The organism is Anabaena sp. EIM26 (genome assembly GCF_057568715.1).
The window spans coordinates 2,297,501-2,355,171 of the sequence record NZ_CM172472.1 but is presented as its reverse complement, the minus strand read 5'-3'; the positions used below and the strand labels follow the sequence as shown (position 1 = coordinate 2,355,171).

Here is a 57,671-nt window from a genome sequence, read left to right as displayed (position 1 = left end):
TCGGACTTCTACCTTTAACACAGACCGTATCGATCACATCTACGAAGATCCTCATAAAGATGGGGTCAAATTATTACTTCACTATGGCGATTTGACAGACGGTACTACATTGCGCCGAATCTTAGAAGAAGTCAAGCCTACAGAAATTTATAACCTGGGCGCTCAATCTCATGTCAGAGTCAGCTTTGATTCACCAGAATATACAGTAGATGCGGTTGGCATGGGAACCCTACGTTTATTAGAAGCTATCCGTGATTACCAGCAACGCACAGGGATTCAAGTCAGGTTCTACCAAGCCGGTTCCTCGGAAATGTATGGCTTAGTACAAGCAGTACCTCAAAGTGAAACCACACCCTTTTATCCCCGTAGCCCGTATGCTTGTGCTAAAGTTTACGCTCACTGGCAAACAGTGAATTATCGTGAATCTTACAACTTGTTTGCTTGTAATGGCATTCTGTTTAACCACGAATCTCCTCGTCGGGGTGAAACCTTTGTCACTCGTAAAATCACTAGAGCCGTTGCCCGTATCTTTGCTGGCAAACAAAAAAATATATACATGGGCAATTTAGATGCCAAGCGAGATTGGGGCTATGCCAAAGATTACGTAAAAGCTATGTGGTTGATGTTGCAGAAAGACGAGCCTGATGATTACGTGATTGCTACGGGTGAAACTCACTCAGTGCGCGAATTTCTCGATTTGGCTTTTGGCTATGTGAATCTCAATTGGGAAGATTATGTGGAGTTTGATGATCGTTATCTGCGCCCTGCTGAAGTAGATTTGTTAATTGGTGATCCTACCAAGGCACAACAAAAGTTAGGTTGGAAACCTTCTGTAACTTTCCCAGAACTTGTATCCTTGATGATGGAAGCTGACTTGCAAGCTTTGGGTTGCACTTCTCCTAATGGAAATGGTTCACAACAACCCAAAGATATTGCTACTACTCGTCAGGAATTAGGCGCTCTCCACTTTTGATTTATACCCCTAAGGATAAAAATATGACTGCCTTAGAACTAAAAAATAAACGGATTGTTGTGACGGGTGGGGCTGGTTTTCTAGGTCGTCAAGTTATAGATCAGCTTTGCAAAGCTGGGGCTGATCGTGAGAAAATTACAGTAACGCGATCGCATGATTGTGATTTGCGGGTGTGGGAAAATTGCCAACGTGCTGTTGACCAACAAGATATTGTTATTCACCTAGCTGCTCATGTTGGCGGTATTGGTCTCAACCGCGAAAAACCCGCAGAGTTGTTTTACGATAACTTAATGATGGGAACCCAGCTAATTCACGCTGCCTATCAAGTGGGTTTAGAAAAGTTTGTCTGTGTTGGTACTATCTGCGCTTATCCCAAATTCACACCAGTTCCATTTAAAGAAGAAGACCTCTGGAATGGTTATCCAGAAGAAACTAACGCTCCCTATGGAGTTGCAAAAAAAGCCCTTTTAGTTCAACTACAATCTTACCGTCAGCAATACGGTTTTAATGGTATTTACTTGCTACCAGTGAACTTATATGGGCCTGAAGATAATTTTGACCCTAGAAGTTCCCACGTTATTCCAGCGTTAATTCGCAAAGTTCACGAAGCCCAAGTTAAGGGAGAAAAGCAACTTCCTGTTTGGGGTGATGGTTCTCCTACCCGTGAATTTCTGTATTCAGAAGATGCTGCACGGGGGATAATCATGGGGACTCAGTTGTATAACGACTCTGACCCCATTAATTTAGGAACAGGTTATGAAATCTCTATCAAGGATTTAATTAATTTGATTTGTGAATTAATGGAATATGAAGGGGAGATTATCTGGGAAACTGAGCAACCCAATGGTCAACCACGACGCTGTTTAGATACCGAAAAAGCAAAACAAGCCTTTGGATTTACTGCTCAAGTTAGCTTCCAACAAGGGCTAAAAAATACCATTAACTGGTATCGTCAACACGCTGCATAGGTAAAAAAGCAGAATTTCTATCTCGCTGATATCGTTCCCAGTCTCCGGCTGGGAATGCCATCACAGAGGCTCTGTCTCTTTGTTAGCAAAAAGGCTTCTACAATTCATTTCCATACTCTGTATAAGAACGAGAATAGGGGTTTCCGCGACTTTTTGATTAAATTATTTTATTTTAAAATTGAACATTGCAAAAAATTGATTTACAGGTAAATAAGACAAAACTCCGGCGTAATCTGCTGAAAATACGTCAATCTCTGACAGTAGAAGAGTGGAGAGAAAAGAGCGATCGCATTTGTTCACAAATCCAAACCTCAATTCAGTTTACCCAAGCAACCACAATCCTGGCCTATTTCAGTTTTCGTCAAGAACCTGACCTCAGTCCATTATTTGCAGACTCTCAACGCCGTTGGGGATTTCCTCGCTGTGTGGGTCAGTCCCTATCTTGGCACTTGTGGGAACCTCATGATCGGCTTCAAATTGGCAATTATGGCATTAATGAACCCCATCCGCAAGCACCAAACATCCACCCTGATGAAGTAGATTTAATTCTCGTTCCTAGCGTAGCTTGCGATCAACAAAAATACCGTTTAGGTTATGGTGGTGGATATTATGACCGTTTGTTGAGTTCTCCAGCTTGGGCTAAAAAACATACCTTGGGCGTGGTTTTTGACTTTGCCTATTTATCCCAACTACCTGTTGCAAATTGGGATAAACCGTTACAATCTGTGGTAACGGAAGTAAAAGTACATCATATTTAAAAATCGGAGCGGCGGGATTCGAACCCACGACCTCCACTACCCCAAAGTGGCGCGCTACCAAGCTGCGCTACGCCCCGTTTACTTAACTGGAAATTTTAGATTTTTGGATTAGGGATTATTCCAAACTTGTGCATCTAAAATTAATTAAGTCACTCTTACGAGAGTAACATGAGTTTAAGGAAAATAGCAAGCCCCTTTCAAAAAATTTTTAGCATTACCGTGGCTTGCAATAAACCTGGTACAGCTTCAGCTTCCCATTTACCTTCTACACCCCTGCCTGTATTGAGGATAAAGCGTAAATTATAGGAATTGGCATAGCCTTCTACCTCCATCCACAATAAATTGCTTTCAGCTTCACAGGCGATTTTTTCCTCATCCATTAATTCTGCGGCTAAATGTTTCATTGTCTCTCCTAGCTGGTTTAAGAGCCGACAAAAATCATTTAATTCAATTTCGGTTAATTCTATCGCCCAGTCGTCTGTACCAACTAAGCCTTTAAACTCTGCTGCGTCGGGATTCCAGCCTATACGCCAACCTTTACCGCTTTTGAGGATTTTGTGCATGGTTTTTTTTTAACGCAGAGGAACGCAAAGTACAGCGCGGAGGAACGCGGAGAGATTTTACGATGGTGGGTTGAAGATATCGACTAGGACTTGGACTAGTTGATTGCGTTGGTTGCGGGTGAGTTTGGCTATGGCGGTGCGATCGCTCTCTAGTGGATTTTGCTTTAAGGAATCATTACCTGGATAGGATGCTTCATAGATAGTTTCATTTGCATTTAAGTAATCTGCCAAAGTTAATTTCCAATCTAAGCGATATATGGGCGATCGTCCTTTCACATAAATGTGGTAACGAATCATCCGACTAGCTAAGGTGTTTTTTTCGGCAACCTTGCCAGTGTCTTTGCTTATATATTGGTTTTCTTTTGGCAAGTCGGGTAATTGCTGGTACACCACCTGCCAAACATCGCTAGGGCTGATTCTCTGAGCTACCGCAGGAGAGATGCTAGGAAAATTTGAGCTTCCTAAACCCAAGGTAATTACACTCACTGTAATCAAGATAATTATCAATCCTGAGTTGAACTGCAAAAATAAAAATTTTTTCTTATTCATTCTCTAAACCTTTATGGGCATGGTTTCCCCGCCCTAGATTGTATTGCGTCCCACAGAAAACCTATGAGTAGTTAAACAAAAAGGGAATCGGGGAGCAGAAACCAGGAAAAAATTTTTCCCAATATCCAATCCCCAATAACGTGCAAATTATAATTCGCCGATAATCTCTGGTTGAGTCATTTCATCAGACATCTCAATAATTGCTCTGAGTACGGGTTTCATCATCACATCTTCGTTATTTTCAAAGTCTTCATAACGCCGACGCTTGGCACGATTTGCCACTTGAACTGTAATCCGATAGCGATTTGAGGCGGCGCTAATGAGATCCTCAGCACGGTGCATAATCTGAGACTGGGTTGTCTCGAACTTGGAACGCTTCAGCATAGTTAGTGTTTGTTGGGATTCTTCCTCAGTTTAGCAGTACTTATGGAAGCTGAGAGATTTGAATCACATATATTAGAAGGATACAGGATTTTTTTCAGCTGCACTTATGTCTAAATACAACGTAGTTACTGGACAGAAATCTCTTCGGCTCATACTGAGCTTAAGTCTCAGCACCTTTTCTATTTTACCCACCCTTCCCTCACGGGCTGAAAATATACCCCAGCCTTCTGATGCACCATTGGAATTGAATGTACTTACTAAGCCCACAGCTACTGTGATTACAGCGAATACTATCAACCCTAAAAACTTAACCATTCCTAGTTTATGGTGGGCAAAAGAAAATTCCGAAAACAAACTTTTAGATAACTGGATAGCATACCCAGCTTCTGAACAAGAAACAGCCCGTGTAGACTTAATTGTGAATCAGCAAGTTTGGAGCTTACTAGACTATTTAGAGCGCTACAAATTCGTTAACGGCTTGGGTAGCATGGCTAGGAATTTTGGTTATAACATCCGAGTTTTTAATTATCAGCAAGAAATGTTAGCAACTTATACTTGTAATTTGGGAAAAAGCCCAGCTTTATGTAATATCAAAATGAGTATTCAGAGTAAATTAGGGTTACGTCAAAATCTCCAGTTAACTGGAGAATAAATTCAGTATTGACAATTAACCTACATTTTTCATCTTGATAAATAAAGACTCATATTGCTTTGTTGCTGCTGGTGATAGGGGTAGTAAAAATTCACTTTTATCAAGAACTTCCTGGTTTGTTAATAACAGATTTTCTAATTGTTTTTGGATATCAGAAGCAACAATATTTTTTGCAATTGGCGAATTAGTTTTGGTGAGTAGGGCAATTTTTTTGGCTATATTTGGTTGCCAACAAAAATCAATCCATTGGGATGCTAAAGCTCTTTTATCAACCCCTGCGGGACTTACCCATAAGTCTGCCCAAATTGCAGTTCCTGATTGGGGAATTACTGCGGTCAGTTTTGGATAACGACTTAGTAAAGGTATAACATCATTTGACCAACCTACTGCTAACCAAGTATCTCCGGTGATGAGTGGTTCTAGATAGGTAGTGGAGTTATAGAATTTTACTTGTTGATTTAATGTCTGTAATTCTGCCTCTAAGGAGGGAATTTGGTCAAGATTTTCTGTATTATATGATTTTCCCAGTTTCTTTAAAACCAGACCAATTACTTCTCTGGGGTGATTGAGGAGAGAAATGTGCGATCGCAATTCACTACGCCATAAATCACTCCAATCTTTTGGTTGCCAATCTAATTTTTGGAACTTTTCCCGATTATAAACAATTACCGTATTACCCCAGCGATAAGGCGCACCCCAAACCCGTCCTTGAGGGTCAATATTACCTTGATCGTCTCGTTTCACTAATTGCTGCCACTTTTGGTCTAAAACAGGCCATTGTTTAATTTTTTCTGTTTCTAATGGTTGAATCAGTTTCTGTTCAATTGCTGCTTTTAACCAGTAGTCTCCTAATGTCACCAAGTCTGATTTAGATGTTGTTTGACTTTGGTTGAACGGGATATAACGCTTCCATACCTCTTGATTCTCAGTTTTTGGTTGCTGCCAAGTTTGTAATTTCCGAAATAGATCATAAATCTGATCAATTGGTACAAATTTTGATTTCACCTCTGGCTGCAAACTTTTGTGAAATTGATTAACCACTTGAGGAGGTATAGAACCCTTTAACAACTGTACATTGAGTTGTATCTGGTTTTTACCATTACACCCAATCAGGAGTTGGGAAACTACGAATCCGCTTGTACCTACCAAAAAAGACCGTCGATCCATTGATTTTTTACTTTGGGAATATAATTGACTTTTCTCAATAAATTTAAATTGTTGATCTGATTATTGAGCAAATAGCGGTGTAACTTTCTAATTTTAGACTTTTGGGATAGATTTTCAAGGTAATACTATCTAAAAATTGCGATTATCAATCGCCATCCCCTATTAACTTGAATTTAATCATCTTTATTGACCATCTTGATGGAATATAAATAAATCCTAAAGAATTAAACAATTTTTAACATAATTTATGTCAATAAACGTAAAATATTTAACTTTATTTAGCAAAAAAAACGTGAGCAACACCGTTGATGTTTGTTGAATTGTATGTATAAATGATAATTTTAGTTAGCAAACTGCTCAAAACATCTGAAAGATTAAATAAATCATAAATATTTTTAACATTGGAAGTAAATTGAATAACATAGAGAGACTATTTTGTGATCAAGGTATTAAATGGAGCCATTACAAAAACAAATACTGAATCTGAGCGAAAAGGTAGATGCTATCTATCAGGTGATTGAAAAGCTTGACAGGAAACTATCTCAAGGTTTGTCTGATTGCTTTTTAGAGCAAAAACAGCCAAAAGACAACTATCTAGAAAATCATGAAGTTGAAAATTATAAGTTTAGAGGACGGAGCAGTTGGAATGCTGATTTAGAGCATAAGGATGTATTGATAGATGGTATTTATCCAGATATGAATACCCAAGCTGGAGATAAACAAATAACACCAGAAATTCAAATCCAAAGACTGACAGCGCAATTAACAGCAGCTTATAATCGCATTGCGGCTCTAGAAGAGCAACTACTGCGAGAGCGAATTCACTAATTGGTCAAGTTGGGCTTCAATGGCTGCTAAAAGTTGTTCTTGCTGCCAATTTTGATTAAGATAGGCAGCGATGCAAGCGGCTCCAGCACCAACACCTTCTTTGACAAAACCCTGCTCATAAGCTCGGAGTTGGGGATAACGAGAATCAGCAAAACTTAACTTTGTCGCCAAGAGGGGAGGAGTTTCTTTGCCCCCATTAATGCTATTTTTACCTAAACTGAGGGCTAAATCAACGGTAGCCCCAGTAGGATCTTCTGCTACCCAACGAGTCGTACCAACGACTATAGCTTCTGGTTGCCAAGATAAAGAGTAAGATTGAGCGATCGCTTGAGCCAGAGCATAAACAGCCAGCATTTGTGTACCACCAGCTAATAGAACTCCACAACGACAACTAGCTGCGATCGCCATCCCAGCTACCACCACTTGCATAGGATCTCCCACCGCCGCCACCAGCGCCAGAGGATCAATAAAATTTTGATTTTTGACCGTCTCTAAACCGGCTTGCACCACAGCCAACTTTTGCTCATGGTTACAGACAGGATGACTACTGTTAACTTTACCTACAGCATCAATCCCTAAACCAGTTAAAATTGCCAACGCAGTCGTAGTCCCACCCACAACGCACTCACTTAAAATTAGATAACTCTGGGAAATATTAGCACCTAGTTGAGAACCCCAACGTAAGCCCTGTGCCAACAGATGTTTTACCGTCCCTATTTCCATAGCTACACCTGTACTTAAACACCTAGCACTCGTACCACCCAAATCAATAATTGGCACAGCCGGAACCTGTGGTAAACCCGCATTAAATAAATAAACTGGTAACTTCAACCCAGCCACTACAGCACGGGAAATCAGCACAGGAGAAGCCCCAGCAGTCAAAGGTGGTAGGGGATACTTAGGCTGATGTGCAGCACCATAATACAAAAACTCAGCATCAGCACAAGCGGTATACAGTCGATCCTCTGGAGTCAAACCAGCCGCCGAAATACCAGGCAGCAAAGCAGTTTCTGTAAAACCCAAAACACAAGCAAACACAGGTAAACTACGACAATAACGGTTTAACCATGCTTCACCCTGTGCTATTTGCGTATAAATCTTAATCATAGTCAAAGAGAACAGGGAACCGCTGACAGGTAAAGATTTACCAATTACCAATTACCAATTACTAATTACCAATTACCAGCCTCAACTAGTTATCAACCCTCATAATCCATTAGCACTTGTACCCAACGTGGGGGACGGGGAATAGGATTTCCCAACCGATCTAAAAGTAACCATGCGGCCAGATGTACCACAAACAAATAAATCAAATTGTTAAATGCAACTAAAAGCACCGCACCCACTTGGATAAAAAATACACTCGGAGTCGCCAATATTTCCAACTTCAGGAAAATCCATTCAATGATTTCTGTCACCTGGTTAATCACATAAACCCATAGGTCTTCACCAGATAACACCGACAGCAACCACAAGCGAAAAAACACACCCAACGTACCCAACAACATACCTAAAGTAATCGAAACAATCCAGGGTACACGACGATACCAGGTCGCCCCCAATAGGACACCCATCAAAGCAAAAGGCATCACAAATAACATACTGCGAACTGGCCCCATCAGCACCGCTAACAGTAAGCCAGAAGTCACAGCAGCCATCCATGCAGCACGTTTACCCCAGCGTAAGTAAACCAGAGCAATAGGAACAGGAAAAAATATTCGTAATACTGGCCCCAAGGGAAAATAGAAATTAATAAACCAAATCAAACTAGCAGTACTAGCTAAAAATGCTGTTTCTACCATCCTTAAAGGTGCATCAACCTGAAGTTGGGGGCGTTTCAACTGCTTTTGTTGATCTAACTGATTATTGGGGGTTGGTGATACAGGAGATGGGTTTTCCTCCGGTTCATCTGACAGAGAATCTAAAATATTCATACTGAACAAGGTGTTAAATAATCATTTTTTCCAAAGCTGACACATCGGGGATGCACATAACATCTTGCTCCCGTACAATCAAGCCTTTTTTTTCCAGCCTTGTCAATACGCGTGTCACTGTTTCCCGCGCCAGACCACTTAAACTACTCAATTCCCGGTGAGGTAAATTGGGAATTTCCGTGCCTGTCTGTCCTCTTTTACCCTGTCCTTCTGCCAAAAATAGCAAGGTATCTGCCACCCGCGATTGACTATCCGATTCTCGCAGGCGTAACCGCCGATTTACTTGTCGTAACCGTCTCGCCATTAATTGCGCCAATCTGAGTCCCGCTAAGGGTTCTGTTTGCAACAATTTGACAAAATCTTGAGCAGGCATACTCCCAATCATTGTTTGAGTAAGAGTAATAACATCAGTAGAACGGGGAACTTCATCTAGTGCCGCCATTTCACCAAATAATTCTCCATGCCCAATAATATTTAGTGTTACCTCTTTTCCTTCTAAATTGTAGGTACGGATTTTTACCCATCCATCTACAATAAAATACACAGAACCACCCCAGTCATTTTCTAGCAAAATTACTTGATTGGCAGGGTGGGTACGGGTAACAAGATGGGAGAGGGCTGTTTCCACAATAGATTCAGGCAACCCTTCAAAAAAGGGCGCTGAAGTGATCCAGTTATGAGCGGATGTCTGCAAGCTATATCGATCTTCCATTAGGACATATTTATTAAAGCTGCTATCAACTGAACAAGCAAGATCGTGTTTTAAGTCCAAGCTATAAAATTACAGCCGCTTTTTAAAGGGAAACTAAACTATGTTACACAAGAAAACGACCAGATAATTTTTTCTTAGCAATCTTTATTTTCTCTTAGTGTTTGCTCATTACTGACACATGATTTATTCTTAAGTTCAAAGTATAACATTAAGGATGAGTTCTACACTTAACAAAGCCCAAAATTGGGCGACCTGCCTGAAAAGGCAGCAAACCTTGAGGATCAAGTTGCATCTCCCAGTAATTCATAACATAATTGCCCTCAGAAGTCTGAGCAATAACTTTTGCCACTGAGAACTTCTGTAATCGTAAATACCATAAAAATCAAAGTACATTTCTAAATAAGGTAATTTAACGTGACTTCCCGTGCAGATGAAATTCACAAACTGATTGCAGACATTGACAACTTACTGTCTAACAGTGGCAATCGTCTTTCTAAACTACTGTCTGGTCAAGGACAAGAAGACAAAGACGTTTTACAACGGGTGCGAGACTTTCTTGTGAAACTCGACGAAAGTGAGGAATCTGAAGAAAGCAACGTCCCCAAGCAGTCTGAGACTCCACCATTATCATCTTTGTTGACACGGTTTGTGGAGCAGGAGCAGAACCAATCTGCCTCACATTCCTATCAATCACAACAAGAACAAAGTAATTTTACCGCAGGGCAATTCAAAGATGAAATTGCGTTTTTGCTTCAACCCTTACAAGCAGAATTATCAGGACTGTTGGAAGAAAGAGCTGCTCTTGTTAAGGAAATTAGGCAGCTAGAGCAAAAACGACTGCAAAACTATTCTTTAACACAACAGTTAGCGAACCAAGAGCAGATAATTTCTGAATTTTTACAAGTGTTAATCAGTCGCTTAGTGCCAAATTTATTACCACATTTGACAAGAACTTCGCCTACTTCTCCTGGTTTGTTAACAGGTGAACAAAAGCAAGAAGCGTTAAATTCTGCTATGCAACCTGTTTTGGGTTCAGTGGAGGAGATAGATCGATTAGCTATTCTGGCACAGGAGTTAGATCAACGCTTGCTATCGCTAGATGGAACTGTCAATGTTGTCTTTGGTTCACTAGAGCGTAACATCACCACTTATCATCAGTCTTTATCCCAAGCGCTGGCAAAAATGCACAGTCAGGGAATCCAAGGTGAACAGTTGATGGCAAATTTTTTGAATAATTTGACTCAGCATTTACAACAACAATACCCCGATGCTCAATCTTTTCTGTTTGGGGTAGATACTCAAACAGTATCATCATCATGGTTAGATGTACAGCCAGCGCCTGATAATGCTGAGAAATTAATTCAGGAAATTGGTGCTGAGGCAGAAGAATATCCCACTGTTGAGAATCTAGATACAGTGTTGTCAGAATTGACAGCAGATGAGTCACTAGCTTCAGTTACTGCCACTTTTAATGTTGCCAATGAATTACAACCAGAGGTTGCTGTTGAAGAAGAATTAATCCAGGAAATTGGTGCTGAGGCAGAAGAATATCCCACTGTTGAGAATCTAGATACAGTGTTGTCAGAACTGACAGCAGATGATTTACCAGCTTCAGTTACTGCCACTTTTAATGTTGCCAATGAATTACAACCAGAGGTTGCTGTTGAAGAAGAATTAATCCAGGAAATTGGTGCTGAGGCAGAAGAATATCCCACTGTTGAGAATCTAGATACAGTGTTGTCAGAACTGACAGCAGATGAGTCACTAGCTTCAGTTACTGCCACCTTTAATGTTGCCAATGAATTACAACCAGAGGTTGCTGATGATGTAGATCAACTTTATGCAAGTTTGTTTGGTGGTGAAGAGACTCCCAAACTAACAGATGCGATTATTGTGCCTGTGGTAACAACAGGTGAGGTATCTACTTCAGCAACTGATTATCCATTAGCATCTCAAATTGTCGATAGTATATCTCCATCTCCAATTATTCAGGAGCAACAAGAGGATGAGTTGGTGTTGTCAGAAGATGAGATATCTACTTCAGAAACTGATTATCCATTAGCATCTCAGATGGTCGATAGTATATCCTCATCTCCAATTATTCAGGAGCAACAGGAGGATGATTTGTTGCTATTGTTAGATGCTGTTGAGGAACAAGATTTAAATCTTTTATCAGAGAGTTCTGGTACTGTCATAGAACCAACAGAGCAACTATCAGAGCTATGGGGAGAATCATTGTTAGCAGAGGAGACGCAGCCACAAGTAGAATTTGCCAGCATTTCTACGGTACTCGAATCTCAGCCAGATAGTAGTGATACAATTACCGTTCTAACTGACTTATTAGTTGATGCCAGCAGTGACGAACAACTTCCATCCCTTGATGATCCAGAAACGATGGTAGAAGAGACTTCAATCATTTCTTCTGCTGGGGAAGACCAAGATTTAGTAGCCACTTATATTTCTGCTTCACCACAGGAAAATTTACTGTATTTAGAAAATACGGAAACGGAAGGTGTGCCAGATATTGTTCTGGATGCAGAGCAGTTGCAGCAATTGGATCAAGATTTAGCTAATTTTAATTTGCAGTTAAATTCTGACTCGGAACAGACAACAAATTTAGAAAGTTTGCAAAATTCATTTTCAGAAAGTTTGCAAAATTCGGTGGATGATAGTCAGTATCTGCTAAGTACAGATTGGCTGATGACGGAATCTCCTGGCAGCGAACAAACAGAGAATATCCCAATAGTGGCAGTTTCTGATCTAGATATTCCCCAAGCTGAATTAGATTTGAGACAGAATACTGAAAAAAAAAAGGAAGGTACTATTTCGGAACCGGAAGATGCTTTGTTTGTCAGTGACATTTTGAGTGATGATTCTCAGGTGAATATCAATGATCTAGAAGCTGTTTGGTATTTAGGTATTGATTTGGGGACAACGGGAATTTCTGCGGCGCTGTTAAATCATTCCAGGTTGGTTGTTTATCCAATTTACTGGTCAGCAGAAACCCAATTAGGCGAAACTGCTTTTGAGCAATCATTTCGTTTACCGGCAGAGGTTTATCTACCTACGGCGAGTATTCCTCACTCAGAGGCTGAAAGTGCTGAAACTGGGGGGGTGGCACAGGCCAAAATATCTGATCATGTGGCTCAAAATTCTACTGGCTCTCGATCTACATCAGAAGTACAACATCATCTTTATTCCGCCCATTTAAAGCCTTATTTACACGTGGCTATTCCCTATAAAAATACGCAACAGAAATGGGAACCAGTATTGCAATTAAATGAATTTTCTGCGGGGCCTTTGATTTGGGTGGTGCGATCGCTCTCTAAATTACTATTAACGCTCAAGTCGGCTTCAGCCAGTACTACTCCAGCTTTAATTGCTCATGCTGTGGGTATAGATACAGAAACTTTTGCTCACATCATTAATAAAGTTACGGGTATTATCTGTACTTGTCCATCTAGTTGGTCAGAACAATATCGCTTTAATGTGCGAGAAGCCATACTCACAAGCAAGCTTGTATCCCATCCCCAACAAATATTTTTTGTTGAAGAAGCGATCGCTAGTTTACTCCCAGAACTTAATCCTGCCAATAATTTAAAATCAGTCCAATTAAATGAAAATCAGGGTTTGCGTCCTTTAAAAACCAGCGAAAATCCTATGCAGGGTAACACCTTGGCACTGAATATTGGCGCAACTGCCACAGAAATGGCATTAGTCGATTTACCCATAGACTTGAGCCAATTAACATACAGAGATTTCATGCTCCACAGTTTTGCCTATGCTGGTAAAGCTATTGAGCAAGATATCATCTGTCAGTTACTACTACCACCAAAATCGCGCCAACCCCGTGGGCAAATACAAGTTGATAGCAACACCTCTACTGGTCATCCTTCTCTGCGAGAAATTCCTGGTTTAGACCAAATACAGTGGTCTAGTTTGAGTTGGGAAGGGTTAGAACTACCGCGAGTTGGGGAACCAGATATTTCTGCCCGTATCCGTTTCCAGCAAAGGTTAGAAAGTTCTTTGTTAGGGCAAGCTTTATTAGATACTGCCTTGAGTCTGAAGCTGATTTTGCAGCACCAAGAATCTTTTACCCTAGAATTAGCCGACCAATGTTGGATATTGCAGCGACGAGATTTAGAAAGCCAAGTTTTTGTACCTTATGTACGTCGTCTCAACCGTGAACTCAATAAATTATTAGTAGCTCGTGGTATCCCCACAGAAGCTATTAACCAAGCAATTCTCTCTGGTGGAGTCGCTTCTATTGGTACAGTCAACCGTTGGTTAAGACAAAAACTTCCCAACGCTAAAATTACTCAAGATTTATATCTGGGCGAAAATGGCGCTCCTAATTGCAGTCGAGTTGCCTATGGTTTGGCTACGTTACCTCTGCATCCTCAGGTTTTAGAAATACCCAGGCAACAGTATACAGATTATTTTTTGTTTACTGAATTGCTCAAACTTCTACCTGATAGTGTACCAGAGGCATCAGCCATGCGTTCTCTATCTTTTGGTGAAGTTCTGCAATTATTTGAGAGTCGCGGCATTAATACTCGTATTTGTCAACAGCGGCTACTGGCTTTTTTAGAAGGTGAATTACCTGCGGGTATCATTCCTTACAATAAGAAAGAAGAGGTTTCAGATGTTAGTCCCACATTAAACTCTCTGTGGTTGACAAAAAGCTCCCAGGAAAATCCTGATTATCAAGCGATCGCATCCGCACCACTTTTTGAAAAACAAGGCAATCTTTCTTATCGTCCTAATTCTCAACAACTTCTATTTCTACGTCGCTATCTAGACGCTATCAAAGCCAGTACTCTGCAATCACTAGATGAACCACATACAGTTAATTTTTCTGTATCAAGAAATCCTATTCATTGATATCACAGAAAAACTTCCTCCAAAAGGAATAGATTAGAGTACACCTGGAAAGATTTACGGAAATATTAACTGAATCTTCATGAATCATGCCTACTCTTGGGTAGAAATACTGTCTATTCACGAGTAGGTATCTATTTCAATACTACTTAGTTAAGAGCGGAATAAAAAACCTTTACCACCTGAGTTCGACATAAGATAATTTGTGGAAAACTCGCCCCCACTAGGAGTCTCAAACCCTTATTCTCTCGCTCTTAAAAATCATAACTCCGAACTCCGAACTCCTAACACCGAACTCAGGTTTTACCCTTTACCCTTTAGGCTTTTTTCAAACCAACTCAAAATTTCCAGGCTCTTAATCGAGAAATACTGGTATCTTTTATTTCAAAATGAATTTATAGCAGGTTTACACAAAAAACATCAAAAATTTAAAATTCCTTGGCTAAATTAAAAGATTGTATGAACTTCGCTAGTTTTGCTTTCCTCTTACACAAAAAATTACTTATAGTGTGACTGTATTTAATAAAACTTACTTTAGTTGACAAAACTAAAAATGTAAGCAAACAACATTATTAATCATGTCCCTGTCTACTATTACAACTAAAACAATAAATTATACTGTGGCTAATTTAGGTGTTCTGCATCATCCGCACGTGGTTGACTTATCACCTCAGTCTCACCACCCATCAACTACTAGTTCCACAAAAAGATTCATTGACATTCTCGGAGCAATTGTTGGTTTAATAATTACATCATTGGTTGCAGTTCCTGTAGCGATTGTTACATTAGCTACTGATCCAGGTCCCATATTATATTCTCAAATCCGTTGTGGTCTAAACGGACGCACCTTTCGGATCTGGAAGTTCCGTTCTATGGTGGTTGACGCAGATAAACTGAAATCTATAGTCAAAAACCAAGCCAAAGGTCACATTTTTAAATCTACTGATGATCCTCGTATTACTCCCTTGGGTAAGTTTTTGCGACGTACTAGTTTAGATGAACTACCCCAATTTTGGAACGTCTTAATGGGAGATATGAGTATAGTTGGTACTCGTCCACCCACTCCTGATGAAGTTGTTAAATATGCACCCCATCATTGGGAAAGATTACGAGTCAAACCAGGAATAACTGGAGAATGGCAGACTCATGGACGTTCTAATATTAATGATTTTGAAACTATTGTCCACATGGATATAGACTATCAGCGTAAATGGTCTATTACCTATGATTTGATGTTGATTTTTAAAACCATCTGGGTTGTATTACATAGAAAAGGTGCTTATTAACTTAGAACTGGTGATTGGTTAAGATGCTGAGAATAACCTCCTACTTAGCCCTTGACACCACTACCCGTATCTGTGGGGACAATAAACTTTTGTAAAAATAAAAACAATAATAACACTGGAGCGATAGAAATTACTGAGCCAGCAGCTACCAATCGCCAATCTAGAGAAAACGTACCTGCTAATTTGGCAACTCCTAAGGGTAAAGTATATAAACTTTCATCTTGGATGACAATTAGAGGCCACAAAAAGTCACTCCAAGCACCGATAAACACAAAGATAGCTAGGGTGATGAGTGCTGGACGAATAGCTGGCAACATCACAAACCACCACAATCCTAGCTCTGAACTGCCATCCATGCGGGCAGCTTCTTCTATTTCTTTCGGTACACTCATAAAAGCTTGTCTGAGTAAAAAAATCCCAAAAGCAGAAGCTAAACTGGGGAAAATCATGCCTAAATAACTATTTGTTAAGCCTAACTGGACTGTCAAAATATATAAAGGAATCATGACAATTTGGAAGGGAATCATAATTGTGGAAATAATGGCAATAAAAATCCCATTTTTGCCCACAAATGACAATCTTGCTAAGGGATAAGCAGCTAAAGCACAAAATAGCAGATTTAATCCCACAGTCAGTAAAGACACTAGGATACTGTTATATAAATATTGCCCAAAAGGTAGAGATTCCCAAACACGAGCGAAATTATCTAATGTGGGTTGACTGGGCCATAACTGCGGTGGTGACTGTAAGATATTTTCTGTAGACGATTTTAAGGCTGTACTAATTAGCCATAGTAATGGGAAAAGGGTCAGGAGTGCGATCGCACCCAACAAACTGTATATGATGAAAATTTGCAGTTGTGATTTTTTGATATTCATATTTTTTTCGTGCCAAAACGCAAAGAGAGAGATTAATTCAGCTTCTGGTTTAAATACGTGAAAACTGCCGTAAATCATTACTTACGCTACAACAGCAGCACAATTGCTCTAAAAATTGTAATTTTTCTGCTAATATTTCTGACGTTAGTCAGCGTTAGTTCTTTGGGTAAAAAAATTATGATATCACCACCGCAACTGCTAACAGACCCATTTTTACAACTACCAACAGAAAATTCTGTGCGCGTAGTCTGGTTTACAGAGTTTGCAGGTGATAAACACTTAGTTATTTACGGTGAAAAACTAGATAAAAGTTCAATTGCAAAAACTACCAAACTTAGCCGCACCAGAGAGGATCAACAATCAAGAGTAGCAAATCAAACTGAACCCGGACAAATTTATCAACAACCAATACAACGGGAAATTTGGCGACACGAAGCCGAAGTTACAGAGTTAAATGCTAATCTACGAGTCCCCTATCACGTCACCAGTATACGAGAAGATGGAACAAGCGTTAATAGCGAAATTTTTACCCTTGCACCCTCTCCAAAACCAGGTACACCATTAAAAATTCTCCTCACCTCTGACCACCAGCTTAAACCAATGACGGCCGCAAATCTGCAAAAAGTAGTGGAAACTGTGGGAAGAGTAGACGGTGTATTATTTGCAGGAGATTTAGTCAACGTTCCAGACCGCGCTTCAGAATGGTTTGATGATAATCGCGGAAATGCTTTATTTCCAGGTTTGCAAGGTCGCGCTAATTATCAAATGGAACATAATAACTTTCAAGTAACTTACACAGGTGGGAAAATTATTCAAAATGCACCTATGTTTACTTGCATTGGTAATCATGAAGTCATGGGTAGATTTGCTAGAACAGAAAGTTTAAATGATGAATTTAATGATACGATTCCTCGTGAAGTTGCTCGAAATTTGTATGGCGAAACATCTTTGAAAGATAATTATTTTAATACTGAAACCTACGAAGAAATTTTTACCTTACCCGAAACCAAAGAAGGGGGTAAAACCTATTATGCAGTTACTTTTGGTGATATTCGCTTGGTAGTTTTATATATCACAAATATGTGGCGACATCCCCAATTGAATTCAAAAAATAAGGGTAGATATAGAGAAACAGAAAAAGATTTTAATCATCCTGAAAACTGGGGTTATGGACAGTTAATTTATGAGCCAATTTCTGAGGGTAGTCAACAATATAATTGGTTGCAACAGGAATTAAAAAGTTCTGAATTTAAACAAGCAAAATATAGAGTTGTCATGTTCCATCATCCTCCTCATACTTTGGGAGATAATATTGTTCCGGCTTATACTAATCCAGTAGCTATGATTGAACGGGATCATCACGGAAATATTCAAGAAATTCGTTATGAATATCCCAAAAATGCAGATTATATTATTCGTGATGTTCTCCCTTTATTAGAAAATGCTAATGTGCAGTTAGTATTTTATGGACATTCCCATTTATGGAATCGCTTTGTTAGTTCCAGTGGAATGCACTTTTTAGAAACTTCTAATGTTGGTAATTCCTACGGTGCCGCTTGGGGTGAAAGAAAGCGAGAAGTACCAACAGGCTATCAAGAAGATTATACTGAAATTGGCGATCCTAATGGTCTAGAACCAGTCTTACCAAGCATTGCACCATTATTAGGAGAAGATGGTAAACCGATATCTTATATTGCTAGTAATGATATTACTGTTTTCAGCATTTTCGACACCGGAACAGGTGCTATTAGCAGTTATCGCTTTGATACCAAAAAACCTAATTCCGAGATTATTAAGTTTGACGAATTCCAGATTAATAGGTGATTGATGATTTGTAGGAGTTATTTAATAGTCACCAGTTAATCAGACATAAATCAATCATTAAGTAAGGTGGGTATTACCCACCACAAGTAAGACTTCAAGTGTATAAATTAAGCGCAATGCTGAAAAGCTTATGCAAACTCTTCCAACTGTTCCAACTTTAACCAAATATTGGGTGTTGCTACTTTTCCAAACTTAACCAAAGCGTAATCACCTTTGATATCGACAATTTCCCCTTGGCTATCAAACAAATAAGCAGGGAAGCGAGAATCACTAGCTTTAGCTTCTATACTATTTTCTAACTTTTCGCGGATAGCGCGAACCATATTTCCTTTTTTAACTGCCATGAGTTCCCCTCGTTCCAAAATAAATGCTTTTACTCAAAATTTTATCTTGCTCCCAGACGCAAAGGCATAATTTCTTTCCTCAAATAAGATAACCGCCTATTATTAGGTAAGCGGTTGAGGAGATTTTATATTGTTAGATAGTTCTTCCTTATCAAATCAATTTTAGCAAATTTTAAACCTGTTGTCAACCCTCCCCATACTCTATCTTCTGGACTTTGATTAATTTTTAAATTCTTTTGTAAATTGCTGATTTGTCCATTTTTCCATCAATTATTGGGCAAATCTAGCTAATAATTCCTCACGAGATGATTGTAGAAGCAAAGGAGTAAATTCTTCCCTAGTCATGGCTATCAAAAAGTCGATAATTTTGGCTAAATCTGAATCAACTTCCCCAAAACGTACTTGCATGATACTTTCAACCATAGCGCGTCGTTCTCTTTCTACACCTTCTTGTCGTCCTTCTTGGAATCCTTCTTGTCGTCCTTCTTGTCGTCCTTCCTGGAATCCTTCTTGGAGTCCTTGTTTTTTTAGTTCTTCCAATTGTTGTTGATACATTTCTGATAGTTTCATAATCAACTCCTGGTCATCTTTATCAATATCTTGTTCTTGACGTTGACGAGCCGATAAAACAGCAATTAGGTCATGTACTAATTGTATAATATGGGAAAGGAAGGGGCTGTTTTTAGGTATTGTTTCTAATTCTTCAACTGCTTGTCGTTGAACTTTCCCTTTACCTAATATCCTGAGAAACAGGGTTTCTGGTGTGCTGGGGAGTTGATGAATAGCAATAATTACGGTTTTTAAGCCTTCTCCCAAAAAATAAATGCCTTTACTCCAGTTTTCTTCATCGACTGTAGTATTAAAACTTCCTAGGAGTTCCACTGAAGCGGTAGGAGAAAAAATCCATAATCGGGGTAATTCTGCCTCACTTATACGGGTATTGTTGCGGTTAGATTGACGCTCTATGTCCGCATGAATGTCAAATAATTTACCCATACAACTGCGAATTTCGCTTTTGGTGACTGCATTGCGGAATGGTTCAAATATAGCATAATTTGTCGCCATTCGTCCTAGTAGTCCGAGTATTTCTAGACTTTGTTTAGGTTGAGGTGAAGGAATAAATAAAACGTCAATTTGTCTTACTTCTGCTGTGATATCTTTGCTGGTTTCTACTTGACCGTAAGGTGTTAATAGTTCCGTTAGATATTGTTTTGCAAATTGATCATGTATAAAGCGAGTCATTTAATCATTTAAGTTGATGTAAAGACAGAGATATTAATTTTACACTCTTTGAATAAGATGTAGTGACAACGAAAATGTATGGGTTTAGCAGCACTCGCTACGCAATATTGGTGTCAACTTAACGTAAAAGCCTTGTAATGACGGTATATCAAAATTACTCAATTACCAATCAATTTCTAAGAATCCCCTACCCTTTCCCTACCAGGGAAGTGGGGAAATTAAAATCAAAGTCTCTCTCCTTGTAGGAAAGAGAGTGAGAGAGAGGTTTCTTAATCCCCCTCATTTCTGACACTGAGAACAAAAATGACTAGAGCGCCCGCCTAACTTAATACGCTGTATGACATTACCACAAACTTTACAAGGTTCTCCAGTGCGGTTGTAAACCCAAGCTTCACCGCCATAATTACCGTTAACACCTTTAACATTCAGGAAATTACTAAAAGTTGTCCCACCAGCAGCAATACTGGCAGATAAAACTTGAATAATTGCTGTTCTTAAAGGTTCAATTTGTTTGCTGCGTAATTCTGTGCAGATGGTTGTGGGTAAAATACCACTTTTAAACAAAGCTTCATCAGCATAAATATTACCCAATCCTGCAACTATAGACTGATCTAACAGGGCGGTTTTAATGGGACGGCGAGATTTTTGCAGTTTATTTGCTAAATATTCAACAGTGAACTCTGGTGAAAATGGGTCTAATGCTAGTTTCGCCAAACCTGTGATGATGCTTTCGACAGGTACTCCAGAGGGAACATACCATATCTGTCCAAAGGTGCGCTGGTCAACAAAGCGTAATTCTTGATGTTCGCCAAAAAATAACCTGACCCTTGTGTGTTTGTGTAAAGGTTCGTTGTTATTTTGCCATAATAATTGACCAGTCATTCGTAAATGAACACCTAGCCATGAAAATGGGGAGAGTTCAGCTAAAAGATATTTACCCCGACGATGCCAAGATATAATGGCACTTCCTTGAATATTTTCTATAAACTCGTGAACAGAAAACGGGTAGGCGACTGTGCGTTCTAGCAACACATCTCCCCCCGTGATCTTTTGGTTAAGGGTTAATTGATTTAAACCCCGTCGAACTGTTTCAACTTCAGGCAATTCAGGCATTTGCAGAGTAATTAGTGCTGGATGTTGAGTTGGGAGTAAGACCTCAATAATTAATTAAGGGCATGAAATCAGCATTTAATAGTTTACTGCTTTTCCATACTTTCAGACTCAACACTCAGCACTGTGATGTTGCTTACTTTTTAGCAGCAGCCTTAGCTTTGGGTGCTTCCACTTCGATTAATTCATCTACGGCGAAGTTATTGGTATTGATCCCAGAGTAATTGACATTGGAGAAGCGGACAATTACAGAGTATTTGATGCCGCTTTGATCTATAGATGCCACGGTTCCTACATCTTGAAACCAGTAGGATTCTGGGCGGAGGACGCGTACTTTAGAACCACGTTGAACCATGATTATCTTCCTTGTGAATTAATTAATCGCCAATAAATTAGGGCTAATTGTTTTCACTCTACAACCTGAAGGTCTTTGCTAGAGTGTTTGTTAAGTTATTTGTCAAGGAACAGGGAATAGGGAAGGGGAGAAGGGGGAACAGGGTAATAACCCAATTACTGATTACCTATTACCCTCTTGACAAAGTACCTATAATAGAATAAGGTCGTTCGCAACACTTCTTGCGAATTAGTATTTTATGACTTACTCAAAACAAAGACGCTGCCCTCGTTACCTCTGCCGATTCTCAAATCTTGATCTATGTAGGTGATGTCTAACCATCCTTGTTGGCGATCGCTCTTGATAGGAAAATCAATAGCTGTGAATTTCTGACCGGATTCAATTTGTTGGATGAATTCTGCTGGTGACTTGTAGTCAATTAGCTTTTGTAAACCAATAATAGAACGCTGAAATTTTACTTGGACTCGACGTTCTGAGACAGGTTCAAATTTAGCTGCTACGCTGACTAATCCTTCTAAAGAAGGTAGTCCGTAAATTTCAGCTATGTTATAAACACTGGTAGTTTCTACTCGAATAGATTGGTAAATCTGGCCAAGTTTATATAGGGGAAAGCGATCCAGGTTTAACAAAGCCTTGCTGGTCGTGTAAATTAGTCGCCAGTTGCCTTCTAGTAAGTGAGTAGCTTCTAAAGGGCGTGGAGTGGGGTTAAAGTCTTCTAAACTAGCGATCGCAGCTAAGATAGCCTGTTTCTGGGTTTCATTTACCAGCAAACCACGATTTGTCGGAGCGATCGCATCCAAGAGAGTAGATTTGACTATCATCGCCTTATACCTCAAAATGTTTTGATGAAATCAGCATTAACAAAATATTAATGTTCTATGTATATAATCTGTTGTGCAATCAACTCAGAATGCTCTACTGTTGATGATACATAGGGTTATTAAATAAATTTTTTTGTTTAATTCGGATTTATCAATCAAAGAGTTGAATCATTAACTTAATAATCCCGTATCAAATGATAGACTCTTAATGTCTAGTTACATAAATCTCTTCGTGTCTTCGTTGATATGTTAAATTCTCCCCTACGTAAAGAAGCTTGTAACCAGCGAGCCGCTGTAATTCCCCAAAAGCCAGAGTTTTCTATGTTGGACTGGTGGCAATTTAGGGGTAGTTTCATGGCGCGTGATGTTTATGAATCATATAGTTGTGGGAAAAAAGAAAAAATATCCAACTTTTTGGGTGGAGAATACGGATTTAGCACCATTGAGGATGATGAAGGGAATATCAGCATAGATGAGGATTAGCCTTGAGAGTGGTGGAGACTGATTTTCATTGATAGTCCTTGTGGTTTGATTTTTTTTTTAAGTGTGGAGTGAAGGGAAAATTTCTGTGGACGCTAAAATATCTCCTGACCAAGGTTCAAACGTTTCTGGAATTGGGTTGGCCTCTCTGTTAGCCTTCTCATTGAGTACAGCTGCCATAATCTTAGATTGGCTGGGAAATAGATTACCCTGGCATACTGGCTCGTTAACCATGCCGTTTTTGCTGTGTGCTGTAGGTGCGGCTGCTGCCGGTAATTGGGTGATACCCTTGTTACAAGCATTAAAAACAGGACAGATTATCCGGGAAGATGGGCCTCAAGCACATCTGAGAAAAGCTGGAACTCCCACTATGGGCGGTGTGTTTTTCATACCTGTAGGGGTGATAGTTGCCTGTATCTTGTCTAATTTTGCTCAAGATGTGGTTGCTGTTTCAGGTTTAACACTCAGTTATGGCTTGATTGGCTGGATTGACGATTGGCAAATTTTGCGCCGTAAATCAAATAAAGGTATATCTCCGAAAATGAAACTGGCTTTGCAGATTATTTTTGCGGCTTGTTTCTGTTTATGGATGATCTTGAATAGAGATTTTAGTATAACAAATATCGCTTTACCTTGGGTTAGTTTTTCTCTACCTTTAGGATTAATGTTTTGGCCTCTAGCTGGTTTTGTACTAGTAGCTGAAAGTAACGCTACCAATTTAACTGATGGAATTGATGGGTTAGCGGGGGGAACAGTAGCGATCGCTATTTTCGCATTAGGCGCTGTCATTGCACCAACCTCACCCGACCTGATGATATTCTGTGCAGCAGTCAGTGGTAGTTGCTTAGGATTTCTAGCCCATAACCGCAACCCAGCCCGTGTATTCATGGGAGATACTGGTTCCCTAGCATTGGGAGGGTCTTTAGCTGCTGTAGCGCTATTGACTAACAGTTTAGTAGCCTTGTTTATCCTCAGCGGCATCTTCTTTGTAGAAACCCTGTCTGTAATGGCACAAGTTAGTTATTACAAAGCCACCAAGGGGCCAGATGGGAAAGGTAAACGTCTATTTAAAATGGCTCCTTTACACCATCACTTAGAATTAACTGGCTGGTCAGAACTGCAAGTAGTTACAGTCTTCTATATTATTGCTGCAATTTTAGCTACCATCTGCTTAACAATCATTAAATTTTGAGATTTTTAACACATTAACGAAGACAAAAATATAAACCTCCTAGAGATTAGGGGGTTTTTTATATGGGGAGGATATTTTTCTGATCACAACAGGACTAAAGCTGCGATTTCTCAAAGTCCCCCTGAGAAAGTGGGATTTAGATAGTTAGTCATATTTTTTGTTGAATTGTTTCTTAGCTTGTTCGTAAATCTCAATGGTGATTGGAGATAAACTATTATCTTGAGCGTAAGTTTCAATCTTTTGGCGGGCAAAAGGACGAACAAAAAAGGGAATTTCTTTGAGTTTAGCTTCGGCTTCAGCAGTCCATTTAATTTTTTCAGTCATTGATTTTTAGGTTTTGTTCTTGATATTTTAATTATCCTGTTACCTGTTTTACCAAATGTACCAATTCTGGTAAGATCAATTTTTCCATACCCAGTCGCACAGCGTTACTAGAACCGGGAAGAGAGAAGATAACTTTGTTTTGATAAACACCAGCGACTGCACGAGATGCGATCGCTCGTGAACCAATTTCTTGATAACTTAAAAAGCGAAATAACTCACCAAATCCCGGTAAAGTCTTTTCTAACAACTTTTCTATAGCATCATAAGTGGTATCTCTAGGTGCAATTCCTGTACCACCATTAAATATTACAGCATCTAAATTAGCATTTTTACCCAGCAATTCTAGTTGTTGTTGAATCTGTGCTGGTTCATCTTTGATAATTGTGTAAACTCCGATAGAGTGATCAGCCGTCAACAGCAATTGCTGAATCAGTTGACCACTTTTGTCAGTTTTTGGGGTACGTGTATCGCTGACGGTAACTACAGCACAAGTTACCGCCATTTTGGGTGAGTCTGGGTGTGGTTGAGGGTGCATGGATATTTAAGTTTTAGCCAATAACCAATGACCAAAGACTAATGACTACTCTATGATTGGCTCAATCCCAGTCCGTTTTCATTAGCATAGCGATCCATAAACCGCATAAAGCGATCCCACTCTTCAGGGGTTTTCATGAGGTAAATTGCTTCTAACGCTTCTGGTTTACCGTTAACAAATTTACCCTTAACTTCACGGGTAATCATTTCCCCCTCTTCGTCAATCATGTACATCCCGGTGATTTCTTCGTTGCTACCTTGTGCCAAAATCTGCGGATTGGTGAATATAAATGTTGCTGTACCTTGATCACCACTGCGCGATCGCGTCAAGCGTACCTCTGGAATTACTTCTTCGTCAATGCCTTTAGAAAATTGAATTTTTGCCATGATGAATGAATTTAAACTTTTGTGATCATTATGTAATATTCTCTCATCATAGAGGAGGCATTTTACCTATGGTAGTTAAATCTAGTTCACAATTTGGATTACCGGGCAGTTTATTAGCTGGGTTTTTAACCCTGGTAATTATTATAGTCGGAGCGATTCCTAGGTCGCACTTTGCTATCGCTGCTAATTCAACCCCAGTGACAACCACGACCAAGAATGTAATCATCATGATTGGGGATGGTATGGGTTGGGAAATGGCTCACGCTGCCGCTGTAGCTAAAGGATATAATTACACATCAGGGAAGGGAGAAGGACTGAGCTTTCAAACCTTGGACAATTACACCCTAGCTACAACCTATGGTACAACTGTTGCTCCTGGTAATGGCGTTTTCAACACCAGCAACTCTGCATTAACTAACTCTATTTCTATTACAGGTGGTAGTCCTGTTTTACCAGGTTTCAAATTTCAACCAATATTTAACCCAGGGAATAAACCATCAGGTGGTGGAGAAAATCTCAGTTCTGATGCGATTGGTAACTTAGTTGGTTATGATCCGATTCGTGGTGGGATCAATCCTTGGACACCAGGAAATGATCCTGAATATATCAAACACAGTTATCCTGACTCAGCGAACACAGCAACTACACTTTATACCGGAGTTAAAAGCTATAACAACGCTATTTCAGTAGATATATTTGAAAAACCGCTAAAAACAATACTCAAAACTGCTGCTGATGCTGGTAAATCTACAGGGATTGTCACTTCTGTCCCGATTGATCATGCTACTCCTGGTGCAGCAGCGGCTAATGTTAATCGTCGGAATAAATACGATAGTGATTACCCGACATTAGACAGCATTTTACAGCAGGAACTCCGCATTTATCAACCGACAGTAATTTTAGGTGGTGGACATCCTCTCACGGGTGGGAGTAGTCAATCTTTACCAACGGGAGTAGAACCACCGACAAAATTTGAATATATCACTAAATCGACCTATGCGGAATTGAGTCAAAACCCCAGTCAAAACCGTTATAATTATACATTTTTGGAACGAGGAAAGGATGCTGCTGCTAAATTAGCGGCTACTGCGAGTAAGTTAGATCCCAATAAGAATCAGCGTCTACTAGGATTATATGGAGCGCGAGGACAAGAAGGAAATCTCCCTGTTAGTACAGCTAACGGAGACTACAGCAATACAGGTTTGAGTATCTTTTCTCTGTTTGGTTCCCAAGGACAAAAACCCGATACAGTCCGTCCCTTACTTCCTGGAGAAACAGATAAATCATTTATTGCTAGAGAAATTAACGAAAATCCCACTCTCAAAGATTTAACAAAAGCAGCTTTAGAAGTTTTATCTAAAGACAAAGATGGATTTTGGTTAATGGTAGAAGGTGGTGATATTGATTGGGCTGCCCATGATGATAACCTAGATAATTTAATCGGGACAGTACTGGATTTTGATCAAGCTGTCCAAACTACAATTGACTGGATTAAAAATCATGGTGGTTGGGAAAATAACCTCCTCATTGTCACCGCAGATCATGATCATTACCTAACTTTAAATCCCAATTTTGAGGAACTTCTAAAAAATAAAGGTGCAGAAGTTTTAACTGCTGAATTTGATCCTACAAAAGCAGGTCATTTTTGGGGTTCTCAACCTCAAATTAAATATGGTTGGGGAAATCATGCAAACCGTCCAGTTCCTGTTTACTATCAAGGTAAAGGTGCGGAGGTTTTAACTAAATTTATTGGTAAGGGGTTTAAGAATTATGGTTTTGATGTTCCTGGGATTAATGGTTTGGTAGATCAAATCCACATTTATCAAACTCAGCTTGCTGCAATGAAAAGCAGTGGCTAATTTGGAAATTTGGCTCTTCAGTAGTTGCTATGCTAAACTAATAATATAGATGCCAATTAAGTAAACATCTAACTCGGAAATTGTCAAAGTTTCTAAACCCATAACTAGAACGTTTGATCAGCTTAAGTTTGTTATTAATTCCTTCTACAGTACCACTAGTTGTTCGGTTATCAAAGTAAGCAATAATTTCATCAAACCAACGAATAATAGTATTGTTACTATTTGGGAAATATTTTTTAGCTTTTGATAGCCACATACCCAGTTTAAAGACTCCCGTATACCAATCACGAGTATTATTAAAAATCGTTCTAATTTTCTCTTTCAGTTCATGCATTACTTTCAATACAGGGGATACATTTTGAACTTGAATAAGTTTGTGTAATTGCTCCTCATTTAAATTCTCTTCATTCTTAAGTAAGGGATATTTACTATTTTTCAGACCTGATAATATTTGTTCATATTTAGATTTTTCTTCTGCTGAATTTGCTTTTTTAATTAACTCTTCTACGCTGCGTTTTTCTTTTTTTCTTTGTGTATCTAGTTCTTTATTTATCTGTGCCATTACATGAAATCTATCTGCTACTACCTGGGCATTTGGCATTAATTCTATGACTAAATTTTTATAGCCTTGCCACAAATCTATACTGACTTCTTCTATTTGTTCTAAAACCTCAAATCCCCATTCCATAAAAGTTTTCTTGATTATTTCTTGCGTACGTCCATTTAATATAGTAATTAGTTGAGATGTATCTAAATCTATTAAGACTGCACAGTAATTACCTTTGCCTTTAATCAGAGCTATTTCATCAAGTCCAAGTCTTTTTAAGTTCAGAGGTTTTAAATTGGGTAATGTTTCGGATGCATCTTTTAGCATCCGTTCTATTTCTTCCGTTGTCACTATACCTTTTGACGCTACACTATGAATATCATTCTCTAAAACTTCTTGTATTGTCTTATGTGCCAGTCGCTTTGTAAAAGTCCTTTTTTTTCTGACAAAATCTAGGTCTTCGCTAAACGGTTTTTTACATACAGCACATTTGAACTGTCGTCTATTAATTTCTAAAAATACTGGCTTTTCTCCAAAAGGTAAGTCTTTAATAATGTGGTGATGGTTTTGATGTAATTTATGGCTTTTTGTGCCACAGTTGGGGCAAGTACCATATGACTTTTTTGATTCGGTTTGTAAAATCATTCCAATCCCACTATGAAGACGATGTGATATGACTTTTACATCATCTAAATCAAGAAGCTCTGTGAGAATTTTAATATCTCTTTTGCCAGTCATAACTCTAACTTTATCTAAAAATACGGTTAATTGTATTTATACTTAACAATATATATTGTTCATATGTCAATACCTGTAAGACTTTTAGTCAGTTTTTAATATGTTTTTTAATAGTATTTTATGCCTACTGCTAATAATTTGGCATAATAGGTAATGAAGAGCCGGAAATTTCAGTATTAGAAATACTAACGAGTAAATTTAAACTCAGACCAATTTTGCCGATAATTTCCCCATTCCCACTCACTTAAGAGGGTGTTTGAAAAGTCTCCTTCCATGTCATGCTGAGGAACGAAGCATCTCAGTATGTGGGCTAAACTCCAGATTCTTCGTTGCGTAAGACTCCACTCAGAATGACAAATTATACGTCCCTAAACTTTTCAAACATGCTCTAAGATGATTTGAATAGTTGAATAATGACTCGCATAAGTACCTGAGCAAAATTAATTTAACATTTTTGGAACAAATAAAAATTTCTGTATTCCTTATCTGTTCCCTTTCCCAAATATAAAATTTATTTTGCACGACTACTTATTTGATATTTGTGATTTATCAGTTGTCAATTATTTTTTATATACTATTGACAACTGAAAACTAACTAATTTTTACTTCCCAAATCCTTTACCTCGACTAACTGAAGGAAGACAGATGCAGTTTTCTAGCTGATTAATTAAAGTTTCTTGATCAAGGTTTTGACCAATTAGTACTAACTGGTTTCTCTTTTCACCTTTCCATTCATCATCATCTATGGTGAAGCGTTTACCGCAAAGGTGGAAAATATGACGTTGGGGACTTTCATCAAACCACATAATCCCCTTAGCGCGGAAGACGCTTGTGGGTAGTTGGTTATCTAAGAAATATTGAAATTTTCTAATTGAAAGAGGTTTATCACTTTGAAAAGATATGGAGATAAAGCCATCATTTTCTAAGTGGTCGGAATGATGGTGATGATGTTCATGGTCATGATGGTCATGTCCACAGGTAGAATGATCGTGATCATCATGATGGTCATGTTCATGATGATGATCATGATGTTCGTGTTCGTCTGTTTCTGCATCAAAATATTTATCAGACTCAAACAAACCAACACTAAGAATTAAAGGAAGTGGAACTTGGGAGTTTGTAGTGCGAATTATTCTTGATCCTTCTTTCAGATTGTTGATTTTTTTCTCTAGTGACTGTAAAGTTTCTTCATCAACTAAATCTGTTTTATTGAGAATAATTACATCTCCATATGTTATTTGACTCAAAGCTGCTTCAGAGTTGAATAAATCCAAGCTATAATTTGCGGCATCAACTACGGTAATAATGGAATCTAGGCGAGTTAAATCTCGTAATTCTGAGCCAAGAAATGTCATGGCTACAGGTAAAGGATCTGCTAAACCAGTCGTTTCTACAACTAGATAATCTAGTTTTTCTTCCCGTTCTAGAACTTTGTAAACAGCATCAACTAAGTCATTATTAATGGTGCAACAGATACAACCATTATTTAATTCCACCATGTTTTCATCGGTGGAAACGACTAATTCGTTGTCGATGCCAATTTCACCAAATTCGTTGACTAAAACAGCAGTTTTTACACCTTGCTGATTGGTCAAAATATGATTAAGTAAAGTGGTTTTACCACTACCAAGAAAACCTGTAATAATAGTGACTGGTAAACCTTGTTTGGGAGCTTCCATTGGGTGAGATTCGGAGGTGTCTTTTGATTGCATAGTTAATGAAGTAGGATTTTGGTGTATCTAAAATTTTATCTTGATTTTAGCTACTCGGCGTTGCTAATTGGCGGTAATATCTAGCAATAATCCTGTTTGCATACCAACTTGAAAAATCTAGAGTTGAGTAAAGTTAGGATAATGGTGGGTTACGCTGTCGCTAACCCACCCTACTGATTTTTTCCATAAAGGTTCATTTGCTAAATTAGATGGATTGAGTAGTAAAACATCTGGTGAGTAAGCAGATTCATTTTCAGGAGGTTTAACCAACACAGTTTTTGCTATTCCATAGGATAATCCTAAACGTTCCGATTCTGAGTTTATTTTTCTATTTAAAAACAGAATAATCCACTCATGATCGCCTAAAGGTTGATTCATTTCAACAATTACTCCATGATGTAATTCATAAAACTTTTCTTCTGGTTTCCATTGCACAAATTCCTCAAAAGTTACTGGTTTGGTTTTGGGTAATGCTTGAATCATACTTTACATCCAGATTTTGATAAAATTACGATGTATTACTAATAATAATGGTAGCTAATTTTAAGCTGTTAAAATTTTCACTTATTCCATTGCCATCAACTTGCGTTATCATTGTTTATCGTCAGATTGCCGCATTACTCTGTTATGACCCTATCTATTTACAATACTCTCACCCGTCGTCAAGAACAATTTACTACCGTCGAACCTGGCAAGGTTAAGATGTATTGCTGCGGCGTGACGGTATATGATTACTGCCATTTGGGTCATGCTAGAACTTGTATGGTCTGGGATGTGGTGCGTCGATACCTTCAGTTTATCGGGTATGATGTGCGTTATATCCAGAATTTCACCGATATTGATGATAAGATTCTCAGACGCGCACGGGAAGAGAATTCGACGATGGAAGAGGTGGCAGATCGCTATATTCAAGCATATTTTGAGGATATGTCACGGCTGGGAATTAAAGAAGCTGATGAATATCCCCGTGCGACACATACAATGAACGGTATTCAACGATTAATTCACGATTTAGAACATAAAGGTTTTGCTTATCCCGCTGATGGTGATGTGTATTATTCTGTGCGGAATTTTTCAGAATATGGCAAACTTTCGGGACGCAAGTTGGATGATTTACAAGCTGGTGCGAGTGAACGGGTAAATGTAGAAGACGCGGAATATCAAAAGAAGAAAGATCCCTTTGATTTTGCTTTGTGGAAAGCTGCAAAACCGGGTGAACCGGCATGGGATTCTCCTTGGGGAAAAGGCCGTCCAGGATGGCATATTGAATGTTCGGCGATGGTGCGCGATGCCTTTGGCGGGCGTAGCCATCGCTTGGGTGATACCATTGACATTCATGTTGGTGGTGCAGATTTAATTTTCCCTCACCATGAGAACGAAATTGCCCAATCAGAAGCGGTGACTGGTAAACCTTTAGCTAATTACTGGTTACACAACGGTATGGTGAAGGTAGATGGTGAAAAAATGTCCAAGTCTTTGGGTAATTTTATCACTATTCGGGAATTGCTTGATCGTGGTGTAGATCCAATGGCTGTGCGGTTATTTGTGATGATGGCACAATATCGTAAGCCGATAGATTTTACCGATGAAGCTATCACCGCAGCAACCAACGGCTGGCATACTTTAAAAGAGGGTTTACTGTTTGGTTATCAGCATGGTAAAAAATTAGGCTGGGATGAGTCTAATTTAATCCAAAATCCAACATATAAAATCCAAAATTCGGGAATTGAGAGATTTAAAGAAGCTGTTGATGATGACTTTAATTTCCCTGGTGGATTAGCAGTAATTTTTGAATTAGCTAAAGAACTAATTCGGGAAGGAAATATTATTGTGCATCAAGGGAAAACAGAAACTCCCTCTGAAGAATTACGACAACAGTGGCAAACTCTAGTTACTTTAGCAGATGTTTTGGGTTTAAATGCCCAACCAGAAGCAGAAGCTACTCCACAAGATGGTTTAAGTGACGGGGAAATTGATGATTTAATTCAACAAAGACAGGAAGCACGGAAAGCCAAAAATTTTGCAGAAAGCGATCGCATTCGTGATCAACTTTTAACCAAGGGAATCACCTTGATTGATAGCCGTGAAGGTACTCGTTGGCATCGTTGAAGAAGCAGGGATATCAATCACCAATTACCAATCACCAAGTAATATATGACAGAAAAAAAGATTTCCCTTTCCGAATTGCTGCTAATTGTGGCAATTGGTTGTTTGGTAATTCTCTTGTGGCAATTACAGAGTTTGTTGGTAACATTAATGATTGCTGTGGTTTTAGCATCTGCGATCGCTCCCATCGTTAATGCTGCCGAAAAATTACGCGTTCCCCGTTGGTTAGGTGTCATAGTCGTGTATATTAGCTTAATTGCAGGATTAGTTGGTGCAGGTTTAATCATTGGCCCATCTGTTTCTGAGCAAATCCAACGATTAGCTAATAAATTCCCCATTTATTTAGAAAATCTGCGGATTACAACTGAAAATATAGCTTTGCGAATGGGAATCACTCAAATAGAGACAATTGAGCAATTCCTAGATATTCAATCCCTAACAAATTGGGTATTTCGTTCCAGTCAGCAGCTACTTGTGCGTTCCTTCGGCTTGACTCGTGGCATTGTTGGGGGAGTGGTGAATCTGATTTTAGCTTTAGTCATTTCTGGATACATGGTTGCTGGGAGTAGCAATTTAGTCCGAGGTTTAGCGGAATTATTTCCCCAACCTTGGGATCAACGCCTAGCTGACCAAATTGCGCCGATTTCTCGCCGTATGGGGGGTTATGTTCAAGGTCGAGTTTTGGTTTCAGCGATTTTAGGTGTCGTGATCACCCTAAGTTTAAGTGTTTTGGGACTATCAGAATTTGCCTTAGCACTCGGTGTCATTGCTGGATTTACAAATTTAATTCCCTTTATCGGGCCAGTATTAGGAGCGATTCCGGCATTAATTGTCGCTATTCCTGAAGGAGGATTAACTTTTTTGTGGGTTCTGCTGTTATTTGTGGTAATTCAAAATATAGAAAGTTATGTTCTTGATCCCTTGCTGGTCGGTTCATCAGTGCGTGTTCATCCCTTGTACCAACTTTTAGCAGTATTGGGGGGAACACAGGTTTTAGGAATTATTGGCGCTGTGATTGTCCCCCCTTGGGTGGCTGGTGTCGCAGTGTTGTTAGAAAATCTCTATCTACGTCCAAAAATGTTAGCTCAAGATCAGTCATCTGTAATTGAGTTAGATAATTGACTATGGGTAAATAAGTAAAAATTACTAGGTAAAATATTTTAAGTGCCAAAAAAATTACCAAATTTGTGTTTATAAGATAACTTTTGTGTTAAGCATAATAACTTAACCAATGTTTTTATAATTTGCGTTATGTGGTCAGAATTAACAAAAGCGATCGCTCATCTCAACATTCCTGCTGATTGGATCGGTATTCGTGCCGTCAAGGAAACAGCATCTATTCATTTTGTGCGTGATGGTTTACCCAAAAGCAACGGCAAATACTTGACAACAGGAGCCATGTTAGAAGTAATGGTAAATGGTTGTTTAGGTTATGCCGCTACCAACTCTCTATCATTACCATCCTTGCAAACTGCTGCCCAAACAGCCTATAAACAAGCACTAGCAGCTAGTGAATGGTGGATATATAAATTTCAAAATACACGTCCTAAGGTTGTAGGCGAATATAACTCACCTTTCCTAGAACCATTTGATGCTATTAGTCCAGGGGAAATCAACGATTTACTGATTCGGATTTGCCAAAAGCTGAAAATTAACGACAAAATCGTCCAAACCACCGCCAGAATCAACACCAGCGAGAAAGAAACTTGGTTTGTCAGCAGCAACGGTTCCGAAGTGTATCAAAAAATTCTTTCCTTGGGAAATCATTTTGGTGCGATCGCTCAAGATGGTGCGATCGTTCAGCAACGCACTAATAATGGCACAGAAGCCAACTCTTATCAAGGTGGATGGGAACTGTTAAAACAAGATCATATCTGGTCTCAAGTGCAGAAAGTTGGCGAACAAGCATTAGAACTATTAACAGCTACAGAATGCCCAGAAACCCGCACCAATTTAGTTTTAGCACCAGACCAAATGATGCTGCAAATCCATGAAAGTGTTGGTCATCCTTTAGAAATTGACCGCATTTTAGGAGATGAACGCAACTATGCCGGTGGTAGTTTTGTCACCAAAGAAGATTTCGGTCAACTCAAATATGGTTCACCCTTGATGAATATTACCTTTGACCCCACCGTAGAAGGTGAATTTGCCAGCTATGGTTTTGACGACACTGGTGCAGTAGCTACCAGAGAATATGTCATTAAAAAAGGAATATTACAACGGGGTTTAGGCAGTTTAGAAAGTCAGTCTAGAGCAGATTTACCAGGGGTAGCTTGCGCTCGTGCTTCTTCATGGAATCGACCAGCAATAGATCGAATGGCTAACTTAAATTTAGAACCGGGAAATGCCACTTTTGAAGAAATGATTAGCGGTATAGAACAAGGCGTTTATATGGAATCTAACCGTTCTTGGTCAATAGATGATCGTCGATATAAATTTCAGTTTGGTTGTGAATATGCAAAGTTAATTGAAAACGGTAAACTTACTAAAACCCTTCGTAATCCTAACTATCGTGCCACTACTCCAGAGTTTTGGCACAGTTTAATTCAGGTAGGAAATGCTGATAATTGGCAAATGTATGGTACACCTTTTTGTGGGAAGGGAGAACCTAATCAGGCAATTTGGGTAGGACATGGTTCACCTTTTTGTGTATTTGCTAATGTTGAGGTTTTTGGGGGAGGTTAGGAGGAGTTTTTTAACGCAGAGGTACGCGGAGGTTAGCGCGGAGGTTCGCTGAGTTTTTTTGTGTTTGCTAATTGTAGGTTTAGGATAATTATGAAATTTGAAGAGTTATCAGTTTTAGAAAGTAATTTTAATCAGTTGGTAGAAGGTTTGTTGATTAAGAAAATGGCAACTGAACATTTTACTGTTAGACTTAGCAGTGAAATTAGTCAGTTTACTCGCTTTAATCATGCTAAAGTGCGACAAACGGGATTAGTGGCTGATGGTTGGATTAAGTTAACTTTGATGGAAAACCAGCGCAGTAGTTTTCGACAATTTCCTTTTACTGGAGATTGGGAAAAAGATTGGCAACTGGGGTATAATGCTTTACAAGAGTTACGTGATGAGTTGACTCTATTGCCTATTGACCCTTATTTGGTTTTACCTACTGGAAATAATACTAGTCGAGAAGTTCATTCTGGTAAATTGTTAACTCCAGAAACTGTAGTCTCTTATATCTTAGAATCAGTTAGTAATTTAGATTTTACTGGTATTTATGCTGGGGGAGTTGTCATTAGAGCTTATGGTGATTCTAACGGACAAAAACACTGGTTTGCGACTGATTCTTTCACCTTAGATTATTCTTTGTTTAGGGAATTAGGACAAGCTGTTAAAGGGACTTTTGCTGGTAGCAATTGGGACGAATCTAATTATATTGCTAAAATAAATGATGGTAAAGAGCAATTAGTCATGCTGTCTCGTCCAGCAAAAGAATTACCAAGAGGACAATACAAAACTTATTTTGCACCGTCTGCTGTTGCTGAATTATTAAGTATGCTTTCTTGGGGTGCTATTAGTGAAGCTGATATTCAACAAGGTAATAGTGCTTTGGCTGTTTTATCACGTCAAGAAAAACAACTTTCATCAAAGTTTACTTTGCAAGAAAACTTTCAACAGGGTTTAGTGCCGAGATTTAATGATTTAGGAGAAATGGCAGCACCAGAATTAAAGTTAGTAGAAAAAGGGATTTTAGTCAATACTTTAGTTAATTCTCGGACTGCTAAGGAATATAATAAACCCGCTAACGGTGCTAATAGTTCAGAAACCTTACGTGCGCCAGAAATTAGTCCTGGTAATTTAGCATTTGCAGATATTTTAACCAGTTTAGATACAGGGTTATATGTTTCTAATTTACATTATTTAAATTGGAGCGATCGCCCTGCTGGTAGAATTACAGGTATGACACGCTATGCCTGTTTTTGGGTAGAAAACGGCAAAATAGTTGCACCTATTGAAAACTTGCGTTTTGATGAAAGTCTCTATCGTTTTTGGGGCGAAGAAAATTTGGTTGATTTAACCGATTTTCAAGAATTCATTCCCGATGTAGGAACTTATGAAAGCCGTCAATTAGGTGGTAGTTTAGTTCCTGGTATGTTGGTGAAAGATTTCACCTATACTTTGTAAAATTCTTTTGCAAAGATGTAGATAAGCTTTCTTATTTTTATGTCTTTGCATGAAAATAATCTAAGAGGATGTTTGAAAAGTTTAGGGACGTATAATTTGTCATTCTGAGTGGAGTCTTACGCAACGAAGAATCTGGAGTTTAGCCCACATACTAAGATGCTACCCTGCGGGAACGCTAAAAGCGAACGTTCCTCAGCATGACATGGAAGGAGACTTTTCAAACACCCTCTAAAACTATCTTTACTTATTTTATATCAATTGTACTAAATACAATATCTTTGATAAGCAAGTAAGTAATCAATATGAACGACAAAAAATGTACAAACTGAAGACTAGGATCTAATCTCCAACCTTGAAACAATAAGATTAGTCCACAAAATAACATGATCAATGGTATAAATATTAATTGGATAATATAAAATACCAATATTAAATTCCTAGGTTTAGGTCGGCGTAAAAATAGCAAAAATAGCATGATTAAAAAGTAAGCAACCGCAAAAAGTAAATAAATAATTCCAATTAAACTAGTGCTATTTCTACCAAAACTGACTTGAGCTAAAGTGAACATTGATCAAAAATCCTGTGAGAAAACCTGCGGTTGGTACTACTACGAATTATTTTAATCACTTTCCCCATCTACTTCAGCTTGCATGGCTTCCAAGTAGGCATCTAACTCTTGAGTATTGGCAAACACCTCAGAGAGAGGAACAGCTTTAACGATATCAAATACTTTCTTCACTTGAGGAGTAGGATGGGTAAAATATACCTTACCCTCTCTTGATTTCATCGTTTTTCGTGCCTTGGCAAGAATTCGCAGTCCGGCACTGGAGATAAAATTCAATTTCTGGAGGTCTAAAATCAGGGTTTGGATGTTCGGTGTCAAACTATTGTGAATAGATTTATCTAAATCCGTTGCTGTCAATGTATCAAGCTGACCATCCAATGCTAAACACAAGGTAGTGGGGTTAGTAGATTCTACGTAGATTTGCAATGACATAGGTTATTATTTTGTAACTAGTATTTATGTGTAGTTTAGCTGAAATTGGGTGATTTTAAGCTACTTTAGCGATCACTTGCCGGACTGTCAGAATGTTCTTACCGTTGAGATAAGCATAGTCTACTTGCTCTGCGAGTTCTTGCACCAAGAAAAAGCCAAATCCTCCCAGAGAGCGCTCTTCATCATCCATCATCATATCTGGTAAGGCAATTTCAAAGGGATTAAAAGCCTTGCCACTATCTTTAAAAGTCATTATTAACTGTTGATCATTGATTTCAACTCGCAAGTCAATATAACCGCTGCTGTGATTTTCATAACCATATTGAATAATATTGACTAAAACCTCTTCGACAATTAACTGGGCATCTTCAATCAATTCCACAGTCAGACTAGCTGCCTGCAAAATCTTACCTAAGCTTTGTTTCACTGTCTCTAACTCAGTTAACTCGCTGTTGAGAGTCAGGTTCCATTCCATAACATTTACTGCTTGAGAAAAAGGACTTGACGGTAGATACTGCACAGCTAACAAGGTAATATCATCTGATTGCGGTGCATTCCCTACAAACTCCTGGCAAAAATGTACAATTGTGCGAACTGCACGGGCTGGGTTGCTTGGTGGATAGGATGTCATCATCTCAATTAACCGGGTTTCAGAAAATATCTCGCCCTGGGAGTTCATCGCTTCTGTGATGCCATCAGTATAAAGTAAGATTAAATCGTTGGCAGCAAGTACACACTCACTTTCCTCAAACAGAGAATCTTCATACAGTCCCAGCGGTGGGCTAGTTTCCAAATCTAGATACTTAACCTGCTGTTCGTGTATCAATATAGGAGCATCATGACCACCACTGGCATAAATAAATTTGCCACTACGTAAATCGATCACACCGCAAAATACAGTCACAAATAAACATTCTTCATTTTCGGCACATAGTTGTTGATTAACAGTTTGCAGAATTTCGCTGGGGGTATTGAAGGGTTTGGTGAGAGTGCGAATTAAAGTAACTGTGCGTGCCATCAGTAGTGCTGCTGGGAATCCTTTATCAGCCACATCGCCAATAATTACACACAAGCGATCGCTTCCCAAGAGAAAAAAGTCATAAAGATCACCACCCACAATCCGCGCAGGTTTCAATAAAGCAGATATCTGATATGGCGAATTGGGACTGCTATCCACAGTAGTCTTAGGAACCATTGTGCGCTGAATTTGGGCAGCTATAGAAAGTTCGCTCTCTAGTTTTTGTTTAGCCGCTGTTGTCTCTTGCAGATTGCTGATATACAGTTGCAGAGAATCGCGCATTTGCCGAAAAGATTGGGTTAACCGCCCCACTTCATCATCGGAAGTAACTGCGGGTAGGATGGTATCAAGGTTGCCCTGAGCCATTTCTTGGGTGCTAGTGTTGAGTTGACGTAGAGGGCGGGTAGTAAGTTGAGAAATAAAGGCAATTACCACACATATCAACAACATATCTTTCGACATAGAAACAATTACCAACCACAGGTATTGCTGCTGGAACTGCTCTAACTTGGCAGATGGAAATGTGATGCCGACAATCCAATCTGTAGAGTTCACCTTTGTTGTCACCAAAATGCCTTGGTAATTATTTTTAGTATTAATTAAACCCGGACTTAGTTTTTGGTTATTTAAACTATGATTTTGTTGAGATAACCATAGATGAAGTAGTTGGGGATTTTCTGGTTTGACAATCCATTGTGCATTTGATGGTGAAAACACAAAATAATTACCCAATTCTAGACCATGCGATTGATTTGACTGGGCTAACTTTTCTGCCATATTAGGAGATACCCAATCTAAATTCACTTCCATCGCCAGCCAATTGATAGTTTTTGGATTACTATTAACAGATAAAGGAACGCAATAAGTGATAGCTGATGGATGATTGAGGGGATAGGGTTGTGTCCAAAACGTTGAGTTAGCAGGGGTATTGCCCTTGATTTGGCAGCGAGTTAGCCAAATTTTGCTTGTTTCTGGATTCAGGTTGGTGTATTTTCCTTGGCGGTCATAGTACCATCCAGTCCCAGGAATATTGCTGGCATTAATGAGTGCAACTGCCTGAATTTGAGGCTGTTTTTCGACTAGGGTTGTTAGTATTGGTAACAGTTCACTTTGATTAACAGCATTGGAATTTTGTGCTGATTTTTCAATACCATAAATCGACAGCAGCAGACTTCTCTCAATGGCTTGCAGTTTCCCTTCCATCTCATTTGCAACAGTGTCAATTCTAGACTGAGCTAAATCAATCAACCAAGCATCTACACTTTTTTGCAACAGTTTACGTGCTTGCCAATAGGAAACCCCATAAATAGCGATCGCTGCCACAACACAACTAAATATCAACCGATGGGTAATACTTTTAAATCTAAATATGGATGGCTTCTTCATAACTAAATTTGTTTATAAAGCGGTGTGAATAAACTCATATTTGATATAACAAGTCCTCTCATCATACTATTACCACCAAGCACAGCATCGTATTTTCTGGGTTGTTGTGGATTATTCATAATTGGTTAATGATTGGTTTCATGTATGCTGTATTAAAAAGGCTCTTCGGTACTTGTTATGCCAAATACGAGTTTATTTAACCCATAACCTTTATAAAAAAGGGTTTCATCGTTTTTATAATAAATTTATGTCAAATCGAGGATAAATTTACATTAAATCCTTATATAATCAAAGATTTTAACGATTCGATAAGTTATTTTAGCATATTAAGTACGAAGAACCATTAAAAATAGCATATTATTGTCTGAATCAGGATGTCCAGGATTTGAGGATGTACAGAATGTGATTGGACGATTTTTTGTGTTGTGGTGAATGTTGTGGTTGTCAGAATCAGGATGTCCAGGATGTAAGGATGTACAGAATGTGATTGAATGATTTTTTGTTAGTTGTTGATGATTGTTATAGAGAAAGGTTAATTTTTATGAAATGACCGTAATAATCAATATATCATTCACTTCTAGTAATCATCCTGTTAATCCTTTAATCCTGAGTATCCTGATTCAGACAATTTTATAATGTGTAATATCGTCATTATGTTACAATCTAAATTGAGAGAAACAGGAGCATAAAACTATGCCATTAATCAAAATACCAAGACATTATCTTGTATCTCAAGATGAAGATTCAATTACGTTAGATGTACCTGAATCAATGCTATTAAATTGGAAAAAGGACTATGAAAAAATTATTCAAGCTAAAGGAATTTTAAAGCATAAAAAAGCAGCAATGTTAGCTCATTTAGATACTCTTCGTCAGGAATGGGAAGAATGAGATATCTTTATGATACCAATACTTCTATTTACTATCTAGCCGATGACATCACAGTTAATTCATGGTTTACAGAAGAATTTCTGAATTTACACGAAATTCTAATTTCACCGATCATCCGCATTGAATTACTGAGTTTTGCAGGTTTATCAAAAGAGGAAGAACAGTCTATTGAAGATTTACTATCCCAGTTTAACTCAGTTCCATTGTTACGAGAAATTGAAAATCAGACAATCTAATTAAAACGACAATATAAAATTAAGCTTCCTGATGCAATTATCGCCGCTACAGAAATATCAGTGATTTTAAAGGAATTACTGGGCTGAAAATTGAAAATCCTTTTGTTAATTGATAGTGGAGGAAGATATGACTTTTATTAATTTCTGCGGCTTTTAAACTCCTTTCGGCTTTTTATAACAGTTTTTGTTGTTCAGGATTTATATTACTAAACTATCTTGTATAAATATTACGGAAAACACACTATTATGATTTTTTAATTGTTTAAAAATAGCAAAAATACAACTGAATAAAACATTATATTCTAGGCATAAATCAGAAATTAATTGACTAATTGCTCACTTTCTTTTGGAAATAGTTAAAACATCCTTTAACACAATTAAAATACTGCTTGTGCTGTTCTTCTAATCCTATTTATCCTGATTCAGACAGAATATTAAGTAGATATTAATGAAGTGAGCTATAAGAATAAATACATAAACAACAGCCATTAACTATCAAATAACAATCCTGTAAATCCTTTAATCCTGGGTATCCTGATTCTGACAATATGTTACAATGTCATATAGAGGTAAAAGTAAACCAAAATTCTGTAATTCAATTTGGAAGATAAGACAATGCAACAAATTAATTTTGATGCTCGTGTAGATGAAAATGGTTTTTTGTATCTGAAAATGCCTTCCAATTTTGCCGGAATGGAAATAACAGGAAAACTTTTATATCAAGCTCATCATATTTCCTTACCAAATCGAAAAAAGAACAAAATTGATATTAATCTTGTTCATAGTATTTGTCATCAAATTAGAAATTTACCTATGCTTGATAGTAGAACTCCTGATGAAATTATTGGTTATAACGAGTTTGGAATCCCCGAATAATGGTTATTGATACTTCTGCTATCATGGCAATTATTTATGCTGAACCGCAAGAACTGATTTTTCTGCAACTTATTAACGAAAGCGAAGATTGTTTACTTTCTTCTCCAGGTTATGTTGAAGCATCAATAGTTTTGGGTACTAAACATGGTCAGCAGGGTGTAGAAAATTTAAATTTATTAATTGCAGCATTGTCTATAACTATTGTACCTTTTACTGTAGAACAGGCACAATTAGCAAGTGCAGCATTCTTGAAATTTGGTAAGGGTCGTCATCCTGCAAAACTGAATATGGGAGATTGTTTTTCTTCTGCTTTGGCAAAATATACAAATCAACCTTTATTATTTAAAGGTAATGACTTTATCCACACCGATATTGATCAAGTGAATTATTAATTGATGCGACAGCAGAATTCAGGAGTCAGGAGTAAAACTGTCTTTGTGTATAGGTTTGAATTTAGATGTTGTACCTCCTAACTACACAAACTGCTGTATCTGATTTAGACATTTTAACGTTTATAATAAATCATCATGTATGTAATAAAAATTGGATGCAATACCAGAAAAGGTAAGGCATCAAGATGATTTTCAACTTTGCCACAATTATGAATTACGAATGATTATCTCTTTTTAGGATTAGGTGAATTACGCTGCTTGGGAATATCTCCTCGCAGTTGTAGACGACCATTAGTAATAATTCGCAACATTTCCTGAAGATCCTGTTCGATATTTTCCAGGACATTATCGGCATATTGATCAGCACCGTCTTCAATTTCTTGAGCTTGTGCGATCGCACTTTGTCTCATTTCCTCCAATTCCTGCATACAAGCACGTCGTTTTTGCTCAATTTCTGCCAGAGTATCCTGCATCATTGCATCACACTCTTGCTGCACTTTTCGCCGCAACTGTTCAGCTTCCCGTTCTGCCTGTCTGATAATATCGCTCTCAGCCAAAATTTGCGCTCTTTTGGCTTGTGCTGACTCCACAACCTGCTGTCCATATTCTTCCGCTTCCAGCATGATTTCCTCCTTTTGTTGGAGGAGTTCCGCAGCTTCCTGAAACACCGACGGTAAAGAAACGCGGACAAAATCAAGCTGTTCTAGTATTTTGTCTTCATCTACTAGCGTGCGTCCCACTAGGGGAATTTGTAGACCAGAAAGAACAATATCCTCCAGTCGGTTGAGTTCTAGCTGAATGTCTACACCTGTTGGTCCAGTAGGTTGCTCTGGAAGTGGGGGGTTGTTTCCGTTGTGATTAGATTCAGGGCGGGAGAGTTTTGGTTGTAGCATTGGTATATATCTAAGGCAATGTGTGGGGGAACGAGATGATTGACAGAGCCACCAAACTTTGCAATCTCTTTTACCACACTACTACTTAAAAAACTATACTCATTTGAGGTTGCCAGAAAAACTGTCTCAATTTGAGTAGAAAGTGTTTTATTAGTGTGAGCCATTTGCAGCTCGATCTCAAAGTCGGAAACCGCTCGTAAGCCGCGTAACAAAACTTGTGCTTGTCGCATTTGGGCATAATTAACGGTCAGACCGTCGAAGCTGTCTACTTCCACATTAGGTAAATGTTTTGTAGTCAGACGAATTTGGTCTATTCTTTGTTGTACTGTAAACAGTGGCATTTTGTTAGGATTTCGCAATACAGCCACTATCACCCCATCAAACAGCCGACTACCCCTCTGAATCAGGTCAAGGTGTCCTAAAGTAATAGGGTCGAAGCTTCCAGGATAAATAGCAATCATTCATATATATCAAACGGCTTTAGGTAATTATAGCGACAGAAGGGGCAGAAGAGGCAGGGAGCAAGGGGGCAGGGGGAGTGGGGAGGAAAATTAAGTCTTTCTCCTGAACTTCTGCCTATTCCCTATTCCCTATTTTGAATTGATTTCCACCCAGCTTATGATGTTTAGGGTCGGGAACGTAGCAGTAGTCAATCAACTCTTTTAGGTAATTTTGCATGGAACTGGATTTTTTTGCTTTGCCCTTAGGGTTTCAATTTACTTCTCCAGGACCGATTCTGTTAAAACTAGGGCCAATAGTTATCCGCTGGTATGGTTTGTTGATCGCCTCATCTGTGTTAATTGGCGTTAGTCTTTCCCAGTATTTGGCAAAACGTCGTCACGTTGACCCAGAATTAATCAGCGATTTGTCAATTTGGCTAGTAATTGGAGCTATTCCCGCAGCCAGGCTATATTACGTTTTATTTCAATGGTCAGAATATTCCCAGCATCCAGAACGGATAATTGCGATTTGGCAAGGAGGTATTGCCATTCACGGGGCGATTATCGGCGGTGTAACGGCGGCGTTAATCTTTGCCAAACTCAAAAAGATATCTTTTTGGCAATTAACTGATTTGGTAGCGCCTTCGCTGATTTTAGGGCAAGCGATCGGACGTTGGGGAAATTTTTTCAATTCTGAAGCTTTTGGCGGGCCTACGAGCTTACCCTGGAAGTTATATATTCCCCCTGAGCGTCGTCCCCCTAGCTTGGCTAATTTTGAATACTTCCATCCCACGTTTCTTTACGAATCTTTGTGGGATTTAATGGTATTTGCACTGCTGCTAACTTTATTTTTTCGCGCTTTATCTAGCAAGCCAAGGCTAAAAGTTGGGACGTTATTTCTAGTTTACTGGGTAGCCTACAGCTTAGGACGCTTGTGGATTGAAGGCTTACGCACAGATAGTTTAATGCTAGGTTCACTACGGATAGCGCAGATAGTCAGTTTAACCGGAATGTCCTTTGGTTTGGCTGGTTTAGCCTGGCTTTATTTTCTGAAACGCCCTTTACCCGATGTCGTTTCCCCCTCTAAAGGTGATGGGGTAATGGGGACTGGGGACTAGGGACTAGGGAGAGGTTAATAACCCCATCACCACCTGAGTTCGGTGTTAGGAGTTCGGTGTTAGGAGTTTCTCCTATGCCTACGGCACGGCTTCGCCGAACGGAGGCGCTACGCGAACGGAGTTATGATTTTCAAGAGCGAGAGAATAAGGGTTTGAGACTCCTATTATCTTATGTCGAACTCAGGTATCACCAATGACCAATCACTAATTACCATGACTAAAAATAAAAAATGCCCCAGAGTTCTCTCTAGGGCTTAACCAGGGTGCATCTACCATTTCTCTCTACTAGGGAAAGGGAGTTAATCCGGAAAGGCTCTGATGCAAATGCCAAAGATTTTTTTGTTGCGGAATTGTTGTGTGAGTTTATATGACTGAATGTACGAATGATTTGAGTTACGCCAGTGTGATGCAACATCCCTTAGAATCAGCGGTATATATTGTGGGAGCAGGGCCTGGAGATCCTGATTTATTGACGGTGAAAGCCCAAAAACTGCTGGCTGCTGCTGATGTAATTTTATTTGCTGATTCCTTAATACCAGAACAAATTTTAGATATTTGTCGTCAAGATGCTGAGATTATGCGGACGGCAAATAAGACTTTAGAAGAGATTTTACCGATTATGATTGAAGGGGTGCGATCGCACAAATCTGTGGTTCGTCTTCATTCCGGTGATCCTAGTCTTTATAGTGCTATCCACGAGCAAATGCAGCTTTTAGCCGAGGCCAACATCCCTTTTGAGGTCATCCCTGGGATCAGTGCTTTCCAAGCTGCTGCGGCTAAACTGAAGGTAGAATTAACTGTCCCTGGTTTAGTGCAAACTATCATCCTCACCCGTATCAGTGGACGGACAGAAGTCCCCGCGACAGAAGAATTAGCTACTTTAGCATCACATCAAGCTAGTCTTTGCTTATATTTGAGTGCGCGTCATGTCGCTGATGCTCAAACCAAACTACTAGAACATTACCCAGCCCAAACTCAAGTAGCAATTTGCTTTCGCATTGGTTGGCCTGATGAAAAAATTCTGGTTGTTCCTCTTGACGAAATGGCAACTTGCACCTACAAAGAACAATTACTCAGAACTACACTTTATGTAATTAGCCCCGCACTTTTACCAGTAACAGGTCGCTCTCGTTTATACCATCCTGAACATAATCATTTGTTTCGTTCATCTCATCTTTAGTACTGAGTAGCGAGTAGCGAGTACCGAGTCTTAAGTAACTGATATTTTGTGTATACTAAACACGGTTGGGACATGGACTTTTGCAAAATTACGAAAAACCCAGATAGGTAGGGGTAAAGCACAATGCTCAACCCCTAACGATAGAATCAAATGATTAAGCCGTTGTGAGTTTCACCTGACATAGAATTTGTATTAGCAATTGTCAATTTAAAATTTTTGATTATGCCACTAATTAAAGTCCAAACTTCTGTAGCTGCCCCGGAAAAGAGTGAAATTGAGTCAATGCTTAAAGGTCTTTCCGCTAAATTAGCTAAACATACAGGTAAACCGGAATCCTATGTAATGACTGCGTTTGAACCAGAAATACCCATGACTTTTGCCGGAACTACAGACCCAGTTTGCTATATTGAAATTAAGAGTGTTGGCACAATGAAACCTAAACAAACTTCAGCTATGAGTCAGGAATTTTGCCAGCAAATTAATCAAGTTTTGGGTGTTCCTAAAAATCGAATTTACATAGAATTTGCCGATGCAAAAGGTGCAATGTGGGGTTGGAATAGCACAACTTTTGGTTAAGAAAGGAATCTGATTTTATTTTTGAAAAAATCTCAGTATTTGTAGTAACGCACCATCTCAAGCTCCTAGTGCGTTACACTACGCTAACACACTAATTCTAATTACGAATTACGAATTACGAATTACGAATTATTTTGAGGGTTGTAGGATAGAGATCCTGCATCAATTAGTAATTTTTTATGTCTGCTACACCGTTTGTATCTCAGGTAGGTTTACCCACATCCGAAAATTCTGAACTTGTTCTCCCCCTTCTCGGTGCTTCGGTAGCGGAGTTAACTGCTTGGGTTCAGCAGCAGGGACAACCTGCTTATCGGGGTAAGCAATTGCATGATTGGATCTATCATAAGGGTGTGCGATCGCTCGCTGATATTTCTGTGTTCCCAAAAAGTTGGCGTGAGCAAGTTGCAGATGTTCCCATTGGCCGCTCAACTCTACATTACCGTTCTGTTGCCCCAGATGACACTGTAAAATATCTGTTGAAACTCGCAGATGGGGAAATTGTCGAAACTGTTGGTATCCCCAGTGATAAGCGGTTAACGGTATGCGTTTCTACTCAAGTTGGTTGTCCAATGGCTTGTGATTTCTGTGCTACTGGGAAAGGAGGCTATAAACGCAATCTTAGCTGTGCAGAAATTGTTGATCAGGTTTTGACTGTACAAGAAGATTTTCAGCAACGGGTGAGTAATGTGGTGTTTATGGGGATGGGTGAACCGTTGTTGAATACGGAAAATGTCATCTCTGCGATTAAGTCCATTAATCAAGATGTGGGCATAGGAGCGCGATCGCTCACAGTTTCTACTGTAGGCATCCGCGATCGCATTCGTCAATTAGCTGAACACCTTTTCCAAATTACCCTCGCTGTCAGTCTCCACGCACCTAACCAAGCATTGCGGGAACAACTCATTCCCAGTGCTAAACCCTACCCCATAGAAGACTTACTCGATGAATGTCGAGAATATGTAGAAATAACAGGACGCAGAGTCACCTTTGAATATATCCTCCTCGCTGGGGTAAACGACTTACCAGAACACGCTTTGGAATTATCAAAACGTTTACGGGGTTTTCAAAGTCATGTGAATTTGATTCCTTACAACCCCATTGAGGAAGTAGATTATAAAAGACCAAACCGCGATCGTATTCAAGCCTTCGTTAACGTTCTCCAACAGCAAAACACTGCTGTTAGTGTCCGTTACTCCCGTGGTTTAGAAGCTGACGCAGCTTGTGGACAATTGAGAACGAGTAAAAGATAATTCGTAATTCGTAATTACAAATTATTTAACTAGTCCCCAATCTTTTACCTTTTTGCGTAAATGCCTGGGGCATAAGCCTCAATGACTTTACCAGTGCGAGTGCAGGTGATCATCAAGTAATCACAACTTGGGCATTGTGTCCGTGTGATTTGACTTTCAGCAATATAGTGACGTTCAGCTGCACTGCCGCAATTTGGGCAGTGAATTTTTTGTAAAACTTGCATTTTAAAACCCCTGGATTTAATAAAATTTTGGAAAAATTGGCAAAAACTGTAACTCTAGTCAGTAAATATTCAGCCGTAAAATTGGCTAACTTTTCTTAACGAACTTTAACAGAAAAAATTTTGATATTCTTAGTCATTATCCTAACTTTTATACTTCATCGCCCTCACACTTTAGATATAGAAATTTACCTTTGCTGTGATTTCTTCTGAGGTTATTGGTGATCCCTAGCTATAAATCTTTGAGACAGTCGTGTTTTCCTCTTGTTTCAAAATAGTCTGTCTTTGTATTCAACCGCTACAGACTGAGAAAAACTGTAGTTTAAGTCACAAAATTTGTATTTTTATATTTAATTAATATTTGGTATCCGGTGAATATCTTACCAAAGTGGAATTAATACAGCGCTGTTGAAGATTATAGTAGCTTCTGAAAATTAGTGGATAAATATATCATATAATCTCAAGTTTTGAAGATGTTGTCTTAAACTTTGCTATAATATTAAGTCTATTTGTTTGTATTAGATGATACTTAACTAATTTTTTATGGAAAAATTTAAACTCAAATTTGCTGACCTATTTGCAGGTATTGGAGGTTTTAGATTAGGTTTTGAAAAAGCAGGATATGACTGTGTATATTCATGTGAAATTAATGAAGCTTGCCAAAAAGTCTAGTTTAATAATTTTGGGGAAATTCCCGCAGACGATATCAGAAAAATTGATTTTAGAAATTTACCTTATTTCGATGTTTTAACGGCTGGTTTTCCTTGTCAACCTTTTAGTATTTGTGGCAGAAAAAAAGGCTTTCATGATACTAGAGGAACTTTATTTTTTCATATATGTGAAATCATTGAATATATAAAACCTCCTGTAGTTATTCTTGAAAATGTTAAGCATATATTACATCATGATCAAAGTAAAACATTAGAAGTAATATTATATTCTTTAGATTATATTCTTTAGAAGATATAGGTTATGTAGTTAACTACGAGATACTTAATTCTAAAGATTTTGGTTTACCACAAAATAGAGAAAGAGTAGTATTTGTAGCTACAAAAGACAAAAAATTTGATTTTAGCCTTCTCAAGAAAACTCATCAATTTCCCAAGCTACGAGAATTTTTGCTAAAAGTAACTTTTGCCGATGTTGTCATAGACCGGAAATTTCATCTAAACGCGATCGCTTTAGTTTATCACTTCTTTGCTGACGATGGAAACTCACTGCAAACCTATGTGCTTCGTCCCGCAAGCGCTGACTTGTCAGTTCGCTGATCTTGTAGGTTGGGTTGAGGAACGTTCGCGTAGCGTGCCGAAGGCATAACCCAACATTTACGATATGATATCTAACGAATAACTGAAAACATAAATTAACTATACAAATATTTCTACATCAACGAACTTTTGAAAGAAATGTAAAAGGGGAAAAGGAAGAATAAAGCATCTCTTCCCCAAATTTAGGGAAAATCAAAAAAGATTTACAGCAGTTTGTGTAGTCAGGAGGTACAAAATCTAAATTGAAACCCATACACAAACCCAGTCTTACTTCTAACTTCTTACCCTGAGCGAAGTCGAAGGGCTAACTCCTGATAGCGTAGCGTGGCGTAAGCCATATTCTGCTGTATGTTGAAATGCCTCAACTATACAAACTTTTAACCCACTCCCATTCCTTACTCAAACCATCTCTCAGAGAAACTTGTGGCTGATATCCCAAAATTTTCCGCGCCTTAGATACATCAGCAGCAGTGTGACGCGCATCTCCCATAGCTTTTTCAATATGGTTGCGTTTAATAGGCTTACCAACAATGTCCGCCATCGTATCTAACACTTCTGACAAAACCACCCTACTACCACCACCAATATTAAAAATTTCCCCTATGGCTTCTGGTACACTAGCAGCAGCTAAATTGGCAGCGACGGCATCACTGACAAATGTAAAATCTCTCGTTTGCTGTCCATCACCATACACAGGAATTGCTTCATCCTCTAAAACAGCTTTAAAAAATTTATGAAACGCCATATCTGGGCGTTGTCTTGGCCCATAAACAGTGAAATAGCGCAAGGATACAAAAGGGACACCAAAATTTTTATGGTATAGTTCACACAATCTTTCAGCTGCTAACTTGGTAATACCATAGGGTGAAACTGGTTGAGGAGCAATTTTTTCATGAGTAGGTAAGGTTTCGGCATCACCATATACACTCGATGTAGAAGCAAATACTAACCTTTTTAGAGATTTTGCATCTTTTGCCGCTTCTAATAACACTTGTGTAGCACTAATATTGCGTTCAGTGTAAGCCCGAAAGCCTTGTCCCCAAGAATTTCTTACCCCAGCTTGTGCTGCCTGATGATAGACTACCTCTACATTTTGGAAAATTTTTGGTAAATCGAGAAATTGAATATCGCCTTCGATTAAGGTAAAGTTAGGCGATCGCTCGCAGGTAGCAATATTTTTTCGCTTTAACAGTGGATCATAGTAATCATTAAATTCATCAATGCCAATTACTTCTTCTCCCCGTTGCAATAATGTATTAACCAGGTGAGAACCTATAAACCCAGCAGCCCCAGTAACGATAATTTTAGTCATGTCACTTAGTTTTTGATTTTTTTAAGCAGAGTCAAGTTAACTATTTAACACTTAAACTAATTAAGGATATATTTTTAAGTACTCATGTTCATCTTTACTTAAAAAATACAGGAATTAACGAAATCATTACAATTTTAATTCACAGTGATGAATTTTACTTGTGGACAAATTCATCAAAATACCAATTAATTCAGTCGCATAATTCACGAAAAATATCACCCAACTGGATTCTAGAGGAATTTGTACCCGATTCCCAATCTCCAGTTACCCTTGATTAGAAGGATAATTAGTGAAAAAATTGATCTGCGAGTAGCCTTGAGGCATTCTCGTTTCGCAAGAGACGCACGAGGAAATCAGTGAAGGTTTTAATTGTAGGTAATGGGGGACGTGAACACGCTCTAGCGTGGAAACTGCTGCAATCAAAGAAAATTGAGCAAATTGTCTGTGTCCCTGGAAATGGAGGTACAGCAAGTATGGAAGGTTGCCAAAACCTGCCCCTCTCAGTTAATGACTTTGCAGGTATCAGTCAATTTACTTTAGAAAATGATATTTCTTTAGTAGTGGTGGGGCCAGAAGTGCCTTTGGCCAATGGAATTACAGACTATCTCCAAAGTCAAGGACTGATGGTATTTGGCCCAGTTAAGGCAGGAGCGCAAATTGAAGCGAGTAAGGCTTGGGCTAAGGCTTTGATGCAGAAAGCCGGAATTCCCACAGCCAAGGCAGCGGTATTTACAGAAGCAGCCGCAGCAAAATCTTATGTAAAAGGGGAAGGAGTGCCAATAGTTGTCAAAGCTGACGGACTAGCCGCTGGGAAGGGTGTGATAGTCGCTCAAACTTTAGAACAGGCAGAAAATGCCATTGATGCGATTTTTCAAGGGCAGTTTGGCAGTGCAGGCAATTTTGTTGTTATTGAAGAATGTTTGCTAGGAGAAGAAGTTTCTGTTTTAGCATTAACAGATGGTTTAACAATTCGTCCGTTATTACCTGCTCAAGATCATAAACGTATTGGGGAGGGCGATACAGGAGAAAATACTGGGGGAATGGGAGCTTATGCACCAGCACCCATTGCTACAGCCGAGTTGATGGCACGTGTTCAAACAGAAGTGTTAGAAAAAGCGATCGCAGCTTTAAGAACCGCAGGTATTGACTACCGAGGCGTACTGTATGCTGGGTTAATGGTTTCACCTGATGGCAATTTTCAAGTTTTAGAATTTAACTGTCGCTTTGGTGATCCGGAAACGCAAGTCATATTGCCATTACTAGAGACACCTTTAGAAGATTTAATCTTGGCTTGTATTCAACAGCGTTTAGGAGAAATGCCGCCAATTGCTTGGAAACAAGGGTCTGCTGCTACTGTAGTGGCAGCTTCAGGTGGTTATCCTGGAGATTATGAAAAAGGCAAAGTAATCACTGGTATTGAAGAAGCTGAAACTGCCGGAGCAATTGTATTTCACGCCGGTACGAACTTAAATACAGCCCAACAAATCGTGACAGATGGTGGTAGAGTTTTAAATATCACTGCAACGGGCGAAAATTTCCCACAAGCGATCGCTCAAGCATATGCTAGTATCGAACACATTCAATTTCCAGGAGTGTATTACCGTAGAGATATCGGTCATAGAATCCTGAAAAACGAATAATTAAGTTAGCAGGTTAGTAGTTTTTCGATTTTTCCACCACCCTATCATTCCTCTTCCTAATTTCTCCCTAACACTTTTGTAGAATTAACTGTTAATTTTTAAGTTGTTAGGGTAGAAAACACAGAACTATTAACAATAATATTTTAAGTATATTTAAGATGCTGGCTTTTTTAACAACAATCCGAGATGCGTTTGCCAATGGCGTATCGAAAACACTCGCTCATTGGTGGTACGAGTTCACCCTCCAAACCAAACTCCTAGCTGTCGCTACCTTGGTCGTTTCGCTGGTGATGAGTGGTCTGACTTTCTGGGCAGTAAACACAATTCAGCAAGATGCACGTCTCAACGATACCCGCTTTGGTCGTGATCTAGGACTACTACTTGCATCTAACGTTGCCCCACTCATTGCTGATCAAAATCTCACAGAAGTTGCCCAATTTTCCCAACGCTTCTACAGCAGCACCTCCAGCGTGCGCTATATGCTTTACGCTGATGAAACCGGAAAAATCTTTTTTGGCATTCCTTTTTGGGAACCAGAGGTAGAAAACTCCCTTACCATCAAGCGAAAAATACAACTACCAGAAGATTATCCTGGAAATGATGACCAACCAATGGTACGTCAACATAACACTCCAGATGGTGTAGTCACCGATGTATTTATCCCTCTAATAGTCAGTCAAAAATATTTAGGTGTCTTAGCAGTCGGTATCAACCCCAACCAAACCGCAGTCATATCTACCAACTTCACCCGTGATGTCACCATAGCCGTCTTCATCACTATTTGGGTCATGGTGATTTTAGCAGGAGTCATTAACGCCTTAACCATTACTAAACCAATTAAAGAACTACTTGTAGGGGTAAAACAAATTGCTGCTGGAAATTTTAAACAGCGAATTGACTTACCTCTAGGAGGAGAACTAGGTGAGCTTATTTTTAGCTTTAATGAAATGGCAGAACGCCTAGAGCGCTATGAAGAGCAAAATATTGAAGAACTAACAGCCGAAAAAGCCAAGTTAGAAACCTTGGTTTCCACCATTGCTGATGGTGCAGTATTAATTGATAATAATATGCAGGTAATTTTAGTCAATCCCACAGCGCGGCGAATTTTTGCTTGGGAAGGCATTGATGTAGTAGGTAGAAATGTATTGCATCATCTACCTCAAAGCGTCCAAATGGAAATCACCCGCACATTATACGAAATGGCCGCAGGAGAACGTGAAAGTGCCGAATTTCGTATCCCCCTCGATCAACCAACCAAACGCACAATCCGTATTCTCTTAACTACAGTACTTAACCTACAACGAGAAAGTATTAAAGGTATCGCCATTACAGTTCAAGATATCACCCGTGAAGTAGAACTGAATGAAGCCAAAAGCCAATTTATCAGCAATATCTCTCACGAACTCCGAACACCACTCTTTAACATCAAAACCTATATAGAAACCCTGCATGATTATGGTGAAGACCTAGATATAGAAGAACGACGTGAATTTCTCGAAACTGTCAATCATGAAACCGACAGACTTACCCGGTTAGTCAACGATGTCCTAGATTTATCAAAACTTGAATCCGGTCGTACTTACAATTTTGATGGTGTAGATTTAGCGCAAGCACTAGAGCAAACATTGCGTACTTATCAACTCAATGCTAGAGATAAAGGAATTGAACTTGTTCAAGAAGTTGCTCCTAACCTGCCTTTAGTTATAGGTAATTATGATTTATTATTGCAAGTATTTGGTAACCTAATCGGTAACGCTCTGAAGTTTAGCCCAGCAGGTGGCAAAGTAGCCATCCGAGCCTACCAGGTAAATCCTCAACCACACTCTACCTTTTCTGCTTCTGACGGAAACTCTGCACTCCCAGAACTGCGGCACGAAGATAATTATCGTTCCAAAGTGCGGATCGAAATCAGTGATACAGGAATTGGTATTGGCACAGAAGACCAACAAGCCATCTTTGACCGCTTTTTCCGAGTAGAAAATCGAGTTCACACTCTCGAAGGCACAGGTTTAGGTCTGTCCATTGTCAGAAACATCATGGAAAGACATCACAGTCAAGTCAATTTAGTCAGTGAAGTTGGTGTAGGTACTACTTTTTGGTTTGATTTAGACATTGTTGAAGAAGTATCACCACCCGTCCTAGAAACTACTAATGAAGTTTCTGAAATTACAACAACTTGACGCTTGGGCAGTGAATTTATTTGGAATTTTGAATTGTTATCTATATTCATTTTAGGATGCTAGGATGCTTACAGCCCACATTCCGCAGATGTGACTTAGATTATTGATATTTTTGAAAAATTCCAGCCAGGAAAATTTTATCTGCCTAATTTTTCTGGTTGAGTTTAACTTTGTTTGCCAAAAAATAGAGCATATTAAGTAACTTCATTTTATGAGGTTTTAAAATATCTTCTCTCTCTATATTAAATTAGTAATTTCGGGTAAAATAAACATGACAATTACAGCCAAGAATATTTACATCTTCGCTAAAAATTTATATTTACTAATTTTACCCTTGAACTATCTGCATCTTTTTCGGTCAAATAAACCACATCAAGTAATTAGATAATATTTACTACAACTCTTTCCTAAGTATCTAACAATCTTTTCACGTTCCTCTGTTAAATTGCTCATTTGTTTCTGTCCATTTATAATTACCAAATGTACAGCCTGAAACATCTGAAATACCCACCTCATTGTCGGTTTATTTGTGATTTTATTAACTTGATTTCTAATCCCATCATCGAATTTAGCTAATTCTTGTCTTAACTTTCTTTGTGCGAGGTTATAGACCAACAAACACAATCCCATTATCATTGCTATTGCTTCTACTCTTTCCGGGGTTTTGACAAATACACTTGATGTAAAAAACAACGGGTCTTTTAAAAATCTAAATCCTCTCTCGTTGGATTGTTGGGCTTTATATTCCTCTAATACCTGCTCATCACTCAATTCATTGTTATCTAAGATATTCGTTGCTAATATAAATCTACCTGCCTTAATTTTTTCAGCTTCTATTACTTCTTCTCTTATTTCTATTTGACCTTTAACTTGATATTTTATTTGACTTGGTTCGGTCAATTTACTTGGTCTACCTGCTGTTTTATATTCTGGTTTCTCTATGTACTCAATTTCTTTTATTTGGTGATATTTCCAGGATTTTGATAACTTTTCTATTGCTATTTTAGCATCTGGCTGACAAGCAAACTCTTGCCTGGATAGTTTACTAAGTAAGGCTTTTGCTTTTGATTCCTGTTTTTTTACTTGTTTTTCTACTTGTTGGATACTTGATTTTTTTCTTATTTCACTTTCGACGATTACCCATCTTTGTTTTATCCCTCCATATTCTGATTCTTTAGCTGCTATTTTATACCCTGATATTTGACTATCTTTCCATTCCAATTCTTTTATGCCTACGATTTTATTTTTTGCTTCTTTGATACTTAATGGTACTCTTGTTATCCATTTTATTTCTCTCATTGCTGCTAAGTTTTCTGCTGTATATAAGGCACTATATGCTACACATATTCCCTCAAATGTCCATTGTTTTTTAAATTCTTTTAATCTTTCTACAAATACACTTTTATCATCTACATTTCCTGAATCTACTTTTAAATATAAGGGGATGTCTCCATCTCCTGTTACTATCATGTCTATGATAAATTGTTTGAGGTCTGGTCTTTTATCTCTTGAGTATCCATGCACTATTTCTATTGCTTTCATCTCTGCTTCTATCTCTAATTTATTTTCTCCTGTTTCTTGCTTTGTTTCGTCTATTTCTTCGATTTCTTTTTTGTACTCTCCTTCTACACTCATTGATGTTCCATCTAAATGAATACTCTTGCTTTCTACTTGGAATTTATGGGCTGATTTTATGGCTACTGCTGTAAATATTTTTGTTGTTCCTATTTGATGATATTTGTCTAGTTCTCTTCCTAGTTTATCGTCATTTAAATGCTCTGGCAATACTCCTTCTCCTATTAAATGTTCTGTTGCTTTTCCTACAAAAAATTCCCCAAATAGATATAATGGGGCGCTTAAAAAGCCTAATCCATATAAGATCATTGCTTTTACTACTTGTCCTGGTGTGAGAATTTCTTTTGTTTTTATTCCCACCATTTTATTCACTTCTTCTACCAATTCCATCTCGTCTATTATTCCCGCTACTATTCCTAAATGGTCTATATCTAGGATTTTCATGACCTCTTTTGACTCTTTCATTGTTTTTTCCCTTCTCTATTTGACGCTTATTATTTTACCAAAAAAGCCTGAAATCTTTGCTAGGCAATCTTTTCAGGCTTTACTTTTTCTAAATTTTTAATTCCTAAATTTACTTTAATATCTGCGGAATGTGGGTTACAGGGCAACAAGCAGACATATCAAAAATATAAAAATTAGTAGCAGCAAGGTTTGATGGCGTTGAAGCCAGTTTTTTACAACGGCTAATCCAATGTTTTTACTCTGCTGTACTAATAACTCTAATTTACTCTCTTCTAGATTTTGATAAAGCGTGCAGCTTTTAGCATAAGGACGTTGAGGAAAATTACAACTATCATCTTGGTGATAGACGCAGCTTTCACACAAATAATAGTCCCCATTTGATCGGTGTAAGGGAACTCCAGGGTGTCCATAGGCTTTGAGAGTAATCCGGCAATAGGGACAAGAAATTGCCTGACTATCAATAGTTTGATGACATCGGGAACAAGATACAGTACTCAAAACCTGAAGGAAAAATAGGTTAAGTCAACATTTTGATTCTAGCCATTTACGCAAATAAAGGGATGCCCACCCATAATCAATCCAAAAACCCTGTATACATAAGGCGGCCAGCCATCCCGATCCTTGCCATAGAAGCGAACCAAAAAAAGTTTTCAGAACCCCTTGACAGAAAAGAGGAAGAGTTGGTATGTTTATTAAGTGAGGGCAAAAGCCCAATGCGCTGAACCGAGAAAAGATAATAATACTTTGAAAGAATAGAGACGACCATTCCTCGTCAAAAAAATCAACTGAACAATCCTGGAAAGAAAAATAGAGGATTGAAGAGGTTAAAGAATTAGAGCTTAAGAAGAACGAACCAAAATGGAGAGTTTGATCCTGGCTCAGGATGAACGCTGGCGGTATGCTTAACACATGCAAGTCGAACGGAATCCTTAGGGATTTAGTGGCGGACGGGTGAGTAACGCGTGAGAATCTGGCTTCAGGTCGGGGACAACAGTTGGAAACGACTGCTAATACCGGATATGCCGAGAGGTGAAAGATTAATTGCCTGGAGATGAGCTCGCGTCTGATTAGCTAGTTGGTGGGGTAAGAGCCTACCAAGGCGACGATCAGTAGCTGGTCTGAGAGGATGATCAGCCACACTGGGACTGAGACACGGCCCAGACTCCTACGGGAGGCAGCAGTGGGGAATTTTCCGCAATGGGCGAAAGCCTGACGGAGCAATACCGCGTGAGGGAGGAAGGCTCTTGGGTCGTAAACCTCTTTTCTCAGGGAAGAAAAAAATGACGGTACCTGAGGAATAAGCATCGGCTAACTCCGTGCCAGCAGCCGCGGTAATACGGAGGATGCAAGCGTTATCCGGAATGATTGGGCGTAAAGCGTCCGCAGGTGGCCATGTAAGTCTGCTGTTAAAGAGTCATGCTCAACATGATAAAAGCAGTGGAAACTACACGGCTAGAGTACGTTCGGGGCAGAGGGAATTCCTGGTGTAGCGGTGAAATGCGTAGATATCAGGAAGAACACCGG

The 57,671-nt window shown here is 38.8% G+C and carries 52 protein-coding genes, 1 tRNA gene, 1 rRNA gene and 3 pseudogenes (2 of these 57 running past the window's edge); 29 read left to right on the top strand and 28 right to left on the bottom strand.

Annotated features, from left to right (window positions below; genetic code table 11):
- From gmd to AC012T_RS10160, 3 genes are all read left to right on the top strand, one after another.
- Positions 1 to 973: the 3' portion of a GDP-mannose 4,6-dehydratase gene (gmd, locus tag AC012T_RS10170; protein WP_487065369.1), read on the top strand. 107 nt of this gene lie to the left of the window's left edge; 973 of the gene's 1,080 nt are visible here — the last part of the coding sequence; the start codon falls outside the window, past its left edge; it ends in the stop codon at positions 971 to 973.
- Positions 974 to 996: 23 nt separating this feature from the next.
- Entirely contained in the window at positions 997 to 1,941 is a 945-nt protein-coding gene (locus AC012T_RS10165; RefSeq protein WP_487065367.1) for a GDP-L-fucose synthase family protein, read from the top strand.
- A 185-nt stretch (positions 1,942 to 2,126) separates the two neighbouring features.
- Positions 2,127 to 2,699: a 5-formyltetrahydrofolate cyclo-ligase gene (locus tag AC012T_RS10160; protein ID WP_487065365.1), complete on the top strand. Its 573-nt coding sequence runs from the start codon at positions 2,127 to 2,129 to the stop codon at positions 2,697 to 2,699.
- 3 nt (positions 2,700 to 2,702) lie between these two features.
- Here AC012T_RS10160 and AC012T_RS10155 read toward each other — a convergent pair.
- From AC012T_RS10155 to AC012T_RS10140, 4 genes are all read right to left on the bottom strand, one after another.
- Positions 2,703 to 2,776, bottom strand: a tRNA-Pro gene (locus tag AC012T_RS10155).
- Between the two features lie 120 nt (positions 2,777 to 2,896).
- Positions 2,897 to 3,262, bottom strand: a complete 366-nt coding sequence (locus tag AC012T_RS10150) for a DUF1818 family protein (RefSeq protein WP_487065363.1) — start codon at positions 3,260 to 3,262, stop codon at positions 2,897 to 2,899.
- Positions 3,263 to 3,319: 57 nt separating this feature from the next.
- Positions 3,320 to 3,811: a hypothetical protein gene (locus AC012T_RS10145; RefSeq protein ID WP_487065361.1), complete on the bottom strand. Its 492-nt coding sequence runs from the start codon at positions 3,809 to 3,811 to the stop codon at positions 3,320 to 3,322.
- A 147-nt stretch (positions 3,812 to 3,958) separates the two neighbouring features.
- The gene (locus tag AC012T_RS10140) at positions 3,959 to 4,195 is read right to left on the bottom strand and encodes a DNA-directed RNA polymerase subunit omega (protein ID WP_015213752.1); all 237 of its coding nucleotides are present in this window, start codon (positions 4,193 to 4,195) and stop codon (positions 3,959 to 3,961) included.
- A 106-nt stretch (positions 4,196 to 4,301) separates the two neighbouring features.
- Here AC012T_RS10140 and AC012T_RS10135 point away from each other — a divergent pair, with 106 nt between their 5' ends.
- On the top strand, positions 4,302 to 4,847 hold the full coding sequence (locus tag AC012T_RS10135) for a hypothetical protein (protein WP_487065359.1): 546 nt from the start codon (positions 4,302 to 4,304) through the stop codon (positions 4,845 to 4,847).
- Positions 4,848 to 4,862: 15 nt separating this feature from the next.
- Here AC012T_RS10135 and AC012T_RS10130 read toward each other — a convergent pair whose 3' ends face one another.
- On the bottom strand, positions 4,863 to 6,014 hold the full coding sequence (locus tag AC012T_RS10130) for an extracellular solute-binding protein (RefSeq protein WP_487065357.1): 1,152 nt from the start codon (positions 6,012 to 6,014) through the stop codon (positions 4,863 to 4,865).
- 453 nt (positions 6,015 to 6,467) lie between these two features.
- Here AC012T_RS10130 and AC012T_RS10125 point away from each other — a divergent pair, with 453 nt between their 5' ends.
- A complete protein-coding gene (locus AC012T_RS10125) occupies positions 6,468 to 6,842 on the top strand; it encodes a hypothetical protein (RefSeq protein WP_487065355.1) in 375 nt (124 codons plus the stop codon).
- Here the strand turns inward: AC012T_RS10125 and cobT are convergent.
- The 3 genes from cobT to AC012T_RS10110 form a co-directional block, all read right to left on the bottom strand.
- Positions 6,819 to 7,949, bottom strand: a complete 1,131-nt coding sequence (cobT, locus tag AC012T_RS10120; protein WP_487065353.1) for a nicotinate mononucleotide-dependent phosphoribosyltransferase CobT — start codon at positions 7,947 to 7,949, stop codon at positions 6,819 to 6,821. The two genes, AC012T_RS10125 and cobT, sit on opposite strands and share 24 nt — an antisense overlap.
- Positions 7,950 to 8,041: 92 nt before the next feature.
- Positions 8,042 to 8,776 (bottom strand): DUF2232 domain-containing protein, encoded by a 735-nt coding sequence (locus AC012T_RS10115; RefSeq protein WP_487065351.1) that lies wholly within the window; start codon positions 8,774 to 8,776, stop codon positions 8,042 to 8,044.
- Positions 8,777 to 8,789: 13 nt separating this feature from the next.
- The gene (locus AC012T_RS10110; RefSeq protein WP_015213746.1) at positions 8,790 to 9,488 is read right to left on the bottom strand and encodes a Crp/Fnr family transcriptional regulator; all 699 of its coding nucleotides are present in this window, start codon (positions 9,486 to 9,488) and stop codon (positions 8,790 to 8,792) included.
- Between the two features lie 414 nt (positions 9,489 to 9,902).
- On the opposite strand from AC012T_RS10110, the gene AC012T_RS10105 reads away from it, so the two are divergent.
- A complete protein-coding gene (locus AC012T_RS10105; RefSeq protein WP_487065349.1) occupies positions 9,903 to 14,372 on the top strand; it encodes a hypothetical protein in 4,470 nt (1,489 codons plus the stop codon).
- Positions 14,373 to 14,947: 575 nt separating this feature from the next.
- Entirely contained in the window at positions 14,948 to 15,655 is a 708-nt protein-coding gene (locus AC012T_RS10100; protein WP_487065347.1) for a sugar transferase, read from the top strand.
- 44 nt (positions 15,656 to 15,699) lie between these two features.
- On the opposite strand, the gene AC012T_RS10095 is transcribed toward AC012T_RS10100, so the two are convergent.
- Positions 15,700 to 16,533 carry a carbohydrate ABC transporter permease gene (locus AC012T_RS10095; protein ID WP_487065345.1) on the bottom strand — a complete coding sequence of 278 codons (834 nt, stop codon included), beginning with the start codon at positions 16,531 to 16,533 and terminating at the stop codon, positions 15,700 to 15,702.
- A gap of 177 nt (positions 16,534 to 16,710) precedes the next feature.
- Between AC012T_RS10095 and AC012T_RS10090 the strand changes: the two genes are divergently transcribed.
- The gene (locus AC012T_RS10090) at positions 16,711 to 18,357 is read left to right on the top strand and encodes a metallophosphoesterase family protein (RefSeq protein WP_487066533.1); all 1,647 of its coding nucleotides are present in this window, start codon (positions 16,711 to 16,713) and stop codon (positions 18,355 to 18,357) included.
- 128 nt (positions 18,358 to 18,485) lie between these two features.
- Here AC012T_RS10090 and ndhO read toward each other — a convergent pair whose 3' ends face one another.
- From ndhO to AC012T_RS10065, 5 genes are all read right to left on the bottom strand, one after another.
- On the bottom strand, positions 18,486 to 18,701 hold the full coding sequence (gene ndhO, locus AC012T_RS10085; protein ID WP_323309936.1) for an NAD(P)H-quinone oxidoreductase subunit O: 216 nt from the start codon (positions 18,699 to 18,701) through the stop codon (positions 18,486 to 18,488).
- 270 nt (positions 18,702 to 18,971) lie between these two features.
- Complete coding sequence (locus AC012T_RS10080) at positions 18,972 to 19,943, bottom strand: RpnC/YadD family protein (RefSeq protein WP_487065343.1); 972 nt, start codon at positions 19,941 to 19,943, stop codon at positions 18,972 to 18,974.
- A gap of 279 nt (positions 19,944 to 20,222) precedes the next feature.
- The gene (locus AC012T_RS10075; RefSeq protein WP_487065341.1) at positions 20,223 to 21,056 is read right to left on the bottom strand and encodes a DNA-formamidopyrimidine glycosylase; all 834 of its coding nucleotides are present in this window, start codon (positions 21,054 to 21,056) and stop codon (positions 20,223 to 20,225) included.
- A gap of 133 nt (positions 21,057 to 21,189) precedes the next feature.
- The gene (locus tag AC012T_RS10070) at positions 21,190 to 21,408 is read right to left on the bottom strand and encodes a photosystem I reaction center subunit IV (RefSeq protein ID WP_015213737.1); all 219 of its coding nucleotides are present in this window, start codon (positions 21,406 to 21,408) and stop codon (positions 21,190 to 21,192) included.
- A 236-nt stretch (positions 21,409 to 21,644) separates the two neighbouring features.
- Positions 21,645 to 22,229 carry a PAP/fibrillin family protein gene (locus AC012T_RS10065; protein WP_487065339.1) on the bottom strand — a complete coding sequence of 195 codons (585 nt, stop codon included), beginning with the start codon at positions 22,227 to 22,229 and terminating at the stop codon, positions 21,645 to 21,647.
- 246 nt (positions 22,230 to 22,475) lie between these two features.
- Between AC012T_RS10065 and AC012T_RS10060 the strand changes: the two genes are divergently transcribed.
- Complete coding sequence (locus AC012T_RS10060) at positions 22,476 to 22,712, top strand: DUF3134 family protein (RefSeq protein ID WP_487065337.1); 237 nt, start codon at positions 22,476 to 22,478, stop codon at positions 22,710 to 22,712.
- 85 nt (positions 22,713 to 22,797) lie between these two features.
- A complete protein-coding gene (gene mraY, locus AC012T_RS10055) occupies positions 22,798 to 23,901 on the top strand; it encodes a phospho-N-acetylmuramoyl-pentapeptide-transferase (RefSeq protein WP_487065335.1) in 1,104 nt (367 codons plus the stop codon).
- Between the two features lie 144 nt (positions 23,902 to 24,045).
- Here the strand turns inward: mraY and AC012T_RS10050 are convergent, their stop codons facing one another.
- Genes AC012T_RS10050 through psb28 form a run of 3 tightly spaced genes read right to left on the bottom strand, consistent with a single transcriptional unit; the run spans position 24,046 to position 25,146 of the window.
- A complete protein-coding gene (locus AC012T_RS10050) occupies positions 24,046 to 24,225 on the bottom strand; it encodes a PCP reductase family protein (RefSeq protein ID WP_487065333.1) in 180 nt (59 codons plus the stop codon).
- A gap of 31 nt (positions 24,226 to 24,256) precedes the next feature.
- Positions 24,257 to 24,760: a MogA/MoaB family molybdenum cofactor biosynthesis protein gene (locus AC012T_RS10045; RefSeq protein ID WP_487065331.1), complete on the bottom strand. Its 504-nt coding sequence runs from the start codon at positions 24,758 to 24,760 to the stop codon at positions 24,257 to 24,259.
- 50 nt (positions 24,761 to 24,810) lie between these two features.
- Entirely contained in the window at positions 24,811 to 25,146 is a 336-nt protein-coding gene (gene psb28 / locus AC012T_RS10040) for a photosystem II reaction center protein Psb28 (protein WP_487065329.1), read from the bottom strand.
- A gap of 68 nt (positions 25,147 to 25,214) precedes the next feature.
- Here psb28 and AC012T_RS10035 point away from each other — a divergent pair, with 68 nt between their 5' ends.
- A complete protein-coding gene (locus AC012T_RS10035) occupies positions 25,215 to 27,005 on the top strand; it encodes an alkaline phosphatase (RefSeq protein ID WP_487065327.1) in 1,791 nt (596 codons plus the stop codon).
- 37 nt (positions 27,006 to 27,042) lie between these two features.
- Here AC012T_RS10035 and AC012T_RS10030 read toward each other — a convergent pair whose 3' ends face one another.
- The 3 genes and pseudogenes from AC012T_RS10030 to AC012T_RS10020 form a co-directional block, all read right to left on the bottom strand.
- Entirely contained in the window at positions 27,043 to 28,290 is a 1,248-nt protein-coding gene (locus tag AC012T_RS10030; RefSeq protein ID WP_487060023.1) for an ISL3 family transposase, read from the bottom strand.
- Positions 28,291 to 28,892: 602 nt separating this feature from the next.
- Positions 28,893 to 30,002 (bottom strand): CobW family GTP-binding protein, encoded by a 1,110-nt coding sequence (locus AC012T_RS10025; protein ID WP_487065325.1) that lies wholly within the window; start codon positions 30,000 to 30,002, stop codon positions 28,893 to 28,895.
- 177 nt (positions 30,003 to 30,179) lie between these two features.
- A pseudogene (locus AC012T_RS10020) lies at positions 30,180 to 30,485 on the bottom strand (Uma2 family endonuclease); the annotation flags it as partial.
- Between the two features lie 144 nt (positions 30,486 to 30,629).
- On the opposite strand from AC012T_RS10020, the gene cysS reads away from it, so the two are divergent.
- The 4 genes from cysS to AC012T_RS10000 all read left to right on the top strand — a co-directional run bounded on the left by cysS (position 30,630) and on the right by AC012T_RS10000 (position 36,233).
- Entirely contained in the window at positions 30,630 to 32,111 is a 1,482-nt protein-coding gene (gene cysS, locus AC012T_RS10015) for a cysteine--tRNA ligase (RefSeq protein WP_487065323.1), read from the top strand.
- Positions 32,112 to 32,156: 45 nt separating this feature from the next.
- Entirely contained in the window at positions 32,157 to 33,230 is a 1,074-nt protein-coding gene (locus tag AC012T_RS10010; RefSeq protein WP_487065321.1) for an AI-2E family transporter, read from the top strand.
- A 129-nt stretch (positions 33,231 to 33,359) separates the two neighbouring features.
- Positions 33,360 to 34,793, top strand: coding sequence for a TldD/PmbA family protein (locus AC012T_RS10005; RefSeq protein ID WP_487065319.1), 1,434 nt, complete (start codon positions 33,360 to 33,362; stop codon positions 34,791 to 34,793).
- A 90-nt stretch (positions 34,794 to 34,883) separates the two neighbouring features.
- Entirely contained in the window at positions 34,884 to 36,233 is a 1,350-nt protein-coding gene (locus tag AC012T_RS10000) for a TldD/PmbA family protein (protein ID WP_487065317.1), read from the top strand.
- A 619-nt stretch (positions 36,234 to 36,852) separates the two neighbouring features.
- Here AC012T_RS10000 and AC012T_RS09995 read toward each other — a convergent pair.
- Positions 36,853 to 37,230 (bottom strand): STAS domain-containing protein, encoded by a 378-nt coding sequence (locus AC012T_RS09995; protein WP_487065315.1) that lies wholly within the window; start codon positions 37,228 to 37,230, stop codon positions 36,853 to 36,855.
- Between the two features lie 55 nt (positions 37,231 to 37,285).
- Positions 37,286 to 39,634, bottom strand: coding sequence for an ATP-binding SpoIIE family protein phosphatase (locus AC012T_RS09990; RefSeq protein ID WP_487065313.1), 2,349 nt, complete (start codon positions 39,632 to 39,634; stop codon positions 37,286 to 37,288).
- 693 nt (positions 39,635 to 40,327) lie between these two features.
- Here AC012T_RS09990 and AC012T_RS09985 point away from each other — a divergent pair.
- The 4 genes from AC012T_RS09985 (at position 40,328) to AC012T_RS09970 (ending at position 42,029) form a co-directional block, all read left to right on the top strand.
- On the top strand, positions 40,328 to 40,525 hold the full coding sequence (locus tag AC012T_RS09985; protein WP_487065311.1) for a hypothetical protein: 198 nt from the start codon (positions 40,328 to 40,330) through the stop codon (positions 40,523 to 40,525).
- Entirely contained in the window at positions 40,522 to 40,761 is a 240-nt protein-coding gene (locus AC012T_RS09980) for a PIN domain-containing protein (RefSeq protein ID WP_487065309.1), read from the top strand. Before AC012T_RS09985 ends, AC012T_RS09980 begins: the two co-directional genes overlap by 4 nt.
- Positions 40,762 to 41,376: 615 nt before the next feature.
- A complete protein-coding gene (locus AC012T_RS09975) occupies positions 41,377 to 41,637 on the top strand; it encodes a hypothetical protein (protein ID WP_487065307.1) in 261 nt (86 codons plus the stop codon).
- The gene (locus AC012T_RS09970; protein WP_487065305.1) at positions 41,637 to 42,029 is read left to right on the top strand and encodes a type II toxin-antitoxin system VapC family toxin; all 393 of its coding nucleotides are present in this window, start codon (positions 41,637 to 41,639) and stop codon (positions 42,027 to 42,029) included. The genes AC012T_RS09975 and AC012T_RS09970 overlap by 1 nt, the downstream gene beginning before the upstream one ends.
- 224 nt (positions 42,030 to 42,253) lie before the next feature.
- Here the strand turns inward: AC012T_RS09970 and AC012T_RS09965 are convergent, their stop codons facing one another.
- Both AC012T_RS09965 and coaD read right to left on the bottom strand, forming a co-directional pair.
- Positions 42,254 to 42,922 (bottom strand): ATP synthase subunit B family protein, encoded by a 669-nt coding sequence (locus AC012T_RS09965; RefSeq protein ID WP_487065303.1) that lies wholly within the window; start codon positions 42,920 to 42,922, stop codon positions 42,254 to 42,256.
- Positions 42,832 to 43,383 carry a pantetheine-phosphate adenylyltransferase gene (gene coaD / locus AC012T_RS09960; protein ID WP_487065301.1) on the bottom strand — a complete coding sequence of 184 codons (552 nt, stop codon included), beginning with the start codon at positions 43,381 to 43,383 and terminating at the stop codon, positions 42,832 to 42,834. Before coaD ends, AC012T_RS09965 begins: the two co-directional genes overlap by 91 nt.
- Before the next feature lie 215 nt (positions 43,384 to 43,598).
- Between coaD and lgt the strand changes: the two genes are divergently transcribed.
- The 4 genes from lgt (at position 43,599) to rlmN (ending at position 47,486) form a co-directional block, all read left to right on the top strand.
- Complete coding sequence (gene lgt, locus AC012T_RS09955) at positions 43,599 to 44,480, top strand: prolipoprotein diacylglyceryl transferase (protein WP_487065299.1); 882 nt, start codon at positions 43,599 to 43,601, stop codon at positions 44,478 to 44,480.
- Positions 44,481 to 44,847: 367 nt separating this feature from the next.
- Positions 44,848 to 45,660 (top strand): precorrin-4 C(11)-methyltransferase, encoded by an 813-nt coding sequence (cobM, locus tag AC012T_RS09950; protein WP_487065297.1) that lies wholly within the window; start codon positions 44,848 to 44,850, stop codon positions 45,658 to 45,660.
- 222 nt (positions 45,661 to 45,882) lie between these two features.
- Positions 45,883 to 46,236, top strand: coding sequence for a phenylpyruvate tautomerase MIF-related protein (locus AC012T_RS09945; RefSeq protein WP_487065295.1), 354 nt, complete (start codon positions 45,883 to 45,885; stop codon positions 46,234 to 46,236).
- Between the two features lie 179 nt (positions 46,237 to 46,415).
- Positions 46,416 to 47,486 (top strand): dual-specificity RNA methyltransferase RlmN, encoded by a 1,071-nt coding sequence (gene rlmN / locus AC012T_RS09940; protein WP_487065293.1) that lies wholly within the window; start codon positions 46,416 to 46,418, stop codon positions 47,484 to 47,486.
- Between the two features lie 44 nt (positions 47,487 to 47,530).
- Here rlmN and AC012T_RS09935 read toward each other — a convergent pair whose 3' ends face one another.
- Complete coding sequence (locus AC012T_RS09935) at positions 47,531 to 47,710, bottom strand: replication restart DNA helicase PriA (RefSeq protein WP_323309910.1); 180 nt, start codon at positions 47,708 to 47,710, stop codon at positions 47,531 to 47,533.
- A gap of 540 nt (positions 47,711 to 48,250) precedes the next feature.
- Between AC012T_RS09935 and AC012T_RS09930 the strand changes: the two are divergent.
- The 3 genes and pseudogenes from AC012T_RS09930 (at position 48,251) to AC012T_RS09920 (ending at position 48,975) form a co-directional block, all read left to right on the top strand.
- Positions 48,251 to 48,667 (top strand): annotated as a pseudogene (locus tag AC012T_RS09930) (DNA cytosine methyltransferase).
- Positions 48,628 to 48,792, top strand: a pseudogene (locus AC012T_RS09925) (DNA cytosine methyltransferase); the annotation flags it as partial. The pseudogenes AC012T_RS09930 and AC012T_RS09925, both read left to right, overlap by 40 nt.
- A gap of 33 nt (positions 48,793 to 48,825) precedes the next feature.
- Positions 48,826 to 48,975 (top strand): hypothetical protein, encoded by a 150-nt coding sequence (locus AC012T_RS09920; protein ID WP_487065291.1) that lies wholly within the window; start codon positions 48,826 to 48,828, stop codon positions 48,973 to 48,975.
- 361 nt (positions 48,976 to 49,336) lie between these two features.
- Here AC012T_RS09920 and AC012T_RS09915 read toward each other — a convergent pair whose 3' ends face one another.
- On the bottom strand, positions 49,337 to 50,287 hold the full coding sequence (locus AC012T_RS09915; protein ID WP_487065289.1) for an NAD-dependent epimerase/dehydratase family protein: 951 nt from the start codon (positions 50,285 to 50,287) through the stop codon (positions 49,337 to 49,339).
- Positions 50,288 to 50,643: 356 nt separating this feature from the next.
- Here AC012T_RS09915 and purD point away from each other — a divergent pair, with 356 nt between their 5' ends.
- Positions 50,644 to 51,927, top strand: coding sequence for a phosphoribosylamine--glycine ligase (gene purD, locus AC012T_RS09910; RefSeq protein WP_487065287.1), 1,284 nt, complete (start codon positions 50,644 to 50,646; stop codon positions 51,925 to 51,927).
- Positions 51,928 to 52,085: 158 nt separating this feature from the next.
- The gene (nblS, locus tag AC012T_RS09905) at positions 52,086 to 54,107 is read left to right on the top strand and encodes a two-component system sensor histidine kinase NblS (protein WP_487065285.1); all 2,022 of its coding nucleotides are present in this window, start codon (positions 52,086 to 52,088) and stop codon (positions 54,105 to 54,107) included.
- 372 nt (positions 54,108 to 54,479) lie between these two features.
- Here nblS and AC012T_RS09900 read toward each other — a convergent pair whose 3' ends face one another.
- Positions 54,480 to 56,147: an IS1634 family transposase gene (locus AC012T_RS09900; protein ID WP_487065283.1), complete on the bottom strand. Its 1,668-nt coding sequence runs from the start codon at positions 56,145 to 56,147 to the stop codon at positions 54,480 to 54,482.
- A 135-nt stretch (positions 56,148 to 56,282) separates the two neighbouring features.
- Entirely contained in the window at positions 56,283 to 56,645 is a 363-nt protein-coding gene (locus AC012T_RS09895) for a hypothetical protein (protein ID WP_487065281.1), read from the bottom strand.
- 357 nt (positions 56,646 to 57,002) lie between these two features.
- Here AC012T_RS09895 and AC012T_RS09890 point away from each other — a divergent pair.
- Positions 57,003 to 57,671: ribosomal RNA gene (locus tag AC012T_RS09890) — 16S ribosomal RNA — on the top strand (it continues 820 nt past the right edge of the window).

Coding starts and splice junctions, on each gene's coding strand:
- AC012T_RS09990 (WP_487065313.1), bottom strand. CDS start 39,634: ATGAAGAAGCCATCCATATTTAGATTTAAAAGTATTACCCATCGGTTG.
- psb28 (WP_487065329.1), bottom strand. CDS start 25,146: ATGGCAAAAATTCAATTTTCTAAAGGCATTGACGAAGAAGTAATTCCA.
- AC012T_RS10060 (WP_487065337.1), top strand. CDS start 22,476: ATGTTAAATTCTCCCCTACGTAAAGAAGCTTGTAACCAGCGAGCCGCT.
- AC012T_RS10025 (WP_487065325.1), bottom strand. CDS start 30,002: ATGCAATCAAAAGACACCTCCGAATCTCACCCAATGGAAGCTCCCAAA.
- AC012T_RS09975 (WP_487065307.1), top strand. CDS start 41,377: ATGCAACAAATTAATTTTGATGCTCGTGTAGATGAAAATGGTTTTTTG.
- AC012T_RS09915 (WP_487065289.1), bottom strand. CDS start 50,287: ATGACTAAAATTATCGTTACTGGGGCTGCTGGGTTTATAGGTTCTCAC.
- AC012T_RS09985 (WP_487065311.1), top strand. CDS start 40,328: ATGCCATTAATCAAAATACCAAGACATTATCTTGTATCTCAAGATGAA.
- AC012T_RS10135 (WP_487065359.1), top strand. CDS start 4,302: ATGTCTAAATACAACGTAGTTACTGGACAGAAATCTCTTCGGCTCATA.
- cobM (WP_487065297.1), top strand. CDS start 44,848: ATGACTGAATGTACGAATGATTTGAGTTACGCCAGTGTGATGCAACAT.
- AC012T_RS09945 (WP_487065295.1), top strand. CDS start 45,883: ATGCCACTAATTAAAGTCCAAACTTCTGTAGCTGCCCCGGAAAAGAGT.
- AC012T_RS09980 (WP_487065309.1), top strand. CDS start 40,522: ATGAGATATCTTTATGATACCAATACTTCTATTTACTATCTAGCCGAT.
- AC012T_RS10065 (WP_487065339.1), bottom strand. CDS start 22,229: ATGATAGTCAAATCTACTCTCTTGGATGCGATCGCTCCGACAAATCGT.
- AC012T_RS10115 (WP_487065351.1), bottom strand. CDS start 8,776: ATGAATATTTTAGATTCTCTGTCAGATGAACCGGAGGAAAACCCATCT.
- coaD (WP_487065301.1), bottom strand. CDS start 43,383: ATGATTGCTATTTATCCTGGAAGCTTCGACCCTATTACTTTAGGACAC.
- AC012T_RS10030 (WP_487060023.1), bottom strand. CDS start 28,290: ATGACTGGCAAAAGAGATATTAAAATTCTCACAGAGCTTCTTGATTTA.
- AC012T_RS10100 (WP_487065347.1), top strand. CDS start 14,948: ATGTCCCTGTCTACTATTACAACTAAAACAATAAATTATACTGTGGCT.
- AC012T_RS10005 (WP_487065319.1), top strand. CDS start 33,360: ATGTGGTCAGAATTAACAAAAGCGATCGCTCATCTCAACATTCCTGCT.
- AC012T_RS10000 (WP_487065317.1), top strand. CDS start 34,884: ATGAAATTTGAAGAGTTATCAGTTTTAGAAAGTAATTTTAATCAGTTG.
- AC012T_RS10130 (WP_487065357.1), bottom strand. CDS start 6,014: ATGGATCGACGGTCTTTTTTGGTAGGTACAAGCGGATTCGTAGTTTCC.
- AC012T_RS10165 (WP_487065367.1), top strand. CDS start 997: ATGACTGCCTTAGAACTAAAAAATAAACGGATTGTTGTGACGGGTGGG.
- AC012T_RS09995 (WP_487065315.1), bottom strand. CDS start 37,230: ATGTCATTGCAAATCTACGTAGAATCTACTAACCCCACTACCTTGTGT.
- AC012T_RS10140 (WP_015213752.1), bottom strand. CDS start 4,195: ATGCTGAAGCGTTCCAAGTTCGAGACAACCCAGTCTCAGATTATGCAC.
- nblS (WP_487065285.1), top strand. CDS start 52,086: ATGCTGGCTTTTTTAACAACAATCCGAGATGCGTTTGCCAATGGCGTA.
- AC012T_RS09900 (WP_487065283.1), bottom strand. CDS start 56,147: ATGAAAGAGTCAAAAGAGGTCATGAAAATCCTAGATATAGACCATTTA.
- AC012T_RS09965 (WP_487065303.1), bottom strand. CDS start 42,922: ATGCTACAACCAAAACTCTCCCGCCCTGAATCTAATCACAACGGAAAC.
- AC012T_RS10080 (WP_487065343.1), bottom strand. CDS start 19,943: ATGACTCGCTTTATACATGATCAATTTGCAAAACAATATCTAACGGAA.
- lgt (WP_487065299.1), top strand. CDS start 43,599: ATGGAACTGGATTTTTTTGCTTTGCCCTTAGGGTTTCAATTTACTTCT.
- AC012T_RS09970 (WP_487065305.1), top strand. CDS start 41,637: ATGGTTATTGATACTTCTGCTATCATGGCAATTATTTATGCTGAACCG.
- AC012T_RS10035 (WP_487065327.1), top strand. CDS start 25,215: ATGGTAGTTAAATCTAGTTCACAATTTGGATTACCGGGCAGTTTATTA.
- AC012T_RS10010 (WP_487065321.1), top strand. CDS start 32,157: ATGACAGAAAAAAAGATTTCCCTTTCCGAATTGCTGCTAATTGTGGCA.
- ndhO (WP_323309936.1), bottom strand. CDS start 18,701: ATGGCAGTTAAAAAAGGAAATATGGTTCGCGCTATCCGCGAAAAGTTA.
- AC012T_RS10090 (WP_487066533.1), top strand. CDS start 16,711: ATGATATCACCACCGCAACTGCTAACAGACCCATTTTTACAACTACCA.
- cysS (WP_487065323.1), top strand. CDS start 30,630: ATGACCCTATCTATTTACAATACTCTCACCCGTCGTCAAGAACAATTT.
- AC012T_RS10075 (WP_487065341.1), bottom strand. CDS start 21,056: ATGCCTGAATTGCCTGAAGTTGAAACAGTTCGACGGGGTTTAAATCAA.
- AC012T_RS10095 (WP_487065345.1), bottom strand. CDS start 16,533: ATGAATATCAAAAAATCACAACTGCAAATTTTCATCATATACAGTTTG.
- AC012T_RS10150 (WP_487065363.1), bottom strand. CDS start 3,262: ATGCACAAAATCCTCAAAAGCGGTAAAGGTTGGCGTATAGGCTGGAAT.
- cobT (WP_487065353.1), bottom strand. CDS start 7,949: ATGATTAAGATTTATACGCAAATAGCACAGGGTGAAGCATGGTTAAAC.
- AC012T_RS10050 (WP_487065333.1), bottom strand. CDS start 24,225: ATGACTGAAAAAATTAAATGGACTGCTGAAGCCGAAGCTAAACTCAAA.
- AC012T_RS09935 (WP_323309910.1), bottom strand. CDS start 47,710: ATGCAAGTTTTACAAAAAATTCACTGCCCAAATTGCGGCAGTGCAGCT.
- AC012T_RS10145 (WP_487065361.1), bottom strand. CDS start 3,811: ATGAATAAGAAAAAATTTTTATTTTTGCAGTTCAACTCAGGATTGATA.
- rlmN (WP_487065293.1), top strand. CDS start 46,416: ATGTCTGCTACACCGTTTGTATCTCAGGTAGGTTTACCCACATCCGAA.
- AC012T_RS10045 (WP_487065331.1), bottom strand. CDS start 24,760: ATGCACCCTCAACCACACCCAGACTCACCCAAAATGGCGGTAACTTGT.
- AC012T_RS10125 (WP_487065355.1), top strand. CDS start 6,468: ATGGAGCCATTACAAAAACAAATACTGAATCTGAGCGAAAAGGTAGAT.
- AC012T_RS10070 (WP_015213737.1), bottom strand. CDS start 21,408: ATGGTTCAACGTGGTTCTAAAGTACGCGTCCTCCGCCCAGAATCCTAC.
- AC012T_RS10110 (WP_015213746.1), bottom strand. CDS start 9,488: ATGGAAGATCGATATAGCTTGCAGACATCCGCTCATAACTGGATCACT.